The following is a 56,045-nucleotide window of genomic DNA, read 5'->3' on the forward strand; positions in this document are numbered from 1 at the left end:
AGGGTCTGCGGGTCGAGTCCGTCGCTGGGCTTTTTCCCGGGGCCGAGCCCCACCAGGCTCCCGCAGTTGCACATGTTCGGCACCAGTTCAAAGTGCCTGGAGCTGCTGCGGACGCGTGAAGACTTGATCCGCAGCTCGGTGTCCTGCGGGGCGACGCCCAGCCGCGATGCGGTTTCTGCGACGAATCGCTCAGTAAACGAGTGGGCGTTGATCGCCCAGAGCACGGTTTGGCACATGCATCAATTATGCAGGTGACTGACGTCGGCAGCCGGTGCCCGATGAGCTTCTGCCCGGGCCGGTGCGGCAAGGCTGGCCGCGACGCGAAATGCCCTCGCCTCGGGCCTTGCCAGCGTCTGGGTAAGTTGACCCATGGCCTCCTCCGCATGATGGGTGATCCGCCCAACGCGCGGATCCTGCGCCGCCCGTAGCGTGGACTGCGTGAACGGTCCGGGGACTTCCCGCCGACCGCCAGCCCGCCCCGGCCCAGCTAAAGCATGCCGGCCAGGCCAGGATCGACGCGAAGCTCACAAAGCACGGAGCCCGCCGGCACACCGCGTGGGCCAACACCATCTTGGACGCCGTGGATGAGCAGACAGCAGTCGTGGTTGGCACCGAGGCCGCCGGTTTGGTCATTCCTCACCTGGCCCGGCAGCTGATCGCCTTGCATGCCCAGCGGACCGACGTGGCCACGCATCTTGAAGCCATGGGTCGGGCGCACCCTCTTTACCCGGTCCTGACTTCCATGCCAGGGGTCGCCGTCAGGGCCACTGCGATCTTCATCGCCTAGACCTCCGGCAAGACCTTCGACAGTGCCGCAGCACTGGCCTCCTATGCCGGGCTGGCGCCAACCTCCCGTCAGTCGGGCACCTCGAATAAGTCCGGATGGGTCAGCCATTCAGGCAACAGACGCCTGAAACGAGCGTTGTTCCTCTCGGCGTTCGCGTCCATCCGTTTCGACTCGGCCAGCCACGCCTACTATGACCGGAAACGGGCTCTGGGCAAACGCCACAACCAGGCGCTCCTCGCGCTGGCCCACCGGAGGCTAACGGTCATGTTCGCAATGATCCGCGACGGGTCGCTTTACGATGCCCCGGTGCCGGAAGTTGCTTGACAAAATACATAGGGCCCCCATCCCCAACGGGCTGATCTGGTGCGCCGCCATCGAGGCTTGCCAAAAGATCGGGGCCTTCGAACGGGTCGGCGAATGGACCGCGGCCCTGGATGTGTTTCGGCTTCTAGAACTAGGCCATTAAAGCGCTAAGACAGTGGGCCAATTCAGCGCGAACTTAGGCCATTTCATCCCACCCCAACAAATCCTCCTGACTATGAGATTCATAAATGCTAAGTCACCGGCTCAGGATCCTCATTTCCAGTAGCTCTCAACTCATCAACAGCACTCCGGAGCAGAGTGACAGCACCTGTAGAAATCCATGGTGCCCCGAGGCCGTTGGAACATCATGTGAAGAACGCCCTAGTCACACAAAGGGGCAACGCATGATCATAGTCATCGAGCCGCAAGAGACAGTAAAGCAGCCCTCCCAGAAGTAGCAATCCCCGAAGCAAGGTTGACCCCCGCTGAAAGCAGTCAGGTAGTTGAGCATGACCATGGTGGTAACCCATGCGCCGAAATGGTCTACCTTAGGCCACTGAAATGGCCTGGCCTCGCCGCCTTAATGGCCTAGTTCCAAAAAGCCGAAACACACCCTGGACCAGTGGCGACGCAGCAACCCGGGAATGACCGCGTTCGGAGGTGAATGCGCGCTGTACACCGGGCAGCTCCTGGCGCTGCGCGGTGCGTGGGACGAAGCCATGGAGGAATTCTCCGCTGCCGGCCGGCGCTTCGAGAGCAACTCCCAAATCTAGGCGGCGGGGGCGGCCGAACGCGAACGCGGGGACTTGATGCTCATCTGCGGCGAACTGGCCGCCGCGGAGCAGGCCTACCAGGTCTCGGCCGAGCACGGAGGCGACCCGCAGCCGGGGCTGGCGCGGTTGTGGGCCGGGAGGGGCGACACCCAGGCCGCGGTGGCCGCGGTCGAACGCTGCCTGCGCGTGCGCACCGTTCCCGCGCAACGGAACCGGCTGCTGCCCCAGGCAAACGACGTGTTCCTGATGGCGGGCGACACCGAACGCGCGGGCGCGCTGGCTGCCGAGCTGGAGCCGCTGGCCCAGCAGCCGGGGTGCGAGAGTGCGCTGGCCGCGGCCGCCCATGCTTATGCCTGCCTGGAGCTGGCCCGCGGCGATGCGCCGGCGGTACTGCTCTACGCACGCAAGGCGATCCAGGGCTGGGACCGGGTCGGTTGCCCCTACCGGGCCGCCCGGTCGAGGCTCGTGCTGGGGTGTGCACTGCGCCAGCTGGGCGACCAGGGGTCAGCCCACGCTGAATTACAGGCCGCCGCAGACACGTTCCGGCGCTTGGGCGCACTGCCCGAGGCGAGGGAGGCCCAAAACCAGCTGCCGGTTCCCCTACCGGGCCGGTATCCCGTCGGGCTCACCGAGCGGGAGGTGCAGGTACTGCAGCTGGTGGCCGCCGGGCGCAGCAACCGGGACATCGCCGCGCAGCTGTATCTCAGCGAAAAGACCGTGGCCCGGCACCTGAGCAACATCTTCGCCAAGCTCGATGTGGGGTCGCGCACCGCGGCGGCCGCCTGGACCTTCGCCCACCACCTTGCCTAGCGAGGCTAGGAGAGCTGGTCCAGCGCCTGCCCCAACGGAACCCGCCAACGCCAGGTCGCCTTCTGTTCGCCGCGCACGTGCCCGTTGGTAATCAGCGCGACCGGAAGCCCCAGCTTCACGAAGTCCAGCAGGATGCGGTAGCCGCTCATCACGGCCAGCGAGGAACCGAGCACCAGCAGCGAGGTGGATTCCGCCTGCAGCTGCGCCATGGCTTCCTTGCGGGCCGGCGGCACGCTTTCGCCGAAGTAGACCACGTCAGGCTTGAGAACCAGCGAACCGCAGTTCTCGCAGGCGACCATGGCGAACTGGTCCACCAGGTACTGCGGCAGTTCCACGTCCCCGTCCGGATTGACCGCTTCGGGGTCGATTTCCACCGCTTCCAGGTATCCTGCGTTGGCCGCCTGCAGGCGCGCGTCGAAGTGCAGCCGATCCTCGGTGTGGCCGCAGTCCAGGCAGCGCACGATCGACAGGTCGCCGTGCACCGGGATCACGCGCCGGGATCCGGCCTGCTGGTGCAGCCCGTCGACGTTCTGGGTGATGATCCCGTTGATCCGACCCTCGCGCTCCCACTGGACCAGACGCCGATGGATGTCGTTTGGTTCGGCATTGCCCATGTGCCGCCAGCCCACGTAGCCGCGCGCCCAGTAGCGCTGGCGGGCCTCGGGGCGGTAGCGGAACTCCTGGAAGGTCATCGGCCGGTGCCGTTGCAGCGAGCCGTTGGGACCGCGGTAGTCCGGGATGCCCGAATCGGTGGAGACGCCGGCCCCGGTAACCACCAGGACCTTGCCCTCGTCCAGCATGGATTGCACCCCGTCGCGGGCTTCGGCCTCGGGTGATGCCTCGGCCTGCTGTTCCACGATGCGCTGCATGGAGCGGATCGCCGAGTGGTGCGCCATCTGGATCGAGAGTTCCTCGGGCGTGCTCATGTTCGACCTTTCACCGTTCCGGGTACGACAAAGGCCGCAGCGACCTCAAAGCTAATTTAGCTTATTCGCTGCGGCTTATCGTAAAAATGTATTGAAGAGCTGTACCACTTACTGCACAGGTGTGGCACCCCGAGCTAAAAGTATCCCGGTAAACGTCGACGACCTTAGTCGTCTTCGCCTTCTCCCGAATACTTCTTAGTCAACTCGTCGTAATCCGAATAATCGTCGTCATACGATGAATCATTACGCCCAGTATCCTGAGCATGACGATCGGAGGGCACACCCAACTCGCGTTGGAGTGCCGAAAGGTCCGTCGAGGGCGAGTAGTACTTGATATCTCGCGCTTGACGCTGTGCTTTAGCCTTTTGACGGCCGCGCCCCATGGCGTGACCCCCTCTTTTCAGTAGAGTCGGGAGGTGGTCCACCTAATAGATGGAGGCCCCCGAATATGTGATCAGTTCTTTCGTAATTAAAGGTTAACACGATTCCACGGCGAGCGCTGAACGCAACACCGGTCAGAACCGCTAGACTGGCGATTAGTCCAACGACTATTTTATGACTAGTCGCAGTTCTCGCCCGATCCGCTGACAAAGGAGCTCATCAGGTGGTGGATAAGAATCTCCCGGAGCCGCAGGCCGCACTGCCGCCGTTGCGCCCGGAACCGGAGAAACCCAAGCGTCAGATCGGGCAGTGGTTCCTGCTGGCCGCAGCCGTCATCGCCTTAGCAGCTGCCGTGGTTTTCGTAGTGCTCAGAATCATTGATCCGCCGCCTTCGCCAGAGGCGAACAACGTGCAGCGCAATGAGGCACCCGGCCTGGACGGCGTCATCGCCGAGGGCATGCCGCCGGAGCAGCTGGTGCTCGGCGACTGCTTGCGGGGTTTCACCACGCCGCTGGATCCGCAGACCGTAGTAACCTGCGATTCCTCCCATAACGCGCAGCTGATCGGCACCTTCGAGCTTGAGGGCGCCCCCGAGGCACCCTACCCCGGCGCGGACGAGCTGCTGACCCAGTCCGAGGACCTGTGCAAGTCGGTCTCCTTGGACCCAAGCGCGGGAATCGACTCCACCTGGACTTACCACTTCTCGCGGCCGTCGAAGGCCACGTGGGAAAAGGGTGACCGGTTGGTCTCCTGCTTCCTGAGCCTGACCGACGGCAACGTGCGCAGTTCGCTGCTGCCTGCCTCGGATGAGCCGGGAAGCTCCGCTTCGAACCCGTCCGAGGACAAGACCAGGGAAACGGAAAACGCCAACGCCTAAGTCGGCTCTCGGCGCTGCTGGGCCGATGCCGCAGGATACCGGAATGCGGTGTGAAGACCACGAGGTCTTCACACCGCATCCCTTTTGTTCACGGCCCGTGAAGGCTAGCTGTCGGCGCGTCCTACGGTCAGCCGGTCCTTGCCCTCGTCCAGCGTGACCGAAACGGTGTCCCCGTCCTGGACCTCGCCGGCAAGGATTTCCTTGGCCAGCCGGTCGCCAATCTCACGCTGCACCAGACGGCGCAGCGGGCGGGCACCGAAGGCCGGGTCGTACCCGGTCAAGGCGAGCCATTCGCTGGCGGCCGGATCCACGTCAAGGGTCAGTCGCCGTTCGGACAGGCGCTCGGAGAGCTGGTCGATCTGCAGCTTGACGATGTTGCCCAGCTCGTCGATGCTCAGCGGGTCGAACATGATGACCTCGTCCAGGCGGTTCAGGAACTCCGGCTTGAACGAAGCGTTGACCACGTTCATCACCGCCGCCTTCTTGGTCTCGGCATCCAGGGTCTGGTCCACCAGGAACTGGGAGCCCAGGTTGGAGGTCAGGATCAGGATGGTGTTCCTGAAGTCCACCGTACGTCCCTGCCCATCGGTCAGCCGTCCGTCGTCGAGCACCTGCAGCAGGATGTCGAAGACCTCGGGGTGGGCCTTCTCGACTTCGTCGAGCAGGATCACCGAGTACGGCCGGCGGCGCACCGCTTCGGTCAGCTGGCCGCCCTCTTCGTAGCCCACGTAGCCCGGAGGGGCACCGACCAGTCGCGAGACCGCGTGTTTCTCCGAGTACTCGGACATGTCGATGCGCACCATGGCGCGCGGGTCGTCGAAGAGGAAGTCGGCCAGGGACTTGGCCAGCTCCGTCTTGCCCACGCCGGTGGGGCCGAGGAACAGGAAGGAGCCGGTCGGACGGTTCGGGTCGGCGATGCCTGCACGGGTGCGGCGCACCGCATCCGAGACCGCGGCCACTGCCTGCTTCTGGCCCATCAGGCGCTGCCCGATGATCTCCTCCATGTCCAGCAGCTTCTGGCTTTCGCCCTGCAGCATGCGCCCGGCAGGGATGCCGGTCCAGGCGGAGATCACCTCGGCAATGTCATCCGCGGTGACCTCGTCGGCCACCATGGTGTGCTCCTTGGCGCCATGCGCTTCGGCGGCCGCGGCGGCGTCCAGTTCCTGCTGGAGCGTCGGGATCTCGCCGTAGAGCAGGCGCGAGGCCTTCTCCAGGTCGCCTTCGCGCTGGTACTTCTCTGCCTCGGAGCGCAGCTCATCCAGCTTGACCTTCAGGTCGCCGACCCGGTTCAGGCCTGCCTTTTCGGCTTCCCACTGCGAGTTCAGGGCGTCGAGCTTCTCCTTCTTGTCGGCCATGTCCTTGCGCAGGGCCTCCAGGCGTTCCACCGATGCGGGATCGGTTTCATCGCTCAGCGCCAGCTCCTCCATGGTGAGCCGGTCGACTTCGCGGCGCAGCTCGTCGATCTCCTCCGGGGCGGAGTCGATCTCCATGCGCAGGCGGCTGGCTGCCTCGTCGACCAGGTCGATGGCCTTGTCCGGCAGCTGGCGCCCGGAGATGTACCGATTGGACAGCGCGGCGGCGGCAACCAGCGCGGAGTCCGCGATGGACACCTTGTGGTGCGCTTCATAGCGTTCCTTCAGGCCGCGCAGGATGGCAATGGTGTCATCCACGCTCGGCTCCCCCACGTACACCTGAGCGAAGCGGCGCTCCAGCGCCGGGTCTTTCTCGATGTTCTCGCGGTACTCGTCCAGGGTGGTAGCACCGATCAGGCGCAACTCGCCGCGGGCAAGCATCGGTTTGAGCATGTTGCCGGCATCCATGGCGCCTTCGGAGGCGCCAGCACCGACCACGGTGTGGATCTCGTCGATGAACGTGACGATCTGCCCGTCAGAGGACTTGATCTCTTCCAGAACCGCCTTCAGGCGCTCCTCGAATTCGCCGCGATACTTGGCACCGGCAACCATGGCACCCAGGTCAAGGGAGATCAGGGTCTTGCCGCGCAGCGATTCCGGGACGTCCCCGGCAATCATGCGCTGGGCCAGGCCCTCGACCACGGCGGTCTTGCCGACACCGGGCTCGCCGATCAGCACCGGGTTGTTCTTGGTGCGGCGCGAAAGCACCTGCACCACACGGCGGATTTCACGGTCGCGTCCGATGACGGGGTCCAGCTTGCCCGCACGGGCCAGCGCCGTCATGTCGGTGCCGAACTTCTCCAGGGACTGGAAGGTCGCCTCGGGGTTCGGGTTGTCGACCTTGCGGTCGCCGCGGATGGTGGGCAGGGTTCCCACCAGCAGGTCGCGGGTAACTCCCATCTCGCGCAGCGCCTCGCCGGTCTTGGTCTGGTCGCTGGCCAGTGCGATCAGCAGGTGCTCGGTGGAGACGTAGGTGTCGCCCATTTCCGTCGCAGTCTCCTGGGCGTTGTTCACCACCTGCAACAGCTGGCGGGAGAACTGGGCCTGGGCCACCGAGGAACCGGAGCTGGAAGGCAGCGCCTTGATCAGCGAGCTCGCCTTCACCGAAAGCGCGTCGACATCCAACCCTGCAGTCTTCAGCAGTGCCACCGCAACCGAGTCACGCTGGTCCAGCAGCGCCTTGAGCAGGTGCGCAGGTTCAATCTGGGGATTGCCTGCGGTCGATGCGTTCATCCCGGAGGCCGAGAGAGCCTCTTGGCTCTTGGTAGTGAGTTTGGTGTCCACGCGCTTCCTTTCGTTTGTGGGTGAACCTTTAAACTTGAGTGTACTTAACTCAACTCTTGTTTGACAGGGGTTATTCCGTTTTCGCCGAACAATTTCAAAAAAGTTTTTCCTTGTATTCACCGAGCCGACCTGCGAACAATGGAGCTATGGCTAACCCGAACTCACCAGAGCTTTTCTTCGCCGAACACGATGAGCAGGTCAAGGCCTTCATCGACCAGCATCGGGCGGTGCTGCTCGATTGCCTTGACGGCCTCACCGAAGAGGAGGCCAGAGTGCAGCTCGTGCCGTCGCGCACCACGCTGCTCGGGCTGGTCAAGCACGGAACATTCGTCGAGAAGGTCTGGTTCCGGGAGGCTCCCACCAGCAGTTCCCGCTCCATCTTGGGTATCGCCCCGAATCCCGATGAGTCGTTCAAGCTCGAAGAGGGCGACAACATTGCCACCGTCATTGCCGAGTATCGCGAAGAAATAGCGCACACCCACCAGGTCCTGGAGGGGACGACCGGCGCAACGGTCTTCCCCGGGAACAAGCGGGGGCCGCTGCCCCTGCGCTGGATCCAGCTTCACATGCTGCGTGAGTTGGCGCAGCACTGCGGACACGCGGACATCCTGCGCGAACAAGTCCTGGCCGCGCGAAATGCCTCTCCCTAGGCCCGGCGATGGGCGGCTCCACCGGTCGAACAACCACCGCCGGTCAACGCACCGCACATGCCTGAACTTTCCCTGAGGGCAAAACTCAAGATAGAGTTGATCCCACGTAAGGGAGTATTCACAAGCGTTTGATCCGTCAGTACGTAAGACACAGGAGTCTTGCCGGGTTCTGCGGCCAACCATTTTCGGTTGGCGAAGAGACTTACTTGGATGGCTTGTACCCAACTTACGAAAGCAGGAATCCCCATGGGAGTTTCTCCTTTGATCTGGGGCATCACGATTGTCGTGATCCTCGCACTTTTGGCATTCGACTACTTCTTCCACATCCGCAAGGCGCACGTTCCGTCGTTGCGTGAAGCGGCCATCTGGTCGAGCATCTACGTCGGCCTCGCTTTGGTCTTCGGCATCGTCGTATTCATTTTCGGCGGCGTGGACATGGGCGCCGAATACTTCGCCGGCTACATCACCGAAAAGGCCCTCTCGGTCGACAACCTGTTTGTCTTCCTGATCATCATGGCCAGCTTCAAGGTGCCACGCGAGGACCAGCAGAAGGTGCTGCTGTTCGGCATCGTGTTCTCGCTGATTGCCCGTACCGCATTCATCTTCGTCGGTGCGGCGCTGATCAACCAGTTCGCCTGGGTCTTCTACATCTTCGGCCTGATCCTGCTGCTGACCGCAGGCAACCTGCTCAAGAAGGACGACGAGTCCGACGAGGCGAACAACTTCATCATCCGTCTGGCCAAGAAGCTGTTCCACACCACCGACGAGTACGACGGCGATAAGCTGTTCACCAAGATCGACGGCAAGAAGGTCTTGACCCCGATGCTGCTGGTCATGGTGGCCATCGGCGGTACCGACATCCTCTTCGCCCTGGACTCGATCCCGGCAATCTTCGGCCTGACCCAGAACGTCTTCATCGTCTTCACCGCGACCGCATTCTCCCTGATGGGTCTGCGCCAGCTGTACTTCCTGCTTGACGGCCTGCTGGATCGACTGATCTACCTGTCCTACGGCCTGGCTGCGATCCTGGCGTTCATCGGCGTCAAGCTGATCCTGCACGCGCTGCATGAGAACAACCTGCCGTTCATCAACGGCGGCGAGCACGTGTCGGTCATCGAGATCACCACCGGCCTGTCGCTGAGCGTGATCATCGGCGTCCTGGTAGTCACGGTGCTCGCCTCCCTGTTCAGCAAGGCCGGCAAGGCGCAGACCGCCGTGAACAACGTACGCCGCCATGCGAACAACTACACCGACCTCTCCTACACCGCGGACCAGGCCGAGCGCGAGCGGATCTACACCGAGCTGCTGGAAGAGGAAGCCTACGTGAAGTCCATGGACAAGAAGTACCGCGACAAGGTCAAGGACATCGACAAGATCCGCGACGAAATCACCGAGGCGCACCGCCAGCACGACGAGTACCTCAAGAGCTAGCAACGGCATCTACCGCCAATACGGACCGGGGCTGCCCTTCCACGTGGAAGGGCAGCCCCGGTCCCTTTAATCCGTGCGAGCCGAACGGCAGGCGCTAGCGGCGCATGGTCCCGATGTAGTAGTCCGAAGCGACCACCACCTTGCCCAGCGGCATCAGGGACACCGGGATCATCTTCAGGTTCGCGATGCCCAGCGGGATGCCGATGATCGACACGAACATCGGGATGGCGGTGAGCACGTGGCCGATGGCGATCCAGATGCCGGCGAAAACCAGCCAGATCACGTTGCCCAGCGTGGAGAACGCTCCCACAGCGCCGCGATCCACGACGGTGCGGCCGAAGGGCCACAGCGCGTAACCCGCGATGCGGAATGAAGCGATGCCGAACGGAATGGTCACGATCAGCAGGCAGCAGATGATGCCGGCCAGGACATACCCCAGCGCCAGCCACAGGCCGCCGAAGAGCAGCCAGATGATATTCAGGATTCCCCGCAATAGATCAGTCATGGATCCAGTCTTCCCCATCGGCTCCCCGGGGCGCTATGGGTGACAGCCCGGATTTTCCCCTGAAACCGTGGCCAATCCCCTACTCTCGCGGGAAGATTCGATGCGGTGCGCTCGGCTAGGATTAATGATCATGAGCGATTCGAGCGAAGAACAGCGTCAGGCCGCGACCCCGACCCCCAAAGACCCAGCACTTTTCCGGGCCGAACCGGTCTCCTTTGTCCGCCGCGGCAACCGCCTGCAGGGCCGCCGTGCCAGCGCCTGGGAGCGCAATGCCGAGCAGTACGTCATCGAGCCTCCCCGCAAGATCGCCGACACCTCGGTAGCCGATGATTTCACCCTCGACCCGGACCAGGCATTCGGCCGCGTGGCGCCGCTGATCGTGGAGATCGGCACCGGATTGGGCGAGTGCATCGCCAACGCCGCCAAGGACGACCCCGAGCGCAACTACCTCGCCGTGGAGGTCTACCGCCCCGGGCTGGCCCAGCTGATGCTCAAGGTCGAGTCCTTCGGCATCGAGAATGTCCGCGCCGTCCAGGCCAACGCCCCCGAGGTGCTGGACGTGATGCTCGAAGAGAACAGCGCCGACGAAATCTGGATCTTCTTCTCCGACCCTTGGCACAAGCCGCGCCACCACAAGCGCCGCCTGATCAAGGCATCGTTCCTGGACAAGGTTTCCCGGGTGCTCAAGCCCGGCGGAACCCTGCGCCTGGCCACCGACTGGTCCAACTACGCCGAGCAGATGCGTGACGCGCTCACCGCCCACCCGGATTTCGAGAACCAGTTCCCGGGCAACCTTGCCGGCGAGGAAAGCAACCTGACCAAGGTCCGCCGCGAGGGCATGGAAGGCTTCGAGAAGGAACCGGAGTTCACCGATGAGCTCGGCGGCTGGGCCCCGCGCTTCGAACGCCGCATCCTGACCAGCTTCGAGGGCAAGGCGCTGAAGGCAGGCCGATTGGTCTTCGACTTGGCGTACACTCGCGTCGGCTAGTGCACGACCGGACATAAAGTCCGGCAATGGCTCATGTCCACCCTAAACTGGTGGCCATGAGCCATTCGTCATTAATCCCGGCCTCCGAGTTCTCCACCGCGCCCACCATGGAAATCGCCGGGGTGAGGCTGGAACAGCTCGCCGCCTCGCACGCGCCGGACTTGGCCGAGGTAGTGGCCGCCGGACGCCTCGACGAGGACTGGTTCGCGACAACTCCCCCGGCACAGCAGATGGAAGCCAATATCGCCCAGCGGCTGGACTCCCAGGCAGCCGGAACCATGGCCCCCTTCGCCATCATCGACACCTCCGCCGGCAAAGCCGTCGGCGCCACCGCCTACCTGAACATCGATGCCGCAAACCGCCGGGTGGAGATCGGATCGACCTTCCTGGCCGTTGCGGCGCAGGGCACCGGCATCAATCCGGCAGCGAAATACCTGCTGCTGCGCAGGGCATTCGAAGTGCTCGGATGCTACTCGGTCGCGTTTTGCACGCATTGGCACAATGAGGCTTCCCGCGCCGCCATTGCGCGGCTGGGCGCCAAGCAAGACGGCGTGCTGCGCAACCACAAGTACGATCCGGCGACCGGAACCCTGCGAGACACCGTCGTCTTCTCGATCTTGCCCCACGAATGGCCGGCGGTGCGCACCCAGCTGGAAGCCCGGCTGCGCCGCCACGGCCGGCTCGGATAGAGACAGAAAATCCAGCCGCGCCAGGATCTGGCGGGCTGGATTTCTAATGTCTTTCAGGCGGCAGGCCTACCTGCCGATAGCGCGGCGCACCGGGAACAGCGATACCGTCGGTTCGGGCCGCGAGGGGCGCATGCCGCGGGCCAGCGACACCACGTCGCCTGCGACGGTGCCGGCGGCGAAGATGCGCGATTGGCCTTGGCGCACGTAGTCCAGTTCCGCGCGCAACTGGTTCACTTGGCCCTTAAGGCTAGCCACTTGGTTTTCCAACTCAAGGATCCGCTTGATGCCTTCCAGCGACACGCCATCCTTGCTCAGCGCCTGAACCTGGCGCAGCAGGGACACGTCGTGCTGGGAATAGCGGCGCTGCTTGCCCGACTGCCGGCTGGGCGAAACCAGGCCGATGCGGTCGTACTGGCGCAGCGTCTGGGGGTGCATGTCGGCAAGCTGTGCGGCGACGGAAATGACGAAGACAGGTCGCAGGTACTCCCCGTTCACGGTACTTCAACCACCTTTCTGCCTTGGCTGTATCTTGAGTCTATCGCCGGGGCCGGAAGATGTTGGCTCCTCCGGCGCCGGCGACGGGTGATCGGCGGGTGCCGATCCTAGAGCTTGGCCTTCGAGGCCAGGTCCGCCCGCGGGTCCTCGCCCTCGGTGGCTGCGGCGAAGTCCTCAACCGCCTTCTTCGCGGCATCCGAGAGGTTCTGCGGAATGACCACGTCGAGCACGATCAGCAGGTCGCCGGTGGCCTTGGAGGTCTTCACGCCGCGGCCCTTCAGGCGCAGCGTGCGGCCCGAGTTGGAGCCTGCCGGAACCTTCACCGCGACCTGTTCCCCGTCGAGGGTCGGGACGTGGATCTTCGCGCCCAGTGCGGCCTCGTCGAAGGTCACCGGGACGTGCACGCGGATGTTGTTGTCCTCGCGCTTGAAGAATGGGTGCTCGGCGACCTTGACCTTGACGATCAGGTCTCCGTTGCCGGCGGCGCCGGCTTGCCCGCGTCCGCGCACGCGCACCGACTGGCCGTCCTTGATGCCGGCCGGGATGCGCACGTCGATGACCTCGCCGCTGGGCTCGCGCAGCCCGATCTTCGTGCCGTTGATCGAGCCGGCGAAGGAGATCGAGGTGTTCGCGGTGCGGTCCGCGCCCTTGCGCGGCGGAGCGGCCTGGCCGCCGAAACCGCCGAAGCCGCCCGCTCCCCCGAACAGGTCGGAGAAGTCCGGCTGCCCGCCACGCTGGCGTGCCCCGCCTCCCCCGCCGAACAGGTTGGAGAAGATGTCCTCGAACCCTGCGCCGCCGCCCGGAGCTCCGCCCGGACCTCCTGCCGAGAAACGTGCTCCCGAGCCCATGGCACGGATGGCGTCGTATTGCTCGCGCTCTTCCTTGTCGGAGAGGACCGAGTTGGCTTCGGTGATGTCCTTGAACTTCTGTTCGGCGGTTGCATCACCGGCGTTGGTGTCAGGGTGGTACTTGCGCGCCAGCTTGCGGTACGCCTTCTTGATATCCGCGTCCGAGGCGTCCTTGGAGACGCCGAGGATCGCGTAAAAATCTTTGTCTATCCAGTCCTGACTTGCCATCAGGGCCTCATCCTTTCTATGACAATTCGAAACTGCCCACTGGCGAATACTCGACAGTGGGCAGTTTCAGTTGTGCTAGCTAGTTGCTATTCGCCGGTGGCGACCAGTACCTGGGCAGCGCGCAGGATGTTGCTTCCCTTGCGGTAGCCGGTACGCAGCACCTGTCCCACATGATCGGCCGGGACCTCCGGCACCGCCTGGCGCAGCAGCGCTTCGTGGACGTTCGGGTCGAATTCGACCCCCGCCTCGTTGATGCGCTCCAAGCCATGCTGGGCCAGGATCGAGTCCAGCTTGTTGGCGATCGATGCGAAGGGGCCATCGGCCAAGTCGCCGTGGGCGCGTGCCGCGTCGATGTCGTCAAGCACGGGCAGCAAGGTGGAAAGCATGCCCTGCACGGCGTTTTCACGCGCCACTGCACGGTCGCGCTCCACGCGCTTGCGGTAGTTGACGTACTCGGCCTGGAGGCGCAGCAGGTCGTTGCGCAGCTCGGTGACGACCTCGCTGACCTCGTCCTGCTCCGCGTCCACGGAGTCGCCGGCCTCGTTCAGGATCGCCTCGGCCTGGCCCAAAGCGTCAGCAGTTGGCTGCTGGTCAGCGGCCTCTGGCTGGTCCTCCGGCTCCTGGCCGGAGTTTTCGTTCTGGTTGTTTGCCTCGGACATATTCCTAAACTCCCTACTTCTTGTCGGCTTCGTCTTCGTCGATGACCTCGGCGTCGACGATGTCTTCATCAGCGTTCGGCGCATTCTGCTCGCCGGCAGCCGCGCCTTCGGCCTGGGTGTTGGCGTAGATTGCCTCGCCCAGCTTGGACTGCGAAGCCTGAAGCTTCTCGAACGCGGCCTTGACCTCGTCGTCGTTGTCCTGCTTCTCCAAGGCGGCCTTCAAGGCGTCGACGTCGGCCTGGACCTCGGACTTGACCTCTTCAGGCAGCTTGTCCTCGTTGTCCTTGATCAGCTTGTCCACCGAGTAGGCGGCCTGCTCGGCAGCGTTGCGGGTCTCGGCTGCCTCGCGGCGTGCCTTGTCCTCTTCCGCATGCGCTTCGGCTTCCTGCACCATGCGCTCGATGTCTTCCTTCGACAGCGAGGAGCCGCCGGTGATGGTCATCGACTGCTCGGTGCCGGTGCCCTTGTCCTTGGCGGACACGTGCACGATGCCGTTGGCATCGATGTCGAAGGTGACCTCGACCTGCGGGATGCCGCGAGGAGCCGGAGCGATGCCGGTCAGCTCGAAGGTGCCCAGTGCCTTATTGTCGCGGGTGAACTCGCGCTCGCCCTGGAAGACCTGGATCGATACCGAAGGCTGGTTGTCCTCGGCGGTGGTGAAGGTCTCCGAACGCTTGGTCGGGATCGCGGTGTTGCGCTCGATCAGCTTGGTCATCACGCCGCCCTTGGTCTCAATGCCCAGGGACAGTGGGGTGACGTCGATCAGCAGCACGTCCTTGCGCTCGCCCTTCAGCACGCCGGCCTGCAGGGCTGCGCCTACGGCGACAACCTCATCCGGGTTCACGCCCTTGTTGGCTTCCTTGCCGGCCAGGTCCTTGACCAGTTCGGCAACGGCTGGCATACGGGTCGAACCGCCAACGAGGATCACGTGGGCGATGTCGGAGATCTTCACGCCGGCTTCGGCGATGACGTCCTTGAATGGCTTCTTGGTGCGCTCCAGCAGATCTGCGGTCAGTTCCTGGAACTTCGCACGCGAGAGGTGCTCGTCCAGGTGTACCGGGCCCTCAGGGGTGACCGACAGGTACTGCAGCGAGATGTTGGTGCTGGTAGCCGAGGACAGTTCCTTCTTGGCCTGCTCTGCGGCCTCCTTCAGGCGCTGCAGTGCGATCTTGTCCTTGGACAGGTCTGCGCCCTTGGCCTTGGCCTGGGCCAGCAGCCAGTCGACAACACGCTGATCCCAGTCGTCGCCGCCCAGACGGTTGTCACCGGCGGTCGCGCGGACCTGGATGGTCGAGAAGCCGTCGTCATCCTTGCCAACTTCCAGCAGGGAGACGTCGAAGGTACCGCCACCGAGGTCGAAGACCAGGATGAGCTCGTCCTCGTTGCCCTTCTCCAGGCCGTAGGCCAGAGCAGCAGCAGTTGGCTCGTTGACGATGCGCAGCACGTTCAGGCCCGCGATCTCGCCGGCCTCCTTGGTGGCCTGGCGCTCGGCGTCGTTGAAGTATGCAGGAACGGTGATCACCGCGTCGGTGACCTTCTCGCCCAGGTACGACTCAGCGTCGTTCTTCAGCTTCATCAGGGTACGTGCCGAGATTTCCTGGGCGGTGTACTTCTTGTCATCGATGGCAACGGACCAGTCGGTGCCCATGTGGCGCTTGACCGATGCGATGGTGCGATCGATGTTGTTGACTGCCTGACGCTTGGCGATATCGCCGACCAGGACTTCGCCGCCCTTCGAGAAAGCAACGATGGACGGGGTAGTGCGGTTGCCTTCCGCGTTAGCGATGACGGTTGGCTCACCACCTTCGAGCACGGATACGACAGAGTTGGTGGTTCCAAGGTCAATACCTACGGCACGCGACATAATGGCTCTCCTTTGCCTTGTCTGAAAAAAATCCCAACGCTGGGGGCTTGGACCCCCATTGAGCGCTTCGGACTCAAGTTTACTCAGCCGGTTTCGACTGTCAAATTAACTTGAGTGAACTCGACTCAACTTTGCGCTCTGTCTTATTCAACGGGTGGGGTGGCAGAATAATTCCCATCAACCGAAAACTTTTTCAGACCACTCCTGACAGTCCGGTCACGAAGCGAAAACTACAGATCAAAGGCGGAAGAATGGCACGAACCAAAAAGAAATTCTCCGAGCTGTCCCCCATTGCACGGGCAGCTGCCATCGTTGCGGGCGTGATCGAGGTTGCCTTATTCGCCGCCGCGCAGATCGACATCTACCGACGCAGGCCCGAGCAGATTCACGGAAGCAAGGGATTGTGGGTGGGGTTGTGCTTCATCAACATTCTCGGTCCGCTGAGCTATTTCAGGTTCGGCCGCAAGAAGCCGCAGGACTAATCGCCGCCTCCAAGATGGCACAAGCCGGAAGGAGCCCACGCACTACTGGTGCGCGTGCTCCTTCCGGCTTTGCTTTGCAGCGTGCCGAGGGGAACGAATTATTTGGTCAGCAGCGGCATGCCGAGCCCTGCCAGGACTCCGAAGATCACTCCCCACAAGATGATGGAAATGGCCTGCCAGAAAATCACTTTCTGCTTCGATGCGCCGAAGGACACCAGCGCCGCCGAAGTGATCTGCGAGGGAAGCATGGTCTGGCCAACCAGGCTGACCCCTGCAATGCCGAACTTGTCGAAGGCCCTGCGGATCTTTTCGTATTTCGGCTTCTTGCTCTCCTTGCCTTGGCGCACCTTGGAGCGTACGGCATGGGCGCTGTTGACGAACAAGAGCATGGAAATGCCGTTGCCGAGCACCGCAACAAGAATCCCGACCGCCGGCGGCAGGCCCATCAGCACTCCGATGACGGACCCGAAGTAGGACTCGACGAAGGGAATGGCCGAAACCAGCGCGACCGCCAGCCACTGCAGCGGCTCGGGGCAAGCAGCGACAAAATTCTGCAGTGATTCAATCATGGTCAGGTGCTCCTGGCTAGGCGAAATAGATATTTCCTCTACTTCAAGACTAGGTTGGAGGACTTCAGCCACCGGTCATCCGCCGGGGCTAAACTTTCGGTCTAGTCAGTGCGCTCGACGCTCACCGGGCGCAGGGTGGCAAAAGAAATCCTCCGCTCGGCGTACGAGCGGAGGATTCCTAGGTGGGCAGCCGTTGTTCCGGCTGGCCCGAAATGCCTAGCGGCTGCGGGTGGCAGGGCTGGTGGCGCGGCGCGGACCACGCGAGCGGCCCCCGGTCGAGGCGCCTTGGGCGGCGCGGCCACCCTGGCGCGAGCCGCGGCCTGCACCCGATGGGCGTTCCGAGTTCGCACCACGGCCTGCACCGGCCGGACGCTCGGATCCTGCGCCGCGGCCAGCGCGTGCTGGACGCTCGCCCGAGGCCTTCGGACTGCGTTCATTGCGGCGGCCCGACTCGCTGCGCTGCTGGTTCTGGCCCTCGCCGGCCGAACGGCCGCCGCGTGAACCGCGCCCGCCGCGCCCGCCGCGCGAACCGCCGGATTCGCCGGCAGGCTTGCGCTTGGCAGGGTTGCTCTGCTGCTTCACCGGGGCGGTGTACGGCACCAGTTCGGCCACTTCGCCCACGACGTCCTTGACGACCTGCGAGTCCAAGGAGACCTTTTCGAATGGGACCTTCTTCAGGCCTGCCTGCTTCATCAGGGTCGCGACGTCGCCCTGCTGGTCCGGGGTGCAGATGGTCACCACGGTTCCGCTGGAGCCGGCGCGGGCCGTGCGGCCTGACCGGTGGGTGTAGGCCTTGTGCTCTGCCGGCGGATCGATGTGGACCACCAGTTCCACGCCGTCGACGTGCACGCCGCGGGCTGCTACGTCGGTGGCGACCAGGACCTTTGCCTCGCCCGAGGCGAAGGCGGCCAGGTTGCGGTCGCGGGCGTTCTGCGACAGGTTGCCGTGCAGGTCAACGGTTGGCACGCCGGCCTTGGACAGCACTACAGCCATCTTCTTGGCGTGGTGCTTGGTGCGCATGAACATGATGCGGCGCGAGGTGCCCTGCGCCAGCACACGGACCAGGTCCTTCTTGTCGTCGTTGCTGACCACGAAGACGTGGTGCTCCATGGTGTTCACTGCGGCCTCGGGCGCATCCACCGAATGGATGGTCGGGCTGCTCAGGTAGCGCTTGACGACCTTGTCCACGCCGTTGTCCAGGGTCGCGGAGAACAGCATGTGCTGGATGCCGGTCGGCATGCGGTCCATGATGCGGCGCACGACCGGGAGGAAACCCATGTCTGCCATGTGGTCGGCTTCATCCAGCACCGAGATCTCAAGCTGCGACAGGTCAACGATCTTCTGCTTGATCAGGTCGTCGAGGCGGCCGGGGCAGGCGATGACGATGTCGACGCCCTCGTTCATGGCCTTTTCCTGTCGACTCTGCGCGACGCCGCCGTAGATCACGGTGGTGCGCAGGCCGGAGGCGGCGGCCAGCGGATCAACGGTCTTGGCGATCTGGGTCGCCAGTTCGCGGGTCGGCGCCATGATCAGTGCGCGCGGGAAACGGGCCTTGCGGCGCTGCGGGCGCTCGCTCAGGCGGGCCACCAGCGGCAGCGAGAAGGCCAGGGTCTTGCCCGAGCCGGTCTGGCCGCGCCCCAGCACGTCTCCGCCGGCAAGGGTGGAGGGAAGGGTTGCTTCCTGGATCGGGAACGGGGTGTCGATGCCGCGCTCGGTCAGCACGTCAACCAGGTTTGCGGGCACGCCAAGGGCGCTAAAAGTAGAGGTCAATGCTTAAACTTTCTCTCTGAATTCGCGCGTCGTTTTCGACGCTCGGGTTCGCCGATCCAGGAGGAAGTCCGATGCGGGGCGGCAAGAAAAGTGCCCGACGCCCGCGCGAAAACACCGGGAATCCGGGAGTTTCCGCTCGAAGGAAATCAAGTCTGTCGACGACTACGCACCGAGGCGGGCAGGGTGTTCCAGGCGTTGAACCATTGGTGCGTACAGGTTTCAATTCTACAGGCAGGCTCCGGGACTCAGCAGTCCCGGAGCCTGCCAACGGGGCGAATCACAGGAGATTTCCGCCACGTCTGAAGCCTGGCGCTCAGGCCCGGTGCACACCCGCCGACGTTTTTTCCTGCGCCAATTTCGAGGGCCACCACACCGCAGGGCCGATGTCCTCGACCAGCGCCGGCACCAGCAGGCTTCGCACGATAAAGGTATCGAGCAGCACGCCGAAGGCCACGATGAAGCCCAGCTGCCCCAGGAACATGATCGGCACGACCCCCAGCGCGGCGAAGGTCGCCGCCAGCACGATGCCGGCAGAGGTGATCACGCCGCCGGTGACGGTCAGGCCGCGGCGCATCCCGTCCCGCGTGCCGTGCAGCAGCGTCTCCTCGCGCACCCGGGTCATCAGGAAGATGTTGTAGTCCACGCCAAGGGCCACCAGGAACACGAATCCGAACAGCGGCACCGAGGGGTCGGCGCCCACGTAGTCCAGAACGTGGTTGAACACCAGCGCGCTGACGCCCATCGCCGTGCCGTAGGAGAGCACCGTGGTCAGAATCAGCAGGACCGGAGCCAGGATCGAGCGCAGCAGAAGCATCAGGATGACCAGGATCGCGACCAGCGTGATCGGAATGATCTTGAACAGGTCGGCTTCGGCGGTGGAGTTCTTGTCCATCTGGGTCGCGGTGGTTCCGCCGACCAGGGTCGTCGCATCGATCTCGTGCACCGTCTCGCGCAGCTGCGTGACAGTGTTCGCGGCCGCATCCGAGTCCGCCGCATCGCTCAGGGTGACGGAAATCAGGTTCCGTCCTTCGACGGTGTACGCCGGGGCGCCGCGCTGGGCCATGGCCGGACCGCCGTCTTCGGCCTGCAGGTAGGCGGAGTCGACACCGGGCACGTCAAGGACCGCGTCCAGGGTGGTGTTCGCCTCGACCTCGTTGACGATCACGGTGGCCGGCGAGCCGCTGCCGCCCGGGAAGTGCTCGCCGAGCGCCACCTGCCCGTCGCGGGCCTCGGAGCCGCCGATCACCAGTTCGCTTTGCGGCACGCCGCTGGCCTTGAGCTGCAGCGAGAACGCCGCGCCGACGGCCAGCACCAGTGCCGTCACCATCCAGATCGGGCGGGGGTGGGAAGCGACGAAGGCGGCGATGCGGGCCCACAGTCCAGGCTTGGCCGCCGCCTGCGTTTCCGCGTCCTGCGTTTTGGGCATGAACGGCCAGTAGGCGGCCCGGCCCAGCAGTCCGAGCACGGCCGGCAGGAAGGAGAGGGCGGCAATGATCGAGAAGACGATGCCCGCCGCGCCGATCGGGCCCAGCGCCTTGTTGGAGTTCAGGTCGGAGAAGAGCAGGCACAGCAGGCCCACGGTCACGGTGCCGCCGGAGGCGATGATCGGCTCCAGCGAGCGCTTCCAGGCCTTGGCCACTGCCTGCCAGCGGTTCAGCCCCGTGGACAGGGCTTCCTTGTGGCGGGCAACGAACAGCAGCGAGTAGTCGGTGGCCGCACCGATCACCAGGATCGAGAGAATGCCCTGGGCCTGGCCGTCCAGCCGGATGATCCCCTCCTTGGCCATGAAGTAGACCACCAGGATGGCGGCGCACAGCGCCACCATGGAGGTCATCAGCACGGTCAGCGGAAGCAGCAGCGAACGGTAGACCAGCAGCAGGATCACCAGCACCGCGACCAGCGCGACACCTAGCAGCACCCCGTCGATGCCGCCGAATGCCTCGATTAGGTCCGCGGAGAACCCGGCGGGACCGGTGACATAGCTGCTCATGCCCTCCGGCTGGATGTCTGCCAGCAGGGTGCGCAGCGCGGTTACGCCCTCGTCGGCCTTGACCGTCGAGGAGATCGGCATGATGAATTCGGCAGCCTTGCCATCCTCGGCCAAAAACGGCCCTGTCACCTGCCCGTCGAGGAACTCGAAATCGGAAAGCTTCTCGGCGAGCGCGGCGGCCTGCTTCTGGTCGACGCCGCTTTCGGAGGTCACCAGCACCACCGCGGGAATTGCGTCGCTCGTGCGGAACTTGTTCTGCCATTCAAGGGCCTGCGTCGCTTCCGCGCTGGCCGGGAGGAAAGCTGTCTGGTCGTTGGTCTGCACGTCCGAGAGTTTGCCGAAGGTTGGTCCGCCGACCCCCGCGATGCCGATCCAGAGCACGATCAGCAGGGAATACACCACCGCCCGGATGGCGATGCCCTTTCCGCTGACTGAGCGCGCGGCAGGGTCGGCGGGCTCATCGACTTTCGCTATGTGCGACATGGGGCTGTCCTCACGTTGATTCGAATAGTTGCGACCGCTGTGGCCTACCGCTACAGCGTACCAACATTTAGTTTGATGATGGAAATGTTTACTTAGTTTATAATTGTGTTATGGACGCGAGCACACACCACCGGCTGTTGCAGCTGCTGCAGGATTTCGGACAGGCCTCGGACCGCTACGTGGAATCCACCGGCGGGCACTACGGCACGCACCGGACCGACATGAACGGCCTGACAGTGATCATGAAATACCAGCGCGCCGGAACCTCGCCCTCGCCCCGGGACTTGAGCAGGGAACTGCAGCTCAGCTCCCCCGCCACCACGGCCATGCTCGACCGGCTGGACCGGCTGGGCTACATCATCCGCCAGCGAAGCGAGCAGGACCGCCGCAGCGTGCACATCGCCCTGACCGAGAAGGCCATGGCCGAGGCGCGGGAGATGTTCCGACCGCTCGGAGCGAAAATGATGGAGCTGATCTCCTCCTACGACGAGCAGCAGGTCGCACTGCTCAGCGACTTCATGGCCCGGGCCGTCGCCGGCGTGGATGAAGCCCGGCTGGAAGTCCTCGCGCCGCCGAACTAAGCCTCCTGCCGAACGCCCCGTCATGACCAGTCTTCGAGTCAAGAGAACTCCTGCAGTGCCACTACCCTAGACAGGTGGCACTTTCTCTCTGGCTTTCACTTCTCGGCGCAACCATCGTCATCAGCTTCACCCCGGGCGCCGGGGCCATCAACACGATGAACAACTCGATGCGCCAAGGCTGGGGCGCTTCCATCTGGGGAGTGATCGGCCAGCAGATCGCCCTGCTGATCCACGTGGTCATCGTCGCCGCCGGAGTGGGCCTGCTGGTCTCCAGCTCCCCGCTGCTCTTCGCGGGCATCCGCTATGCCGGCGCCGCCTATCTGGTCTACCTGGGCATCCGGATGATGCTGTCCAAACCGGATGTCGCCTCGGACGGAACCAGCACCGGCGGCACGCTCACCCGTGGCGCCATGCTGCGCCGCGGCATCCTGGTCAATCTGCTGAACCCGAAGGCGATTGTCTTCTTCCTGGCATTCACCCCGCAGTTCATCCGCACCGACCAGCCGCTGTTGCCGCAATACCTGATCTATATCGGCACCATCGTCGCAGTCGACGTGCTGGTGATGTTCTTCTTCTTCGCAGGCACCGCGCGCAGCTTCCAGCGCTTCACCACCACCGTGCGCGGGGCCAAGCTGCTCAATATCGTCTTCGGCGTCCTGTTCATTCTCGTCGCCGCGATGATGCTCCTAATCCACTAATCACCCCGTGATTTTGGGGTTGCTCTAAATCGTTGCCGTATTGTTGCTGATTATCTTGCGCGTAGCTCTCGATCGAAATGTGATGTGGCCATAGACTGATGCCATGTTCCGGATAATGATCGTGTGCACGGGAAATATATGCCGCTCACCTATGGCCGAGTACATGCTGAAAAACGCCTTGCGTGAGGCAGACGTCACCGAGGTCGAGGTCTGCTCCCGGGCCATCAGCTACGGCGAAGTCGGCAACGGGATCGACCCGCGCGCCGCAAGTGCCCTGCGCGCCCACGGACTGGACGCCTCGGACCACGTCGCAACGCAGGTTCAGGCCGACGAACTGGGTTCCATGGACCTGGTGCTGGCCATGGACACCGATCATTTCGAAGACCTCGTTCCTGCACTCACGGAGATCGATCCCAGCGAGCGCCCCATGCTGCGCATGTTCAGGTCCTTCGACCCCGTCGCCGCCAGCGAGCCGCACGACCGCCAGGGTGTCTACGATCCCTGGTACGGTGACGCAGGAGATTTCCGCGAAACCTGGAAGCTCGTCTCCGCAGCCCTGCCTGCGCTCGTTGACTACGTCCGGAGTAATATAGCCTCTCGTGGAAACCGCTAGACCCTACCTCATTGCTCTCGACGGACGCTCCGGCTCGGGAAAGAGCAGCCTCGCAGCGTTGCTAGCGAACCAGTTGTCGAAAACCGCCTCGGTGGCTGTCCTGCGTCTGGAAGATCTCTACCACGGCTGGGACGGGCTGCAGGCCGCCCAAGACCTCTATTCCGCTCTGCTCGAACAGCTCGCCCACGGCCGCACCGCCAGCTGGCCGCTGTGGGACTGGGACGCCGATGCGCCAGGCGACACCGCCAGCCTCGACCCGGCGCAGGTCGTCATCGTGGAGGGCGTGGGCGCCGCGCACCGCCAGGTCCGCGGCCTGCTCGATCTGAGCATCTGGCTCCAAGCTCCAGCCGGGGTCCGCAAGCAGCGCGCCCTGCAGCGCGACGGCCAGACCTACGCCCCGCACTGGGAGCGCTGGGCCGCCCAGGAAGACGCGTACCTGTCCAGGGACGACGTGCCCCGCGCCGCGGACGTGGTCCTCGACGCCGACAGCCAGCGCTCGCCGTTCGAGCAGCTGCTGGGGCTCAGCGCTTTCCTGCCAGCCGGCCTGCGCGACCTGCTGCCAGCGACCACGCCTGCCTCTGCCGCGCCGCCGCTGGCCGGACACCATGCAGCCCCCGCGGATGCCGCCACCTTGTTCGAAGCGCTGGCCGAAGGCCTGGAGCATGCAGCCCTGCTGGAGTCCACCAGCCACCACCTCACCGACCCGCTGGATCGGAACAAGTACTCGCTGATCGCCCTGGCCGTCGGCGATGCCTATCCCCTGTTGCAGGCAAGCGCTTCCGGCGCCACCGTGCAGCGCGGCGGGGCCAGCCTGCGCCTGCAGCCAGGATTCTTCGAATCCTTGCAGGGCTTGTGGCCCGCGGCCGGGACCGAGCCGGACAACTACCCGCTGCCTGCCTGGGTCGGCTACCTGGGCTACGAGCTCAAGCGGGAGGTCTCAGCCGGAACCGCATCCGGAGCCGAGGCAGCGCGCCCCGATGCGGGGTTCTTCTCCCCTAATATCGTGCTGGTCATCAACCACCGCACCGGTCAGATGGCAATCCACGCGCCCGCGCGCCTGCGCCAATGGATCACCGAGCATCTGGCCGAAGCCGGCGTTCAGCACCGCACCGCGCTGGACCTGCCGCCGGTGGAATTCGTTTGCGCCGACACCGAGCAGGGCTACAAGGACAAGATCACCCGCGCCCAGCGCCAGATTTACGAAGGCAACACCTACGAGGTCTGCCTGACCACCGAGCTGACCGCAACCGCCGCGCAGTACAGCCCCTTCGAGGCCTACTGCCGAATGCGCACCTCCAGCCCGGCACCGTTCGCCCACTACCTGCGTATGGGCGGCACCGAAGTCGCCAGCATTTCCCCCGAACGCTTCCTGAGCCTCGGGGCCACCGGGGTGCTGCGCGCCGAACCGATCAAGGGCACTCGCCCGCGCGGGACCAGCGTGCAGGAGGACCAGGCGCTGAAGCAGGATTTGGCCACCAGCCCCAAGGACCGCGCGGAAAACATCATGATCGTCGACCTGCTGCGCAACGACCTCTCGCACCATGCGGTCCCCGGCTCGGTGCGCGTGGCCCGACTGTGCGCGGTGGAAAGCTACGCCACCGTGCATCAGATGGTCTCCACCATCGACGCGCAGCTTCGCGATCCGGCATTGTCGGCGCAGGCGCTGCGCGAGGCATTCCCTCCGGGCTCCATGACCGGCGCGCCCAAGCTGTCGACCATGCAGATCCTGGACGAGCTGGAAGACCGGCGTGAGCGCGGACTGTATTCCGGAGCCGTGGGCTATCTGGGCGCAGACGGGTCCGCCGATTTTTCGGTGGTCATCCGCACTTTGGTCTGCGACCGCACCCCGGACGGCGGATGGAAGCTGTGCCTGGGTCTGGGCGGTGCGATCACCGCCGATTCGGTGGCGCAGGATGAATGGGACGAGGTCATTACCAAGTCCGTGGGCGTGCTCTCCGCGTTGGGCTCGAAGTTCCCGCACCCTGCCGTCACCGCCGGCAAACAGCGGCGCTAGAAGCACTCAGTGCCCCAGTCGTTCGCCACGGCTCGACGGCGGCCATCCTCCGAGCGTGCAATGCGCGCGTGGCTGCTCTGAAAGACCATGACGGCGCTGCCCGCGTCTGAGCATGTTTCCCGGTTCGGCGCACATCTCTGGTCCATGACGGGCAGCATAGCCCGGACGCCGGCCTCGTAATGACCCGAAATATCGAAAACCACAGGTGGGGAATTCGTCGTGGGCATGCTGGCATGAAAAGATCGACCGCGGTAAGTGCGGCTTCGCTGTCGCCCAGCGAGGCCCTCATGGGGCAGACGACACTTCCCGATCCGCAACGTGCGGTGGAAACGACGTAACACAAGCACCGTACCTGCATTCAGGGACTGTCGGTGCAACTCTGCTCACGCGGGATGCGGCATCGTGCGGGGAAGCCTGCGCCACAACGTGAATTCACCTAGCCGGAGCGTGGAAGCAGTGCACGGGAACTTGAAGCATCAGCCGAAGGACCCCCGAAGTTGCTCCCTTTTTTCCAGTGTTTGGAACAGTCTTCTCCAAATCGTTAGAATTCAAACGCTTGATTTATCCATCCGGGCCATGATAATTCAATAATGGCCAGGTGACCGACCGTCCAAGACGCCATGCAGAGTACCTACTTGGGAAGGAACTGACATGACAAACAAACGATGGGGTCGTGCCCTGGGCATGGCGATGGCGGTGGGACTCTCGGCAGGACTGGGCTTAGCCCCTCCTGCCAATTCAGCACCTCCGCAAACCAGGGAAAATGCCACATTAGGCGCATCTACGATGCAAATGGCTGCGAAGAACACCTACGACCAAACGAGCAAGGCCGAACGCAAACGTGTCGACGGGGTCAAGACACCGCGACCGAAATGGTTCAACTGCAAGGAGCTGGCTTTTGGCGCCCAATGCACGACGGTGAACTTGCCCTTGGATTATGACAACCCGCGCGGGGCCACCACCGAGGTCGCATTGCTGCGTATCAAGGCGACAAACCAGTCGAAGCGCATTGGAACCCTGTTTGTGAACCCCGGCGGACCGGGTGGTTCAGGGATTCAGATTGCCGCAGCGGCCCGTGAGTTCCTTTCTCCAAGTGTCCTTGAGCGTTTCGACATCGTCGGGTTTGATCCACGCGGCACGAACTTCAGCGACAACGTGCGTTGCTGGAAGAATTTCGGCGCCCAGAGCGAAGCCTTGGAAGCAATGTACGTCCCCTATCCGGTCACATCCAAGGAAATACGTGCCTATGTGAATTCCTCCAAGGCCTTCGGCAAGGCTTGCTCCACGACCGGCAAACCCCTCTCCACGTCGATGTCCACCGCGGAGGTCGCACGTGACATGGATGTCTTGCGTCGCATGGTAGGCGACAAGCAGCTGAGCTACCTGGGTTTCTCTTATGGCAGCTACCTTGGCACTGTCTATGCAAACATGTTCCCCGACCGGGTCCGCGCGGTGGCCATCGACGGAGTACTCGATCCGGTGGCCTGGGCCGGAACCTTCGCCAACATGTGGATGCCGCAGACCCAACGCATCAAATCAGGCGAAGGCGCCGAAAAGGCCATGCGCGGCATTCTGAGCCGCTGCAAGACCGCCGGTCCGGAGTACTGCATGCTGGCTGGACAAGGGGATCCGCAAAAGCTCTATCGCGAGATCATGGCCGAGTTGAAGCGCTCCCCCTTGGTGTTCTCAGATCCCGAGTACCCTGACTTCGACTATTCCGTCACCGCGGCGATGATGTGGTCGATCCTGCTTGACTACCTGTATGACCCGCAGGGATCCTCCATGGTGGACTCCGAGCTGACCTATACCTGGCTGGCGCTTCAGGACCGTGCCGCGTCGAACGGAACCACGTTCCCGACGTCGGCTGGCAAGGCCAAGGCTCCGACCAAGGCCAAGATGAAGGTGGCCCATAAGGCGCTGGCCCAAAGCCTGCGTGCGATCGAGGCCGAGCAAAATGCTGCGGCGAAGGATATCGCCGGCAAGGCCGCAGCCACCGGTTTCGCCTTCCCGTATGAAAATTCCTTCGAGGCTTTCCAGGCCGTGCTGTGCACCGACTCGCGCAACCCGGCCAAGGCCGAAAACTGGGCCCGCTACGCGGAGAACGCAGGCAGGAGCGCTCCGGGATTCGGTCAGCTGTGGACCTGGAGCTCAGCTCCGTGCGCCAGCACCACTTGGAAGGCCAAGGACGAGGACACCTACAGGGGACCGTTCACCAAACGAACCGTGAACCCGATGCTGGTGGTTGGAAACTTCTATGACCCGGCCACGAACTACGCCGAGGCCCAAAAAGTCTCGAAGTTGATGCCCAAGGCCCGGCTTCTGAGCAGCAACAGTTGGGGCCACACTGCGTACGGCACCTCGAAGTGTGTCACCAATGCCATGGACCGCTACCTGCTCACCGTGCAGTTGCCTGCCACCGGAACGCTCTGCACCGGAGACGCGCAACCGTTCACCGAAAAATTGGAGGACCTGAACAGCCAACGCCGCAAGGCCGCTCCGGAACGCCAGCTGCCTCCGGTGGTGCCACCGCTTCCAGGCGCACTTCCACGAAGCTGAGTAGCAAATAGGCCGAAGAGTATGGGCGGTGGAACCGGGCTTCCGGTGCTACCGCCCATACGGTTGTCAACCCCGAAATCCTGCTTCGCGCACAGAGCACCGACGCAGTAAGCCAAGGTGGCTCGCCAGTGCTTTGGCGTCCGCGATGCCGTCCATGACAGCCACATCTGGCTTGCTGCATGGATATGGCCAGCGGTAATTTCTGGCAGCCTGCTTGAGGGCCGGCGCGCATCGGGCCATCTCGGAACCCATGCGATGGCCAATCCCATCCCAGAGCCGATCAAGCGTGTTTGCAGCTCATCACCAATCGCGCTGGAGCCTCCCGCGGTCATCGCGGAAGGTTCCTATGGTGAGCCCGGCCAATGGGTGAACGAAAGGCGGGCGAGGGAATCAAGGAAAAGACATCCAGCATCCAGGGCGCCCAGGCATGGTGCCCCGGAGCCATTGCTATTGCAGCGTGGCGGTCAGACGTGCCACGTTGTCGATCCAGCGCTGCATGCGCGGACGGCGTCGCCACTGGGCCAGAGTGATCTCCGAGGAGATCTCCAGATAGTCGTTCTGCACCTTGTTCACTGCATCGACCATTTCTTGCCCAAGCAGCATGACCGAGATCTCCATGTTCAGGCTGAACGAGCGCATGTCCATGTTGGAGGATCCGACCACCGCGACCTCGTTGTCCACGGTGAAGCACTTGGTGTGCAGCACCATCGGCGCCGGGTAGCGGTGGATCCGCACCCCGGCCTCCAGCAGCTGCTGGTAGTAGGACTGCTGCGCGTGGTGCACCAGGAACTGGTCCCCCTCCTCGCAGACGAACAGGTGCACTTCCACCCCGCGTTGGGCGGCGGTGGTGATGGCGTAGAGCAGGGAGTCGTCCGGCACGAAGTAGGGGCTGGTGATCATCAGCCGTTCGGAGGCGGAATAGATCAGGGTGTTGAACAGGCGCAGGTTGTTCTCCCCGCCGAAACCGGGGCCGCTGGGCAGCAGCTGGGCCAGCGTGCTGCCGGGCCGGTCGTCGTAGGGCAGCGGGTGCCTGGCCTCGGTGATGTCCATCAGCACCTCTTGGCCGTCATCCTCCTGCCACCAGTCGGTGGCGAAGGTGACATCCAGGCTGCGCACCAGCGGGCCTTCCACGCGGAGCATCATCTCCACCCATTCGCGCCCCACCTTGTGCGCGGATTCGCGCTTGTAGCCGGGCTCGATGAGGTTCTGGCTTCCGGTGAACGCGACTTCGCCGTCGACCACCAGGATCTTGCGGTGGTTGCGCAGGTCCGGGCGGCGCCAGCGCCGGCCGATCAGGTCGATGGGCAGCATCGGGCGCCAGATGATGCCGGAGCTTTTCAGGCGCTTCTTGAAGTTGCGGTAGCCTTTCACGCGCAGCGTGCCCAGATGGTCGAAGAGCAGGCGCACATTGACCCCGCGCTGCACGGCCGCTTCCAGGGAATCCAGCACCGGATCCACGTAGTCCGGGTCGTCGCCCATGATGTAGAACTGGATGTGCACGTAGCGCTTGGCCTTGTCGATCTCCTCGCGCATGGCTTCCAGCGAGCCGCGGTAGTCGGAGAGCACCTGCACGGTGTTCCCGCCTTCCAGCGGCATGGCGCCGAGGTTGCGGTTGAGGATGACCGCCGATTCGACCCATTCCTCCGTGGAGTGGAATTCCTCGGGCAGCTGCATGTGGGCCGTGCCGCGCATGATTTCGTCGTGCGCCCGCTTCTGCTTCTCCAGCCGGCGGCGCGAGAGCCTCGGGTTGGCGAACAGCCAGTAGGCGACCAGGCCGACCACCGGGAGGAAGAAGATGGCCAGCAGCCAGGCCATGGCCGTGGTGGGGCGCCGGTTTCCGGGGACGATGCCGATCATGAAGTAGCGCACCACCAGTTCGGCCGCGACAAGGATGCTCCACACGACGCCGCCGATCTGCAGCATCACTTCGTTACTCGGCCACATCGCGGCACCCCCTCACGTCAGCGCCCGTGGGCGTCTGCGGCGTGTGCGCCGCATCCCGCAGTTAGAGAAGCGGGAAAAACATCTTTGCCTAGCCTATCGAATCCCCTGCCTCTTCTCGGAATGCAGTCCAAGAAGAGCCTCCGCAGGGGCTTCGCGCGCGGACTTGGCGGGAAATTCGATAACCTTGGAGAATGAGTTCTCTTGTATTCCTCGATCCGGCCTATCCCGCCGGACGCCTTGCCGACATCAACGCGCCCCAGCTCCCGGTCACCTTGCAGGGCGTGAACCGCGGCGACGGGGTCTTCGAGTCGATGCTGTACACCCAGCAGGCAGTCCGCAAGATCGAGGCACACTTGGCTCGCCTGGCGGTCTCCGCCGAGGCCTCCGACCTGCCGGTCCCGGACGAGCGCAGCTGGCGTGCAGCGGTCGACACCGCTGTCGCCGACTTCGACGCCACCGGCGGCGCCGAGGAAGCAGTAGTCAAGCTGGTGGCCATGCGCGGCGAACTGGACCAGGACCCGGCCGTGTGCTGGGTGACCGTCACCCCCGCCCCGCGCGTGGGCATGGAGCAGCGCGAAACCGGCGTGGATGTGCTCTTCCTGGACCGCGGCTACGATTCGAAGCTCGCCGAACGCGCACCGTGGCTGCTGATGGGCGCCAAGACCCTGTCCTACGCGGTGAACATGGCGGCGCTGCGCTACGCCCGCAAGCACGGCGCCCACGAGGTCATCTTCACCTCCGCCGACGGCGTGGTGCTCGAAGCACCCACCGCCACCGTGCTGCTGGCCCAACGCGACGGAGAAACCCGCCGCCTGCTGACCCCGATGCTGGAAACCGGTATCCTGCCCGGCACCACCCAGAGCGCCATCTTCGACGCCGCGCAGCAGGACGGCTGGGAGCTGGGCTACGGCCCGCTGCGCCCGGAGGACCTGTACCAGGCCGACGGCGTGTGGCTGGTGTCCTCGGTCCGCCTGCTCACCCCGGTGCGCACCCTGGATGCCAAGCCGATCCGGATGGACGCCGAGCTGCACGAACAGCTGTCCGCCCTGGCCGATTCGATCCGCTAGCCCCGGCTACCAGATCAGGTTGTAGGTCCCGGCCCAGATGGCGGCCGCGATGGCCGCGGCGCCCAGCAGGACGCCGGCGGCCAGCACCGCACCGTCGCGCCGGGTGAAGGTGGCGGTGCGGATCCAGGTGCGCTGCCCGGTGCCGAAGCCCTTGGCCTCCATGGTCGTGGCCAGGCGCCCGGCCCGGCGGATCGCCTGCACCAGCAGCGCCAGTAGCTGGCCGAGCTTCGCACCCACGCGCTGGCGCACGGTGCCCAGGTTGCCGATGCCGCGGGCCCGCCGCGCCAGGGTCAGCGTGGTGAATTCCTCCACCATCAAGCCCAGCAGGCGCATGCCCGCCAAGGCACCGAGCACAAAACGGTGCGGCACCTTCAGCTGCTGGGACAGCGCGCCGCCCAGGTCGCTGGGGTTCGTGGTGGACAGCAGCAGCACCATCGGCACCGCCATGGCCAATGCGCGCAGCCCCGTGGCGACGCCTCCGGCCACCGAGCCCTCGGTGATGTCGAAGATCCCCAGATCCAGCAGCACCCGTCCCGAATCCTGGCCCACCAGGGCGATGCCCCAGGCCGCCAGGACGCCGGCCGCCAGCAGCGGCCAGCCGCGGCGGAAGAACCCGCCGATGCCCAGCCCCGCCAGCGGCAGCATCAGCAGCGTGGCCGCGATGACCACCGCCGCCGAAACCCAGTCCACCGTGCTGATCAGCGGCAAAGTGGCCCCGGCGATCGCGCCGAACTTGGCCAGCGGATTGATCTTCGCCAGCCAGCTGTCCCCCACTGGGGCGTCCAGCATCGGCCCCGACGAGGTCCTCGCGGCGGCCACCTCGGCCGGCGCCAGCACCAGCTCGTCGGCCCCCAGCGCCGCGGCGAAATGCTCGTCATGGGTCACCGCGATGATCGCGGTGGATTCGGCGAGTTCCTCGATGAGCAGTTGCGCCAGCTCGCGCCAGGTGTTCGCGTCCTGCCCGAAGGTCGGCTCGTCAAGGATCACCACGTCCGGCGAGGCGGCCAGCACTGTGGCCACCGACAACCGGCGCTTCTCCCCTCCGGAAAGCGTGAACGGGTTGGCTTCGGCCAAGTCCTGCAGGCCAAGCCGCTCCAGCAACTCCTGCACCCGGGCCTCGACCTGCCGCGGATCGTACTTCTGCTCCTCGGCCGCGCCGTGCCTGGCGCGCAGCGGCGCGAAAGCCAGCTCCTCGCGCACGGACTGGGTGACGAACTGGTGCTCGGGTTCCTGGAACACCGAGCCGATGCGGGCGACCAGCGCTCCGGCCTTCCAGCTGAACGGCGAGGGCGGCAACCCGTCGGCCAGCTGGGGGCTGGCGGCGAACTGGCCTGACACAGGTTGCAGCAGCCCGCCCAGGGTCAGTGCCAGCGTGGACTTCCCTGCCCCGTTCTCCCCGCGGATCACCAGGGCCCTGCCGCCGGTGACCTCGAAGCTGGCCGGGGCGGTGCGCACAGCATGCTCGCCCCGCGCGCAAACCAGCTCCTCGGCGTGCAGCATCGGGGCGCCGCCGGCCCTCGGCGCCGGTGAGGTCTGCGGAACATAGCCCGGAATCCAGACCCCTGCCTGCGCCAATTCGGCGCGCACCGCCGCGTCCCCGGCCAGCGCCTCGGGGTGCAGGTCGTGGGCGATCCCCCCGCCGGGGGCCAGCACCAGCACCCGATCCACCTGCCGGGCCCACGCCTCCAGCCGGTGCTCCACCACGATCAGCGTCGCCCCGGTGGACTCCACGGCGCCGATCACTGCATCGCGCAACGGCGGGATGCTGCCCGGGTCGATATTCGCGGTCGGCTCGTCAAGCAGCATCAGCCCGGGGCGCATGGCCAGGATCCCGGCCAGGGCCAGGCGCTGCTTCTGCCCGCCGGACAGTTCCTGCGTGCGATGTTCGTAGCCCAGTGCGCCGAGCCCCACGGCGTCAAGCGCCTGCGGGATCCGCTCGCGGATCTCCTGCGGGTCGACACCCAGGTTCTCGGCGCCGAAGGCGACGTCGTCACCCACCCGGCTCTGCACCACCTGGGTTTCCGGATCCTGCTGCATCAGGCCCACCGGGAAGCTGCGCGCGAACGCATCCTGCCCGCCGACCAGCAGCTCGCCGGTGGGACCGGCGTCCTGGTCGACTTCGAGCACGCCGGCCAGCGCATGCAAGAAGGTGGATTTGCCGGCCCCCGACGGGCCCAGCAGGAGCACCTTCTGACCTGCAGGGATCTGCACGTCAAGTCCGGCGATGGCCGGGCGGTCGCGCTCGGCATGCTGCCAGGTGAAGCCGCGCGCGCTGATCTCCACACCCTGCCGGGTCAGCGGGGCCGTACGCCCGATGGCGGCGGCGCTCATTTGCGCACCGCAAGCGCCGGTTCCAGGTGCGCGCGGCGGCTGGCGAGGTTGCTCAGCGCGCCGGTGCGGGCCAGCGCCCGGGTAATCCACCAGGACAGCAGGCCGGCGACCACCAGGCCAGACACGGCGGTGGCTCCCACGTGGAACAGCTTCATGGACTCGGTGTATTCGGCCACGCTGCCCACGACGTAGGCTTCGCTGAGGCCGGCAAACAGGCCCGAGCCCAGGCCTGCAAGCAACGCCACCGGCAGGTTCCAGCGGCGGTAGCGGAACAGCGCGAACACCAGCTCGGCGCCCAGCCCCTGGACCAGGCCGGAAATCAGCACCGGCATGCCCCAGTGCGTGCCCAGCAGCGCCTCGACCACGGCGGCCAGCACCTCGCAGAACAGTGCGGCGCCGGGCTTGCGGATGATCAGCGCGCCGAGCACCGCCGGGAACAGCCACAGGCCGGTAAGCAGGGCAGTGCCGGGTGGGAAGGCGGTGAAGGCCAGCGAGAACAGGCCGTAGCTCGCGGACCAGGCCCAGAAGACCACGCCGGAAGCGACGGCGATGACCGAGGCGATGACGATATCGACTACGCGCCAGGTGCTGCGCTGCGTCGTGCGGGTTGTGCTCATGAGGTGTCCTCCTTGATCAGGAGGGGGGATGAACGGAATCGGGGCGCTGTCCAGCGCCGGTCCGCATCCGAGATGCTCGACTTCCTTCGCCGGTACTAACCGGAGCAGGTTCGAGGGTCTGCGATCTATCGCACTCTCAGCGCCTTTCGCCGCGAACGGCTTGACGCTCCCCTGTCGGAATAATTACTGCCCACCCACCATACCGCAGGTAAGCTGGCAACGGAACGATAAGTCACAACGTTGAACGTGAGGTCCACATGAACGCAGTACAAAAGCTCATCGCAACCGGCATTTCCCTGGGTGCGGGCTTCCTCGGCAGCAAGCTGGTCGATCAGGTCTGGAAGGGTTTCACCGGCAACACCGCCCCGCGCAAGGGCAGCGAGGAAGCCGCCGAGGCTTCCATGCGCCAGGCGCTGGGCTTCGCCGTGTTCTCCGCCGTGGTCGCAGCGGTCATCCAAGTGCTGGCTGATCGCGGCACCACCAAGGCCATCGCCAAGTTCACCAAGTAGCACTCCAGCGCAACAGCAGCGGGGCATTGCCTGCTCAGGGAATGGCCCGCTGCTGTTGGTTGAAGTTATTTCGCGTCCGGCCCGGTCTCCTGCGGATCAATTTCCGGCACGGTCCCGGTGTGCGGGGCGGAGGTCACCTTCTCCACGACCTGGCGCAGCTCGTCGGAGTACAGGGTCTCCTTGGCCGCGTGCTTGGTGCGGTAGCCGGCGCGGCCGATCATGTGCGCAGACACCGGGGCGGTCAGCAGCTGCATCGCCCAGGCAAGGACGAGGACCGGGATGACGGTCCAGCTGCGCAGGTGGATGGCCAGTCCGGCGAAGATCAGCAGGAAGCCCAGCACCTGGGGTTTGGTGGCCGCATGCATGCGGGTGAGCATGTCGGGAAAGGTCAGCAGGCCGATGCCGGCAATCAGGGACATCAGGCAGCCCAGAATCAGCAGCACGGCGACGAGGATGTCGAGGAAAAGGTCCATTACGCGTTCCTCTGATCCGAGACATAGCGCGAGACGGTCACCGAGCCGATGAACCCGATGGTGCAGGCGGCGACCACGAACAGCACGTAGTCGGTATGCCTGTTCAACGCCATCTCCAGGCACAGGGCCGCGGAGATGATCAGCAGCATGACATCCAGGGCCAGCACCCGGTCGAGGATCGAGGGGCCTTTCGCCACACGGACCAGGCAGGCGATGGCGCCCAGCCCGAGCAGGCTGCCGCAGATCCAGACGACAACTTCGATCATGGCTTCTCCTTTGTCCTTCTCACGCGGGGGCTGCATTCGTTCTTGATGGCTTCGTACTCGTCCTGGCTGCCGATGGCCATGATCAGGCGGCGTTCGATGTCGCGGATGTTCTCCCGCGCCTTCGCGACCTCCTGGGCCGAGTCGACGTCGATGTAGTGCAGATACAGGGTCGAGGAGCTGCGGTCCACGTCGAGCACGAAGGACCCGGGAATCAGCGTCAGCACATGGCCCACGGTCATCACGATCAGGTCCGAGTCGGTGCGCAGCGGCACCGCGATCACCGAGCTGCGCGTCTTCTTCCCGCGCACCACCGCCAGCCAGGCGACGTGCACGCTGGCGGCGACGACCTGGCCCAGGAACCATCCGAACAGCTTGACGCAGTACCAGAGGTTCAGCCGCCCGGAGAGCACCACCGGCGGCAGCGGGAACAGGTTCACGATGACCAGCGCGATGACGGCGCCAAAGATCAGGTTGCCCGGGGAGAAGTCCTGCCAGAGCGCTCCCCAGACGAAAACCAGCAGGAGCAGCAGCGGCCACTCCTGCTTGAGCGTGGCGCGGTGGCGGACGCCGGCGGTGTCCAGCGCGTCGTCGATGCGCTGGTCGCGCGGGGCCAGGTTCTTATTCGGCATGTTGTCCCTCCGCTCAGTAACTCAGGATGGCGTTGATGTACGGTTCGTGGGCGATCAGCTGCGCCGCCACTCGCTGGCAGAACTCGAAGATCGGCCCGGCGAACACCGTCAGCGCGATGCCCGCCACCACCAGCGAGCCGGTGGCGTAGCGCATGCCCCAGGGCAGCGTCTCGGATTCGAGTTCGCGGGCCAGCTTCAGGCCCAGGTGCGGCGCCTGGGCGCCGCCGGCGGCGGTCTGGTCCGCGACCTTCGCCGCCTCGTCCACCAGGTCCGGGTTGGGGATCTCGGCGTCCGCCGCGCGGCGCCAGAACATGCGGGCCCACACGCGGATGATCGCCAGCAGGGTCAGCAGGCTGGTCAGCAGGCCGGCGGCGATGACCGCCCAGGTCAACGCGTCTGCATCCTGCGCGGCCGCATGCAGCAGCCCGAACTTGCCCAGGAAGCCGGAGAACGGCGGGATGCCGCCCAAATTGATGGCCGGGATGAAGAACAGCAGCGACAGCGCCGGGGACAGCTTGGCCAGCGAGCCCAGCCGGGTCACGTTCGCGCTGCCGGCGCGGCGCTCGATCAGCCCCGCCACCATGAACAGCGAGGTCTGCACGATGATGTGGTGGCCGACGTAGTAGATGGTCGCCGCGATGGCCAGCTCGCCGCCCACGGCCACGCCGAAGATCAGGTAGCCGATGTGGCTGGTCAGCGTGAAGGACAGCATACGCTTGAAGTCGGTCTGCGCGATCGCGCCGAGGATACCGATGACCATGGTCAGCGCCGCGACCACCAGCAGCCCGGCGTTCACCGCGCCTCCCGGGAACAGCAGCGTCTCGGTGCGCACGATCGCGTACACCCCCACCTTGGTCAGCAGGCCGGCGAACACCGCGGTCACCGGGGCCGGGGCCGTCGGATAGGAGTCCGGAAGCCACAGCGACAGCGGGAAGACCGCCGCCTTGATGCCGAAGGCGATCAGCAGCAGCACATGCAGGATCAGCTGCGGTCCCTGGTCAAGCTGCGGCAGCTTCACTGCCAGGTCCGCCATGTTCACGGTGCCGGTCGCCGCGTAGGTCATCGCGATGCCCATCAGGAAGATCACCGAGGAGACCACGGAGACCACCACATAGGTGGTGCCCGCGCGGATGCGCTCGGCAGTGGCGCCCAGGGTCAGCAGCACGTAGCTGGCGGTCAGCAGGATCTCGAAGCCGACATACAGGTTGAACAGGTCAGCTGCCAGGAACGCGTTGGACACGCCGGCCAGCAGGATCAGGTAGGCCGGGTGGAACACCGACACCGGCCCGGGTTCGTCCCCGTCGGCCAGGCCCTGGCTGGTCGCGTAGAACAGCACCGCCAGCGACACCAGGGTGGAGATCAGCAGCATGAAGGCGCTGAAGCCGTCGACCATCAGCGAGATGCCCCACGGCGACTGCCAGCCGCCGATATGCACCGCGTAGCTCTCCCCGCCCCACACGGCGGCCAGCATACCGGCCTCCAGGAGCAGGGTCACGCACAGGATGCCGATGGTGATCAGGCGCTGCAGCTTGATGCGGCGGCGGACCAGGAAGGCGGCGCCGGCGCCGAAGATCGGCAGCACCACCGCCAGCGGAGCAAGATCCAGGAAATTCACTCTTCCCCCTCGCGAATCGGTCGGCCTTCTTCGTCAACGAACTCGGTCGTGTCCTCGGCCACCGGCGAATCTTCCTCTTCGTCATAGGCGGTGGACTGCGACACCTTGATGTCTTCGGTGTCGTCGGCCAGCACGTCGGCGCTGGTCAGCGTCCAGGAGCGGTAGATCATCGCGAGCAGGAACGCGGTCACCGCGAAGGTGATCACGATCGCGGTCAGGATCAGCGCCTGCGGCAGCGGGTCGGAGTACTGGTCCGCGGGCAGGTCGGGCTTGAACAGCGGCGCCGCGCCCTTGCGCCCGCCGGCCGTCAGGATCAGCAGGTTCACCCCGTTGCCCAGCAGCATGATGCCCAGCAGCACGCGGGTCAGGGTGCGTTCGAGCACCAGGTAGAACCCGGTGGCCAGCAGCACCCCGGTGATGACCAGGAAAGTGATGTTCACGCTCATCGGCCGACTCCCGTCTGCGACGCTTGGATTGGGTCATGCTGTTCGATGGGGCTGCGGCCCTCGGATAGCAGGTCGATCTCGCTGCCCAGCGAGCGCAGCACGTCCTGCACCAGGCCGAGCACCACCAGGTACACGCCGATGTCGAAGATCGTGGAGGTCACGAACTTGTGCTCGCCGAAGACCGGAAGCCAGAACTCCCACGCGTAGGTCGTGAAGATCTCGTCCCCCGCGAACAGCGGCATGATCCCGGACAGCCCTGCCAGCGCGATGCCGCCGCCGATCAGCATGCCCGGGGCGATGCGCATTGACTCCGACAGCTCGATGCGCCCGCCGGCCAGGTAGCGGATGGTCAGCGCCAGGCCGGCGATCAGGCCGCCGGCGAACCCGCCGCCGGGGGTGTTGTGCCCGGCCAGCAGCGTGTAAACGGACATGATCAGCACCGAGTGGAACATCAGGCGGGTGACCACTTCGAAGATGATCGAGCGGCGTTCGGCCACCAGGGTGTTGCCGGCCATCAGCCAGTCCTGGTTGGAACTGGCGGCGAAGCGCCGGGCGATGCGCAGCTCGACCTCCTTCTCCGCCTGGGAGCCCATGGCCTCGGAGCCGGAGTCGATGCTGCCCGGGGCCACCTGGTGGGCGCGCACCCTTCGGCCGAAGCCGCGGCCGGCGAAGATCAGCGAGGCCACGCCGGTGGCCGCAGCGGCCAGCACGGTGATTTCCCCGAAGGTGTCCCATACGCGCATGTCCACCAGGGCCACGTTCACGACGTTTTTGCCGAAGCCCTCGTAATAGGCAAGTTCCGGCCATTCCAGGGAGATCGGCGCCTGCCCGCGGGCTGCCATCATCGCGATCGCGATGTACACGACCATGATCGACAGCGCGATCGCCAGGATCGCGCGGCCCCACTTGATGCGGGTCAGCCCAACCCACAGGCGCTTGGGCAGCGCGCGCAGCGCCAGCACGAAAGAGACCAGCACGATGGTTTCCACCAGCAGCTGGGTCAGCGCCAGGTCCGGGGCGCCCTGCAGGGCGAAGATCGCGACCATGCCGTAGCCGGTCACCGAGACCATCAGCACCGCCATGAAGCGCTTGGGCGCGGCGATCGCGATCACGCAGCCGGCGATGATGATCGCCCCGATGATCAGCTGCGCCGGATGGTCGGCAATGACCCAATTGGTCGGCCACGGGGTTTCCACCGCCAGCGCGATGCCCAGCGGCAGAACCAGCACCACGGACAGGATCACACCCAGGTAGAAGGACAGCGAACCGCGCTGGGTGCGGCCGGTGATCCAGATGGCCGCCATGTCCAGCACGTTCACCGACATGCGGTACAGCTCCTCGGCGGAGGTGACCATGCGGCGCAGCGGCGCGCCGGTATCGGTGCGCCGGCGGATCCAGTAGAAGAACAGGCCAAGCCCCACCGAGATCGCGCTCAAGCCCAGGGCCGCGTTGAACCCGGCGAAGGCCGCCAGGTGCATGTCCGGGGCCCCGCCCTGCAGCGCGGACCAATGCTTGGAGAGCAGCTCCACCGGGTACGGGAACAGCCCGAACACCAGGGTCAGGGTGCTCAGCACCAGCAGCGGGGTCAGGAAGATCAGCGTCGGCGGCTTGCAGACCAGCGGGTCGACCTTGTACTTCTTCACGCCGAACGCGCCGAAGAAGAAACGCAAGGAGTAGGCCATGGTCAGCGCGGCGCCCAGCACCATGCCGATCAGCGCGTACGGGCCCCACCTGGTGTCCAGGTGCAGCGCCGATTCGTAGACAGCTTCCTTGGCCACGAAGCCGAGCAGCAGTGGCAGCCCCGCCATGGAGGCCGCGGCGATGCCGGCCGCGGTGGTCAGGATCGGCATCGCATGGCGCAGCCCGGTGAGCTTGCGGATGTCGCGGGTACCGGTGTTGTGGTCGATGATGCCCACCGACAGGAACAAGGTGGCCTTGAACAGGCCGTGGGCCAGGGTCAGCGCCAGCGCCGCGAAGGCGGCGTCCGGGGTGCCCAGGCCGAAGACGGCGATGATGAAACCCAGCTGGGAGACGGTGCCGAAAGCCAGGATCAGCTTCAGGTCGTACTGCTTCAGCGCGCGGAACCCGCCGATCAGCATGGTGAGCAGGCCGATGCCGACGGTCATCGGCACCCACAGGCCGATTTCGGCGAATCCGGGAGCCAGTCGGGCGATAAGGTAGACGCCTGCCTTGACCATCGCGGCGGCGTGCAGGTAGGCGGAGACCGGGGTGGGCGCCGCCATCGCCCCGGGAAGCCAGAAGTGGAAGGGCACCAGTGCGGACTTGGACAGCGCGCCGACGATGATCAGCGCCACTGCCACGTCGGTGTAGGTTCCCAGCGCGACCAGTTCGCCGGAGGCTGCGATGATCTCGGAGAGCTGGTAGCTGCCGGTCTGGGTGCCCAGCATCAGGATGCCGGCGAGCATCACCAGGCCGCCGAAGGTCGTAATGATCAGCGCGTTCATGGCCGAGCGGCGCGCGGTGATCAGGGCCTGGCTGAAGCCGATCAGCAGGTAGGACAGCACGCTGGTGATTTCCCAGAAGATGAACATGATGATCACGTCATCTGCGGTCACCAAACCGGTCATGGCGCCGGCGAACGCGACCATCTTGGCTGCGAAGCCGCCGATCTGCGGGTCGTCGTTCTTGAAGTAGCGCGCGCAGTAGAACAGCACCAGCGCGCCGACGCCCAGGATCAGCAGCAGGATCGTGGCGGACAGGGTGTCCATGCGGAAGTTCAGCCCGATGTTCAGCCCGGGGATCCAGTCGATGCGGATCGAGGGCGGGGCGTTCGGGGCCCCGGAGGCCAGCGACTGGTCGGAGGCCAGCACGGCGGGCAGCTTGGTGAGCAGCCAGATGAATCCCGCGGCAGGAACCGTCGCGACGACGTAGAACGCGTTGCGCTTCAGCACCCGGAAAAGCAGTGGGCACAGCAGTGCTGTGGCAAACAGTGCACTGAGAATGATGAGCACGCGTCTCCTCTGTCGACTGGAAATGGGGCAGAGTTCGACGACCAAAAATAGCCGGCACTTGTAATTTTATCAGTCTGGGCTCAGACTTCCTTCATGTCAGAGCGTTTCCATGCCGTCATCTCGGCGGTTCGGACGGCACATCTATCGCGCCCGGCCCTACGCCAGCCCTCCGCCGCTTCTCTCGAATTCATCTGCTGATTACCGCAAACGGGTACTATGCGAGCATGAGTTTCAATCAGCGAACGCAGCCGGTTCCTCCAGCAGAGAAATGGCTGACCAAGTACACCTGGGCGTGGGCCAGCTGGGACTGGGGCCAGGCCGCGATCAACGCGGTGATGATCACCTTCGTGTTCACTGTGTACCTGACCAGCGAACTTTTCGGCGACAAGGACCATGCTTCGCTCGTGCTCTCGCAGGCGCTGGCCATCGGCGGGGTACTCATCGCCCTGCTGGTACCGGTCACCGGCATGCGCGCCGACGCCGCCGGGCGCCGCAAGCTGTGGATCATGGTCAACACCATCGCGCTGGTGCTCATCTGCGCCGCCGGCTTCTTCGTCTACCCCGATCCCGGTTTCCTGTGGTTCGGCGCGCTGCTGATCGCGGCGATGTCGGTGGCCAGCGAGTTCGCCGGGGTGAACTACAACGCGGTGCTCAACCAGATCTCCACCCCCGCCACGGTCGGCAAGGTCTCGGGCTTCGGCTGGGGCATGGGCTACGTGGGCGGCATCCTGGCGCTGGCCCTGGTGCTCTTCGGCTTCGTGGATCCGATCTTCCAATGGCCCGGAGCCTCCACGGAGAACTCGCTGAACCTGCGGCTGGTCGCGGTGTTCTCCGCGCTGTGGTGCCTGGTGTTCGCGCTGCCGCTGTTCTTCATCATCCCCGAATCCCCCGCCGCGATGAGCGAGAAGATCCCGCTGCGTAGCTCCTACGCGGTGCTGTTCCGGCGCATCGCAAGCCTGTGGCGCGAGGACAAGAACCTGATCTTCTTCCTGCTCTCCTCCGCGGTGTTCCGCGACGGCCTGGCGGCGATCTTCACCTTCGGCGGCGTCATCGCCGCCGGCACCTTCGGGTTCGCATTGAGCGAGGTCATCATCTTCGCCATCGTGGGCAACGTGGTGGCTGCGGTCGGCGCGATCATCGGCGGACGGCTTGACGACGTACTCGGCCCCAAAGCCGTGATCACCGGCTCCCTGGTCGGCCTGCTGCTGGCCGGGGCCGGGGTGTTTTTCTCCCCCGCCGCCACCGGATTCTGGATCTTCGGCCTGCTGCTGTGCCTATTCGTCGGCCCGGCCCAGGCCGCCGCCCGCTCCTACTTGGCCCGGCTCATTCCCGCCGGCCGCGAGGGCGAGATGTTCGGGCTGTACGCGACCACCGGCCGCGCGGTGTCCTTCCTGGCTCCGGCGTTGTTCGGCGCCGCGATTGCGATTGCCACCCCGTTGGTGGCAGCCGGCGAGGCCCAGCGCTACGGCATTCTGGGCATCCTGGTGGTCTTGGCGGTCGGCTTGGCCCTGCTGCTTCCGATCCGCGCGCCGAAGAAGTCCTCCAACGAAGCCTCTGCTTAAGCGCCTCGTCCCGGCAGCCGTTCGGGCTGCCGGGACGAGGCGAAGCGATTCGCGAGGGTGCTAGTTCTCGATGATGGTGCGGTGGAAGTTCAGGTGGCTGCGCGAGGCCGTCGGGCCGCGCTGGCCCTGGTAGCGGTTGCCGTAGCGGCCCGAACCATAGGGGTTCTCGGTTTCCGAGGTCAGCTTGAAGAAGCACAGCTGGCCGATCTTGGAGCCGGGCCACAGCTTGATCGGCAAGGTGGCCATGTTCGACAGCTCCAGGGTTACATGGCCGGAGAAGCCAGGGTCGATGAAGCCGGCGGTCGAGTGGGTCAGCAGGCCCAGGCGCCCCAGGGAGCTCTTGCCCTCCAGGCGCGCGGCGATGGAGTTGCCCAGGGTGACCACTTCATAGGTGGAGCCGAGCACGAACTCTCCCGGATGCAGGATGAACGGTTCCTCGGGATCGACCTCGACCAGACGGGTCAATTCGCTCTGGTCCTGGGCCGGGTCGATGTGCGCGTACTTGTGGTTGTCGAACAGCCGGAAGAACCGGTCGATTCGAACGTCCACCGATGCGGGCTGGATCATCTCGGCATTAAACGGCTCCAGGCCGATCTCTCCGGACTCAATTTCTCTGCGAATATCACCATCTGAATACAACACGCCTTTAAATTTATCGTGTCTGCGGCGCAACGGTGAATACCGCACCCCTATATGTACGCGCGATTCGCGCTTCCGGAGGTTTCGAAGTGGGCGGATTCTCATCTGCTGTCCAGAAAATCCGGATATTCTGGGAGCGGGACGCAGTGTCCCCACCGCACCACCGAGGGATTTCCATTCATGCGCTTGGCTTCCGCCCTGACCAGCTCCGTACTCGTCGGAGTGCTCGTGTTCTCCGGCACGGCCGCCGTTGCCGCGCCCGAGGATATTCCGGCCGTCGAGGCCGCGGAGCTGGCTTCTGCGTCGAGCCTGCTGGCGCTGATCAACCCGAGCACCAAGCTCTCCCCCGAGGACTACACCCCGAAGGACCTGGTCACCCTATCCGGGACCTCCTTCCAGCTGCGCAAGCAGGCCGCCGACGCGGTGGAGGACTTGGTCGCAGACGCCCGCGCCGCGGGCCACAGCATCAAGGTACTCAGTGCCTTCCGCTCCTACCAGCGCCAAGCCGCCCTGTTCAACAAGTACCAGGCGCAGTACGGCACCGAGTACGCCGAGCGCATCTCGGCCCGTCCGGGAACCAGCGAGCACCAGCTGGGCTTGGCCGCCGATCTCGGCTATACCAACAGCCGCGCCGAGTTGAAGGAAGCCTTCGGGCAGACCCCGGCAGGCCAGTGGATCGCCGAGCACGCGGTCGACTACGGGCTGATCGTGCGCTATCCGGTGGGCAAGGAAGAGATCACCGGCTACAAGTACGAGCCGTGGCATGTGCGCTATATCGGCAAGGAGCAGGCCAAGGCCATGCAGGAATCCGGCGCCGAGACCTACGAGGAATACTTCGGCATGCTGCAGGACGCCTCCACGCAGGCCCAAGCCACCCCGGCGGCGAAGCCGAGTGATGAACCGGGCTCGGAGCCGTCCACGCCCATCGAGCCAACCACCGAGAAGGAGAACCAGAAGGTCGAAGGCTCCGGCGTGCTGCGCGAGGACGACCTCATGGTGCTGCGTTTCCTGCCGCCCTACCGCGACTGGAGCTTCGGCTTCACCAAGTAGCGGCTAGAAGATCGCCGCCACCGAAAGCAGCACCATCGGCGGCACCAGGGTCGAACCCAAGGCTGTGAGCCAGTGCGCGGTCTTGCCGGTGGCGTTCTGGCAGGCTCCGCTGCGCTTGCGGCGGCTCACCAGATACACGTTTACCAGGATCCAGACGATCGCTCCGATGGCCAGCGGCGGCCCGAGCACGAGGTTGGACGAGAAGTAGCCCTCCACGTTGTGGGCGAGGGACTCTGCGCCCAGGGAGATCATCGGCCCTTGGCTGACGTACATGTACAGCATCCAGAAATAGATGATGCCGGGGATTCCAAGCAGGACATTGACGACAAAAAGCCGAGTCATGCGGTTGCCTCCAAGCGGTGCCCGGATGCGCTGTGCACCGCAGGCGACAGGCGATGCCTGCGTATCGGTTCCTCCGAGTCTACCCCCGCTTCCTGGGCATTCCGGGGCTTTTCGCACACCCGGCCGGTGTGCATCAGCTGTGAAAATCCGCGGTTAAACAAACTGTCCGCCGCCGCTCCCCTGAGGGGAACGGCGACGGAGCGCAGGTGTTTGCGCCGGTCAGCGGCGCTATCCGGGACTACTTGGAGCGTACCGGGATGCCGGTGAAGGTCGGCTTCATGGTGGAGGCGAAAAAGTCGTTGCCCTTGTCATCCACGACGATGAATGCCGGGAAGTCCTCAACCTCGATCTTCCAGATGGCTTCCATGCCGAGTTCTTCGTACTCGATGACGTCGACCTTCTTGATGCAGTCAAGCGCCAGGCGGGCGGCAGGGCCGCCGATGGAGCCCAGATAGAAGCCGCCGTGGGTGTCGCACGCATCGGTGACCTGCTGCGAGCGGTTGCCCTTGGCCAGCATCACCATGGAGCCGCCGGCTGCCTGGAACTGGTCCACGTAGGAGTCCATGCGGCCTGCGGTGGTCGGGCCGAAGGAGCCTGAAGCCATGCCCTCAGGGGTCTTGGCAGGACCTGCGTAGTAGACCGGGTGGTCCTTCAGGTACTGCGGCATCTCTTCGCCGGCGTCCAGGCGTTCCTTGATCTTGGCGTGCGCGATATCGCGGGCCACGACCAGCGGGCCGGTCAGCGACAGGCGGGTCTTGACCGGGAACTTGGTCAGCTCGGCCAGGATCTCGTCCATCGGCTTGTTCAGGTCGATCTTGACCACCGAGGAGCCGCCGGTGCCGGAGACGCCCGAGGTCTCGTCGTCGTGGGCGGCGATGGCCGGGTGGGACTCGTCCGGCATGAAGCGCGCCGGATCGGTTTCCAGCTGCTCGACGAACAGGCCTTCTTCGGTAATCTTCGCCAGCATCTGGCGGTCGGCCGAGCAGGACACGGCGATGGCCACCGGCAGCGAGGCGCCGTGGCGCGGCAGGCGCACCACGCGCACGTCGTGGCAGAAGTACTTGCCGCCGAACTGCGCGCCGATGCCGAAGTGGCGGGTCAGCTCGAGGACCTTCTCTTCCAGATCGGTGTCGCGGAAGCCGCGGCCGGTCATGGCGCCCTCGGTCGGCAGCGAGTCCAGGTACTTGGCGGAACCGTACTTGGCGGTCTTCAGCGCCATTTCGGCGCTGGTGCCGCCGATGACGATGGACAGGTGGTACGGAGGGCACGCGGCGGTGCCCAGCGAGCGCAGCTTCTCATCAAGGAAGGTCAGCATGGCGTTCTCATTCAGGATCGCCTTGGTCTCCTGGTACAGGAAGGACTTGTTGGCCGATCCGCCGCCCTTGGCCATGAACAGGAACTTGTAGCTGGTGTCCGCGCCCGGCTTGGTGTTGGCGTACAGGTCGATCTGGGCCGGGAGGTTGTTTCCAGTGGCCTTCTCTTCCCAGGTGGTGATCGGGGCCAGCTGCGAGTAGCGCAGGTTCAGGCGGGTGTAGGCGTCATAGATGCCGCGGGAGAGCGAGATCTCGTCCTGCTCCTCGGTGAGCACACGCTGGCCGCGCTTGCCCATCACGATCGCGGTGCCGGTGTCCTGGCACATCGGCAGGATGCCGCCGGCGGCGATGTTCGCGTTCTTCAGCAGGTCCAGCGCCACGAACTTGTCGTTCGGGCTGGCGTCCTCGTCGTCGAGGATGTTGCGCAGCTGCTGCAGGTGTGCCGGGCGCAGGTAGTGCGAGATGTCGTGCAGGGCGGTCTCTGCCAGAAGCTCCAGTGCTTCGGGGGCGACCTTCAGGAAGTTCTTGCCATCGGGACCGGCGACAACCTCGACGCCCTCGGTGGAAATCTTGCGATATTCGGTGGTGTCTTCGCCGATGGGCAGAAGATCCTCGTAACGAAATTCAGGCATGCTCGTTCCTTGAATCTATGGTGGGTGCTCGCTATCCAGTTTAGGCCTTGTAACCGGATTTGGCTTATTCGGCGTTTGCGCCCGGGCGGTGATCGCGACATGCTTGGGGTATGAGCACCGAGAACACCTCCGCCCCGCTGGACGGACAAGATCCTAACGAGCGCCCGGATATGATCATCGAAACCCCGATGGACAAGGAACGGGCCCGGCCGAAAACCCACTTCGAAATGATGCTGCAGGCAGGGCTTAACAAACCGGAGCTTTCCGGTTCGGTGCTCAGCGCGTTCATGAGCGCGGAGGTCTTCTTCCTCTCCCGCGAGGAGGTCACCGGCGAGAACAAGAACGCCCAGCCGCTGCTGCTGACCAACCCGGCCGGCGCTCCGATGGTCGCCGTGTTCACCTCCGTCGAGCGCATCCCCTCCAGCTACATCGACCAGGCAGGCTACGGCGTGAAGGTGCAGGGCGCGACGATCGTGCGCGCGCTGCAGGGCACCGGTTTCGTAGTGAACCCCGGCGACGAGCTGAGCTTCGAGATTCCCGCCGAGGGCGTGGACATCCTCAAGGAGCAGATGCTCAAGCAGGATCCCGAAGCCTAGCAATCCACCGCAGCGGGACCTGGATTTTTCCGGAGCCTGATCGTGCGATATGCTGTTTTTCGCCCGGGCCGTCATTAGGCCGCTCGGAGCATGCGGGCGTAGCTCAATGGTAGAGCGCTAGCTTCCCAAGCTCGATACGCGGGTTCGATTCCCGTCGCCCGCTCGCACAGATTGCCGGGACACCCATGGGTGCCCCGGCAATTTTCTGTTCCACCGCGAGGAGTTTCATGACCGGAGTTCTTGAAGGCTTCTCGATCATCTGGGTGGTCATCGCCGTGGGCTACCTGGTGGGGCGCACCGGGGTGCTCGGGGAGCAGGCCCGCTACGTGCTCAACCGCGTCACGTTTTTCGTCGCCAGCCCGGCGCTGCTGTTCACCACCCTGGCCGATTCCGACCCCGTCGCCGTGCTCGGCCCGCTGCTCTGGGTGGCAGGCCTGTCCGCGGTGCTCACCGCCGTCGTCTACCATCTGGCCACCGCCCGCTGGTTCAAGCGCCCAGCCTCGGAACGGATCGTCGCGGCCATGGCCGCCTCCACGGTGAACTCCGCCAATCTGGGGCTTCCCATCGCGCTGTACGTGCTCGGCGACATGTCCTACGCGGCGCCGATCATCCTGTTCCAGCTGGCCTTGTACCAGCCGGTGAACCTGGCGATGCTCGACGCCACCACCTCCAAGCACCGCACGACCCCCATGGCCATGGTCCTGGCCACCGCGAAGAACCCGATGATCATCGGCTCGCTGCTGGGCCTGGTCGTCGCGCTGACCGGTGTCCAGGTCCCCCAGATCGTGCTCGAACCGGTCAACCTGATCGCCGGCGCCTCGATCCCCGCCATGCTGCTGGCCTTCGGCATCTCGCTGGTTGGCTCCAAGCCGCTGGAGAAAGCTTCCGGCCGCCGGGCCGACGTGCTCATCGGCTCGGTCGCCAAGCTGGTGGTCCATCCGCTGCTGGCCTGGGTGCTGGCCTACTACCTGTTCGACCTGCGCGGCGAGCTGCTGGTCGCCTCGGTCATCATGGCCGGGCTTCCCACCGCGCAGAACATCTTCGTCACCGCCTCGCGCTACGAGCACGGGGTCGTGATCGCCAAGGACACCGTGCTGATGACCACCATCTGCGCCATCCCGCTGATGATGGCGCTGGCGCTGCTGCTGGGCATCTGAACCGTCGTATTTCTTTACATGACTTGGGTACGGAAAAGACCCGGCACCCGGGTCTATGATCGGGGAATAGCCCGCGGCCGCCGGCCGTTGTGTACGGTTATCCGTTCCCTAGCATCCTTGTGAGGTCATCGTGAAACGCATCGCTCCCCTGCTGGCCACCGCCGCCGCCCTTGCCCTGACGCTGAGCGCCTGCGGCGGATCCCCGGACAGCGGCGGCACCCCCGATGAAGCGGGCGCCTCCGCGCTGCAGAAGGTCAAGGACGCCGGCGTGCTGACCGTGGGCACCGAAGGCACCTATCGCCCCTTCTCCTACAACGAGGGCTCCGAGCTGACCGGCTACGACGTGGAGGTCATCAAGGCGGTCGGCGAGAAGATGGGTGTCGAGGTCAAGTTCCAGCAGACCCAGTGGGATGCGATCTTCGCCGGGCTGGACGCCGGGCGCTTCGACGTAATCGCCAACCAGGTCGCCATCAATCCCGAACGCGAAGCCAAGTACCTGTTCTCCGAGCCCTACACGGTCTCCACCGGCGTGATCGTCACCAAGAGCGACAACACGGACATCACCTCCTTCGAGTCGCTCAAGGGCAAGAAGACCGCGCAGTCGCTGACCAGCAACTACTACGAGACCGCGAAGGCCGCCGGCGCCACCGTGGAACCGGTGGAGGGCTGGGCCCAGGCGGTCACCCTGCTCAAGCAGGGCCGCGTGGATGCCACCGTCAACGACAAGCTGACCTTCCTGGACGCGCAGAAGACGCACCCGGATGACAGCATCAAGATCGCCGCCGAGGCCGAGGACAAGACCGATTCGGCCGTCGCGCTGCGCAAGGACGCCACCGACCTGCAGGAGGCCATCAACACGGCTCTGGACTCCCTGCGCGCCGACGGCGAACTGGCGAAGATCTCCGAGAAATACTTCGGCGAGGACGTCAGCAAGTAGCGACCGGCTTCCCAGTAGACTGGCTCCACACGTAGCACGCGTGGAGCCGGTTTCATTTTTCGCAAAAGGTGACCCATGGACTCGAATTGGCAGTTGTTCCTCGACTCGCTCTGGCCGCTGACCCAGGCCGCGATCACCGCCAGCATTCCGCTGGCCGTCATCAGCTTCGCCATCGGCCTGGCCGTGGCACTGCTCATGGCGCTGATGCGGATCAGCGGCAGCAAGGTGCTCTCCTCGGTCGCCCGCGTCTACATCTCGATCATCCGCGGCACTCCCCTGCTGGTGCAGCTGTTCGTGATCTTCTACGGCATGCCCTCGATCGGGCTGACCATCGACCCGTGGCCCAGCGCCATCATCGTGTTCAGCCTGAACACCGGCGGCTACTGCGCCGAGATCCTGCGCGCCGCAATCCTCTCGGTCCCGGCCGGGCAGTGGGAGGCAGGCTACTCCGTCGGCATGTCACGCACCCGCACGCTGTACCGCATCATCCTGCCGCAGGCCGCCCGGGTCGCGGTGCCGCCGCTGTCCAACTCGTTCATCTCCCTGGTGAAGGACACCTCGCTGGCCTCGATCATCCTGGTCGGCGAGATGTTCCGCAAGGCCCAGGAGATCACCGCGGTGACCTTCGAATTCATGCTGCTGTACTGCACCGCGGCCGGCATCTACTGGGTCATCTGCCTGCTGCTCTCCGCCCTGCAGAATTCACTGGAAGGAAGGCTTGAAAAGCATGTCGCCAAGTAACCCTGCCGCGAGCCTGCTAACCGTCACCGGCCTGCACAAGTCCTTCGGGGCGAACCAGGTGCTCAAGGGCATCGACTTCACGGTGCACACCGGCGAGGTGGTGGCGCTGATCGGGCCCTCGGGATCCGGCAAGACCACCGCGCTACGCTGCCTGAACGGACTGGAGATCCCGGATGCCGGCACCGTCGCCTTCGCCGGCGGCCCCGAGGTCGCCTTCAGCGCGGGCTTCAAGCCGAAGCAGGCGCAGATCCTGCGCCAGCGCTCGGCCATGGTTTTCCAGGGCCACCATCTCTTCCCGCACCTGAGCGTGCTGCAGAACGTGACCGTCGGCCCGCTGGAGGTGCAGAAGCGCCCGCGCGCCGAGGTCATGGAGCAAGCCACGGCGCTGCTGGCCCGCGTCGGGCTGGCGGACAAGGCCCAGGCCTACCCGAATTCGCTCTCCGGCGGCCAGCAGCAGCGCGTGGGCATCGTGCGCGCGCTGATGCTCAAGCCCGACCTGCTGCTCTTCGACGAGCCGACCAGCGCGCTGGACCCGGAGCTGGTCGGAGAGGTGCTGGTGGTCATCAAGGAGCTCGCCCAGGAAGGCTGGTCGATGGTGCTGGTGACCCACGAGCTGGCTTTCGCCCGGGACGTCGCGGACACCGTGGTGTTCATGGACGGCGGGGTCGTGGTGGAAACCGGGCCCGCCTCCCAGGTGCTCGCCGCGCCGCAGAACCCGCGCACCCAGGCCTTCGTCCAGCGTCTGCTGCACCCTTTTTAGAGGCTCACCGGTTCCCATGCCAACCGCGGAATTTCTGCATTAGGCTATGGCTATGGAATCCACGCTGCTGACAAACCTGATCAACGGGTACGCCTTCACCACCGACTGCCTGGAGCTAGGCGCTGCGATCGTCGACGGGGCCGCGCGCCCCGAGGCACAGGTCCGCGTGCCGCTGTCGATGCTCAACCGCCACGGCCTGATCGCCGGAGCCACCGGCACCGGCAAGACCGTGACCCTGCAGGTGATGGCAGAGCAGCTGGCGGTCGCCGGCGTACCGGTGTTCCTGGCCGACCTCAAGGGCGACCTCAGCGGCCTGGCCCAGCCGGCCGAACCCAGCGCGAAGCTCGACGAGCGCCTGGCCGGCATCGGGCACCGCTTCACCGCCCGGTCCAACAAGGTCGAATTCCTGGTCCTGGGCCAAGGCCCCGGCGGCATCCCGGTGCGCGCCACCGTGGACTCCTTCGGCCCCATCCTGCTGGCCCGCGTGCTGGAGCTGAACGAGACCCAGGAGCAGGTCCTGCAGCTGGTGTTCCATTACGCCGATACCCGCAAGCTGCCGCTGGATGACCTCAAGGACCTGAAGTCGGTGCTGGAATTCCTGCTCGGTCCCGAAGGCAAGAAAGACCTGCGCTCGCTGGGCGGGGTCTCCCCAGCCAGCGCCTCGGTGATCCTGCGCGGGCTGACCATCCTGCAGGCCCAGGGCATGGACCCGTTTTTCGGGCAGCCCGAATTCGACACCGCAGACCTGCTGCGCAGCGAGGGCACCGGGATCATCAGCGTGCTGGAGCTCCCCGCGCTGAACCGCCAGCCGCTGCTGTTCTCCACCTTCCTCATGTGGCTGCTCGCGGATCTGTTCGACGAGTTGCCCGAAGCCGGGGACCTGGACAAACCCAAGCTGGTGTTCTTCCTGGACGAGGCGCACCTGCTGTTCAAGGGGGCCTCCAAGGCCTTCACCGAGGCCGTCATCTCCACCGTCCGGCTGATCCGTTCCAAGGGCGTGGGCCTGTTCTTCATCTCGCAGTCCCCCGCCGACCTGCCCGACGAGGTGCTGGCGCAGCTGGGTACCCGGGTGCAGCACGCGGTGCGCGTGTTCACTCCCAAGGACGCCGAAGCGCTCAAGGAGGTCATGGGCACCTTCCCGGCCGGAGAACTGGACTTGAAGACCGCGCTCACCCAAGCAGGCGTAGGTGAGGCAGTGATCACGGTGCTCGGCGAGAAGGGCGTGCCGACCCCCGCCGCGTGGACGCGGCTGTCTTCCCCGGGCTCGCGCATCGGCCCGGCCGACGCCTCGGTGGTCTCCGGCATCATCGCCGCTTCCGCCCTGGCGGCCAGGTACTCCACCGCGCTGGACCGCGATTCGGCCCATGAAATGCTCACCGGGCAGCCCGCTGCCGCCCAACCGGCCCAAGCGCAGCCTGCCGCGCAGCCCGCCAACCAGCCCGGCACCCCGGAGCCGGCGTCCGCGAGCTCGCAGGGCGGGCCGGCGACCAGCGCTGACATCGACGAGGAAGCCCGGCGCATCGCCGAGTCCATCCTGGGCAAACCCACCACGGTGCCGGCCAGCGACTTCCCGATGCCGGACTACCAGCAGGGCCCGGAGCCCGAACCTGCCCCGCGCTCCCGCGGCAAGGATTCGACACCGCAGGACTCGACCTCCTCGCGGCGCCCTGCCGAGCGCACGCAGAGCAGCGAGCTGATGGATTTCGCGTTGGATGCGGCGAACATGCTCGGGCGCGAGGTGCTGCGCGGCATGTTCGGCACCCGCAAGCGCAAACGGCGGTGAAACACCGCAATAAGTAGCCCGGTTTCAGAGTCGGCGGTGAAAACCGATAGCCTGAGACGTGATGAATTTTCGTACCTCAGCGCCCGTCACCGCTTCGCGCATCGCCGTGCGGTGGGCCATTGCCGCCGTTATCGTCATAGCCCTGCTGGTCGGCGGCGCGCTGGCCGCCAACCGCCTGCTCTTCTCCCCGCAAAAGCAGGTCGCCTCGCTGCAGCAGTACCTGGCCGCGGGCGACGGCGCCCATGCGCTGGGCCTCATGCAGGCCACGGTGCCCCAGGGCGACGCGGTCGCGCTGGACGGCGAGGTGCTCAAGCGCACCCAGGAAGGCATCACCGACTTCACTGTCGACGCCGCCGTGCCCAGCGAGCAGGATCCGGATCTGCGCCAGGTCACCGCGCACTACAAGGCCGCCGGGGTGGACAAGGAGTCCACCTACATGCTGCGCCACACCGGCAAGAACTGGCTGTTCTTCGACACCTGGGCCTTCGAGCCATCCACGCTGCCGACGGTGCAGATCAAGGCGAACACTGTCAACGAGGTCAACGTCAACCAGCAGGCCATCCCGCTGAAGGCCGGCACCAGCACGCTGCCGGTGTTCTACCCGGCGGTGCTCGACGCCAGCTTCAGCACCAAGAACTTCGAGGCGGACACCCGCGGCGTGGTGGTCACCGGGGTCGGCAAGCAGCCGGTGCAGATCGCGCTGAAGACCCAGCCGACCAAGGAATTCATCGCCTCCATCAGCGCCAAGGTCAAGAAGTACCTCGACGGCTGCGCCACGCAGCAGGTGCTCATGCCCTCGGGCTGCCCGTTCGCCTACAACACCACCGCCCGGGTGGATTCCTCCTCGATCAAGTGGTCCATCGACAAATACCCGACCATCGATGTCAGCTACTACAACGGCGCCTGGATCCTGGCCCCGCTGGAGGTCAAGGCCAGCGTGAATCTGGTGGAGCAGGACCTGCGCACCGGCGCCAAGGAAGCGAAGAAGGCCACCGAGAAGTTCTCCTTCACCGCGCACCTGACCACCAGCACCACCGAGGTCTCCGTGTCCCCGGTGGCCGGCGGCGAGCAGGCCGCCCGCTAGCCTGCGGCCCGGCCGGCGGCCAGCGCGCGGCAGCTAGCGCAGGTTCAGCATTTCGCGGATCTGCGCGCGCAGCGGCACCGCGTCGTGGCGGAACTTCTGCCAGGCAACCAGCGCCGCGATGCTCGCGGCCAGCGACAGCCCGGCACCGATGGACACCGCCACCCGCACCCCCAGCTCCTCGGCCAGCCAGCCGATCAGCGGCGAGCCGACCGGGGTGCCGCCCATGACCACCATCAGGTACAGCGCCAGCACGCGCGCCCGGTATTGGGCCGGCACCGAGGTCTGCACCATGGTGTTGCAGCTGTTCAGGAAGGTCAGCGACGCCAGCCCCACCGGCACCAGCATGATGCCGAAGAGCACGTAGTTCGGCATCCAGGCGCTGGCCAGCGCGGAAATGCCGAAGGCGATGCCGCCGCCGATCAGGTAGCGCCAGCGCGGGCTGGAGCGCCGGGCGGCCAGCAGCGCGCCGCCGAAGGTGCCCACCGCCATGATGCTGCCCAGGATGCCGAATTCGCCGGCGCCCACCCCGAAGGCCTCGGTGGCCATCATCGCGTTGGTCATCTGGAAGTTCAGCCCGAAGGTGCCGATCACGAACGCGAGCCCGAAGATCAGCAGCAGGTCGCGCCGGCCCTTCACGTAGCGGAATCCTTCGCGCACCTGCCCGCGCTCGCGCTTGACCGGCTTGGCCAGGTGCAGCTGGCCCTTGCGCATGAACACCAGCGAGGAGATCACCGCCAGGAACGAGGCGCCGTTGACCAGGAACGCCGGGCCGGTGCCGAAGGCGGCGATCACCGCGCCGGCCACGCCGGGGCCGGCAAGCCGGGCCAGGTTGAAGTTCGCGCTGTTCAGCGCCACCGCGTTGGCCAGATGGGTGCCCGGGACGATCTCGGAGACGAAGGCCTGGCGGGCTGGGGCGTCGAACGCTGAACCGATGCCCAGCAGGGTGGCCAGGATGTACACGTGCCACAGCGCCGCGGTCTCGGTGACCACCAGCAGGCCCAGCACGATCGCGCACAGGCCCATGAACGCCTGGGTCATGATCAGCAGCCGGCGCTTGTTGAAGCGGTCGGCGACCAGCCCCGCATAGGGACCGAGCAGCAGGATCGGCAGGAACTGCAGGCCGGTGGTGATGCCGGTGGCAGTGCCGTCGTTGTCGGTGAGGACCGTGAGCACCAGCCAGTCCTGCGCCACGCGCTGCATCCAGGTGCCGATGTTGGAGACCAGCGCGCCTGCCACCCAGTTGCGGTAGTTGGGTATTTCCAGAGCCCGGAACATTTGCGATGCCATCAGTATCTGCCGGATCCCTCCGGCGCCTCCCGCATCCAGTCTAGCCATGCGTGCGCCGGACTTGCTGAGGTTTCCTCATATTTCTCTTCCGGGGCGCTTGCGGGGCAACCACCGGGACCCCGTTTAATGCCCGATGCCGGCCCCGCTCGCGGTGAGCGGGGCCGGCATCGGGACGGGCCTGGGAGCCTGGCGGCAGGCTAGTTTACGCCGCGCAGGTCAAGCTGCAGCTCGTTCTCGCCCTCGGCGTCCAGCAGCACCGGGATGCCCCAGTCCTGCTGGTACAGGTGGCAGGCCGCGTGGTCCGGGATCTCGCCGCCTGGCTCGCCGTCGCAGGCGGCCGCGCGGGCGGTGATGTGCAGGACGCCCTCGGCAACCTGCGGGTTCAGGCTCAGCGTGCGGGTCAGGCCGGTGGAGGTGCCCGCGCCGTCGAGGATCAGCTCCTCGGGGCTGGCGGAGATCTTCAACTGGGTCGGATCTCCCCAGCGGTCATCGAGCTTCTGGCCCTTCGGCGCGGCGAAGCGTACCTGGATCGCGTGGGCCCCTGCCTGCACCCGGGTCTTGGGGCGCTGGGTCTGGCTGGCGCCCTCGTCGATGACCAGCGCCTCGGCGGGGATCGGGATGCGCACCAGCTGGTGGGTGTTGGTCTCCACCACCAGCAGCACCGGGGCGCCGTCCACGGAAGCGTCCACCAGCACGTCGGCCGGCTCCTTCAAGCCCTTGGCCAGGGTGGAGACGGTGTTGGTCGACGGGTCGAAGCGGCGCACCGCGCCGTTGTAGGAGTCGGCGATCGCGATCGAGCCGTCCGGCAGCACCGCCACGCCCAGCGGGTGCTGCAGGCGCGCCTGCTCGGCTGCGCCGTCGCGGAAGCCGAAGTCGAACAGACCCGCGCCGATCGCGGTGTGCACGGCCACGGCGTGCCCTTCGGAAATCTCGATGCGGCGCAGCGCGCTGGTCTCCGAGTCGGCCACCCACACGTCCGCCCCTGCCAGGGCCAGGCCCGAAGGCTGGGCGAACCACGCCTCGGTGGGCTCGCCGTCGGCCAGGCCCTCCAGGCCGCTGCCGGCGAAGACCGACACGGCGCACGTGCGCGGGTCGAAGGCGAAGATCTGGTGGGTGCCGGCCATCGCGATGACCACCAGGCCCGATGGGTGGTAGAGCACGTCCCACGGGGAGGAGAGCGAAATGTTCAGCGCGTCGGTGCCCAGCTGCGTGGGCTGCTGCGCGCTGCGCGCGGTGTCCGCATCCAGCAGGCGCTGCACGCCGTTGCCGGCCAGCGTGCCCACCGCGCCGGTGGACAGGTTGACCGAGCGCAGGCGGTGGTTCACGGTGTCGGCGACGATCACGTCGTAGCCAACTTCTGCGGCAAGCTCCGCCGGCAGCGCGGTCAGCCCCTGCAGCTCGTTGAACTGCGCGGTGTCCGCGTTGCCGTCCGCGTAGCCCTTCACGCCGGCGCCGATGGTGCGCACCAGCTGCAGGTCGGCGGTCAGCTCCACCAGGCGGTGGTGGCCCGAATCGCCCACCAGGAAGTTGCCGTTGCCCAGCGCGATGGCCTTGCCCGGGAAGCGCAGGTCGCCTTCGCGGGCCTCGGGCGCCACGTAGGGGCCATCGCCGCGGTGCAGGGTGCCCT

At 65.5% G+C, this 56,045-nt stretch carries 50 protein-coding genes, 1 tRNA gene, 1 pseudogene and 1 riboswitch (2 of these 53 only partly in view); of the genes and pseudogenes, 26 read left to right on the forward strand and 26 right to left on the reverse strand.

Annotation, left to right across the window (positions count from 1 at the left end):
* A protein-coding gene (locus tag ACTX90_RS13285; protein WP_443442221.1) for a hypothetical protein crosses the window boundary here: on the reverse strand, positions 1-236 show its 5' portion. The gene continues 190 nt to the left of window position 1, outside the view; 236 of the gene's 426 nt are visible here — the first part of the coding sequence; its start codon is at positions 234-236; the stop codon falls past the left edge of the window.
* Positions 237-472: 236 nt separating this feature from the next.
* Between ACTX90_RS13285 and ACTX90_RS13290 the strand changes: the two are divergent.
* The 3 genes and pseudogenes from ACTX90_RS13290 to ACTX90_RS13300 form a co-directional block, all read left to right on the forward strand.
* A pseudogene (locus tag ACTX90_RS13290) lies at positions 473-1,111 on the forward strand (transposase); the annotation flags it as partial.
* Between the two features lie 623 nt (positions 1,112-1,734).
* Positions 1,735-1,863: a hypothetical protein gene (locus tag ACTX90_RS13295; RefSeq protein WP_272926295.1), complete on the forward strand. Its 129-nt coding sequence runs from the start codon at positions 1,735-1,737 to the stop codon at positions 1,861-1,863.
* A gap of 36 nt (positions 1,864-1,899) precedes the next feature.
* Positions 1,900-2,673: a helix-turn-helix transcriptional regulator gene (locus tag ACTX90_RS13300; RefSeq protein WP_113607495.1), complete on the forward strand. Its 774-nt coding sequence runs from the start codon at positions 1,900-1,902 to the stop codon at positions 2,671-2,673.
* Positions 2,674-2,678: 5 nt separating this feature from the next.
* Here the strand turns inward: ACTX90_RS13300 and ACTX90_RS13305 are convergent, their stop codons facing one another.
* Both ACTX90_RS13305 and ACTX90_RS13310 read right to left on the reverse strand, forming a co-directional pair.
* Entirely contained in the window at positions 2,679-3,599 is a 921-nt protein-coding gene (locus tag ACTX90_RS13305; RefSeq protein ID WP_053798619.1) for a Sir2 family NAD-dependent protein deacetylase, read from the reverse strand.
* 164 nt (positions 3,600-3,763) lie between these two features.
* Positions 3,764-3,982, reverse strand: coding sequence for a DUF3073 domain-containing protein (locus tag ACTX90_RS13310; protein ID WP_082123962.1), 219 nt, complete (start codon positions 3,980-3,982; stop codon positions 3,764-3,766).
* A 224-nt stretch (positions 3,983-4,206) separates the two neighbouring features.
* On the opposite strand from ACTX90_RS13310, the gene ACTX90_RS13315 reads away from it, so the two are divergent.
* The gene (locus tag ACTX90_RS13315; protein ID WP_147407163.1) at positions 4,207-4,857 is read left to right on the forward strand and encodes a septum formation family protein; all 651 of its coding nucleotides are present in this window, start codon (positions 4,207-4,209) and stop codon (positions 4,855-4,857) included.
* Between the two features lie 104 nt (positions 4,858-4,961).
* Here ACTX90_RS13315 and clpB read toward each other — a convergent pair whose 3' ends face one another.
* Positions 4,962-7,553, reverse strand: a complete 2,592-nt coding sequence (gene clpB / locus ACTX90_RS13320) for an ATP-dependent chaperone ClpB (protein WP_047119861.1) — start codon at positions 7,551-7,553, stop codon at positions 4,962-4,964.
* Positions 7,554-7,699: 146 nt separating this feature from the next.
* Here clpB and ACTX90_RS13325 point away from each other — a divergent pair, with 146 nt between their 5' ends.
* Together ACTX90_RS13325 and ACTX90_RS13330 are read left to right on the forward strand one after the other, a co-directional pair.
* Positions 7,700-8,203, forward strand: coding sequence for a DinB family protein (locus ACTX90_RS13325; protein ID WP_443442222.1), 504 nt, complete (start codon positions 7,700-7,702; stop codon positions 8,201-8,203).
* A gap of 246 nt (positions 8,204-8,449) precedes the next feature.
* The gene (locus ACTX90_RS13330; RefSeq protein WP_443442223.1) at positions 8,450-9,634 is read left to right on the forward strand and encodes a TerC family protein; all 1,185 of its coding nucleotides are present in this window, start codon (positions 8,450-8,452) and stop codon (positions 9,632-9,634) included.
* A 94-nt stretch (positions 9,635-9,728) separates the two neighbouring features.
* Here the strand turns inward: ACTX90_RS13330 and ACTX90_RS13335 are convergent, their stop codons facing one another.
* A complete protein-coding gene (locus tag ACTX90_RS13335) occupies positions 9,729-10,139 on the reverse strand; it encodes a YccF domain-containing protein (protein ID WP_047119864.1) in 411 nt (136 codons plus the stop codon).
* A 130-nt stretch (positions 10,140-10,269) separates the two neighbouring features.
* Here ACTX90_RS13335 and trmB point away from each other — a divergent pair, with 130 nt between their 5' ends.
* Positions 10,270-11,127 (forward strand): tRNA (guanosine(46)-N7)-methyltransferase TrmB, encoded by an 858-nt coding sequence (gene trmB / locus ACTX90_RS13340; RefSeq protein ID WP_053799454.1) that lies wholly within the window; start codon positions 10,270-10,272, stop codon positions 11,125-11,127.
* A 56-nt stretch (positions 11,128-11,183) separates the two neighbouring features.
* The gene (locus ACTX90_RS13345; RefSeq protein ID WP_443442224.1) at positions 11,184-11,816 is read left to right on the forward strand and encodes a GNAT family N-acetyltransferase; all 633 of its coding nucleotides are present in this window, start codon (positions 11,184-11,186) and stop codon (positions 11,814-11,816) included.
* Positions 11,817-11,882: 66 nt separating this feature from the next.
* On the opposite strand, the gene ACTX90_RS13350 is transcribed toward ACTX90_RS13345, so the two are convergent.
* The 4 genes from ACTX90_RS13350 to dnaK all read right to left on the reverse strand — a co-directional run bounded on the left by ACTX90_RS13350 (position 11,883) and on the right by dnaK (position 15,910).
* Positions 11,883-12,251, reverse strand: coding sequence for a heat shock protein transcriptional repressor HspR (locus ACTX90_RS13350; RefSeq protein WP_202605422.1), 369 nt, complete (start codon positions 12,249-12,251; stop codon positions 11,883-11,885).
* A 167-nt stretch (positions 12,252-12,418) separates the two neighbouring features.
* On the reverse strand, positions 12,419-13,387 hold the full coding sequence (locus ACTX90_RS13355; RefSeq protein WP_047119866.1) for a DnaJ C-terminal domain-containing protein: 969 nt from the start codon (positions 13,385-13,387) through the stop codon (positions 12,419-12,421).
* An 86-nt stretch (positions 13,388-13,473) separates the two neighbouring features.
* The gene (locus tag ACTX90_RS13360) at positions 13,474-14,046 is read right to left on the reverse strand and encodes a nucleotide exchange factor GrpE (protein ID WP_443442225.1); all 573 of its coding nucleotides are present in this window, start codon (positions 14,044-14,046) and stop codon (positions 13,474-13,476) included.
* Between the two features lie 13 nt (positions 14,047-14,059).
* The gene (gene dnaK, locus ACTX90_RS13365; protein ID WP_047119868.1) at positions 14,060-15,910 is read right to left on the reverse strand and encodes a molecular chaperone DnaK; all 1,851 of its coding nucleotides are present in this window, start codon (positions 15,908-15,910) and stop codon (positions 14,060-14,062) included.
* Positions 15,911-16,161: 251 nt separating this feature from the next.
* Here dnaK and ACTX90_RS13370 point away from each other — a divergent pair, with 251 nt between their 5' ends.
* Positions 16,162-16,392: a PLDc N-terminal domain-containing protein gene (locus ACTX90_RS13370; RefSeq protein WP_047119869.1), complete on the forward strand. Its 231-nt coding sequence runs from the start codon at positions 16,162-16,164 to the stop codon at positions 16,390-16,392.
* Positions 16,393-16,490: 98 nt separating this feature from the next.
* On the opposite strand, the gene ACTX90_RS13375 is transcribed toward ACTX90_RS13370, so the two are convergent.
* From ACTX90_RS13375 to ACTX90_RS13385, 3 genes are all read right to left on the reverse strand, one after another.
* Positions 16,491-16,961, reverse strand: coding sequence for a hypothetical protein (locus ACTX90_RS13375; protein ID WP_443442226.1), 471 nt, complete (start codon positions 16,959-16,961; stop codon positions 16,491-16,493).
* A gap of 216 nt (positions 16,962-17,177) precedes the next feature.
* Positions 17,178-18,704: a DEAD/DEAH box helicase gene (locus ACTX90_RS13380; RefSeq protein WP_244910890.1), complete on the reverse strand. Its 1,527-nt coding sequence runs from the start codon at positions 18,702-18,704 to the stop codon at positions 17,178-17,180.
* 340 nt (positions 18,705-19,044) lie between these two features.
* Positions 19,045-21,204: an MMPL family transporter gene (locus ACTX90_RS13385; protein WP_443442227.1), complete on the reverse strand. Its 2,160-nt coding sequence runs from the start codon at positions 21,202-21,204 to the stop codon at positions 19,045-19,047.
* 110 nt (positions 21,205-21,314) lie between these two features.
* Between ACTX90_RS13385 and ACTX90_RS13390 the strand changes: the two genes are divergently transcribed.
* The 5 genes from ACTX90_RS13390 (at position 21,315) to ACTX90_RS13410 (ending at position 27,666) form a co-directional block, all read left to right on the forward strand.
* Positions 21,315-21,785: a MarR family winged helix-turn-helix transcriptional regulator gene (locus ACTX90_RS13390; protein ID WP_047119873.1), complete on the forward strand. Its 471-nt coding sequence runs from the start codon at positions 21,315-21,317 to the stop codon at positions 21,783-21,785.
* A 74-nt stretch (positions 21,786-21,859) separates the two neighbouring features.
* On the forward strand, positions 21,860-22,483 hold the full coding sequence (locus ACTX90_RS13395; RefSeq protein WP_047119874.1) for a LysE family transporter: 624 nt from the start codon (positions 21,860-21,862) through the stop codon (positions 22,481-22,483).
* A gap of 163 nt (positions 22,484-22,646) precedes the next feature.
* The gene (locus ACTX90_RS13400; RefSeq protein WP_443442228.1) at positions 22,647-23,096 is read left to right on the forward strand and encodes an arsenate reductase/protein-tyrosine-phosphatase family protein; all 450 of its coding nucleotides are present in this window, start codon (positions 22,647-22,649) and stop codon (positions 23,094-23,096) included.
* Positions 23,083-25,110, forward strand: a complete 2,028-nt coding sequence (locus ACTX90_RS13405; RefSeq protein WP_443442229.1) for a chorismate-binding protein — start codon at positions 23,083-23,085, stop codon at positions 25,108-25,110. Before ACTX90_RS13400 ends, ACTX90_RS13405 begins: the two co-directional genes overlap by 14 nt.
* Positions 25,111-25,761: 651 nt before the next feature.
* Entirely contained in the window at positions 25,762-27,666 is a 1,905-nt protein-coding gene (locus ACTX90_RS13410; protein WP_443442230.1) for an alpha/beta hydrolase, read from the forward strand.
* Between the two features lie 447 nt (positions 27,667-28,113).
* Here ACTX90_RS13410 and cls read toward each other — a convergent pair whose 3' ends face one another.
* Complete coding sequence (gene cls / locus ACTX90_RS13415; RefSeq protein WP_047119878.1) at positions 28,114-29,610, reverse strand: cardiolipin synthase; 1,497 nt, start codon at positions 29,608-29,610, stop codon at positions 28,114-28,116.
* A gap of 191 nt (positions 29,611-29,801) precedes the next feature.
* Between cls and ACTX90_RS13420 the strand changes: the two genes are divergently transcribed.
* Positions 29,802-30,677 (forward strand): aminodeoxychorismate lyase, encoded by an 876-nt coding sequence (locus tag ACTX90_RS13420; protein WP_047119879.1) that lies wholly within the window; start codon positions 29,802-29,804, stop codon positions 30,675-30,677.
* A gap of 6 nt (positions 30,678-30,683) precedes the next feature.
* Here ACTX90_RS13420 and ACTX90_RS13425 read toward each other — a convergent pair whose 3' ends face one another.
* Complete coding sequence (locus tag ACTX90_RS13425) at positions 30,684-33,008, reverse strand: ATP-binding cassette domain-containing protein (protein WP_443442231.1); 2,325 nt, start codon at positions 33,006-33,008, stop codon at positions 30,684-30,686.
* Positions 33,005-33,625 (reverse strand): ECF transporter S component, encoded by a 621-nt coding sequence (locus ACTX90_RS13430; RefSeq protein ID WP_053798630.1) that lies wholly within the window; start codon positions 33,623-33,625, stop codon positions 33,005-33,007. The genes ACTX90_RS13425 and ACTX90_RS13430 overlap by 4 nt, the downstream gene beginning before the upstream one ends.
* Before the next feature lie 64 nt (positions 33,626-33,689).
* A riboswitch (TPP riboswitch) is annotated at positions 33,690-33,808 on the reverse strand.
* Positions 33,809-33,882: 74 nt separating this feature from the next.
* Between ACTX90_RS13430 and ACTX90_RS13435 the strand changes: the two genes are divergently transcribed.
* Entirely contained in the window at positions 33,883-34,134 is a 252-nt protein-coding gene (locus ACTX90_RS13435; protein WP_047119882.1) for a DUF4235 domain-containing protein, read from the forward strand.
* Positions 34,135-34,199: 65 nt separating this feature from the next.
* Here the strand turns inward: ACTX90_RS13435 and mnhG are convergent, their stop codons facing one another.
* The 6 genes from mnhG to ACTX90_RS13465 are packed head-to-tail and all read right to left on the reverse strand — an operon-like array spanning position 34,200 to position 40,535.
* Positions 34,200-34,607, reverse strand: coding sequence for a monovalent cation/H(+) antiporter subunit G (gene mnhG / locus ACTX90_RS13440; RefSeq protein WP_047119883.1), 408 nt, complete (start codon positions 34,605-34,607; stop codon positions 34,200-34,202).
* On the reverse strand, positions 34,607-34,873 hold the full coding sequence (locus ACTX90_RS13445) for an MrpF/PhaF family protein (protein WP_047119884.1): 267 nt from the start codon (positions 34,871-34,873) through the stop codon (positions 34,607-34,609). The genes mnhG and ACTX90_RS13445 overlap by 1 nt, the downstream gene beginning before the upstream one ends.
* A complete protein-coding gene (locus ACTX90_RS13450) occupies positions 34,870-35,502 on the reverse strand; it encodes a Na+/H+ antiporter subunit E (protein ID WP_082123963.1) in 633 nt (210 codons plus the stop codon). Before ACTX90_RS13450 ends, ACTX90_RS13445 begins: the two co-directional genes overlap by 4 nt.
* A gap of 13 nt (positions 35,503-35,515) precedes the next feature.
* On the reverse strand, positions 35,516-37,117 hold the full coding sequence (locus ACTX90_RS13455) for a Na+/H+ antiporter subunit D (protein ID WP_443442232.1): 1,602 nt from the start codon (positions 37,115-37,117) through the stop codon (positions 35,516-35,518).
* Positions 37,114-37,563 (reverse strand): Na(+)/H(+) antiporter subunit C, encoded by a 450-nt coding sequence (locus ACTX90_RS13460; RefSeq protein WP_047119886.1) that lies wholly within the window; start codon positions 37,561-37,563, stop codon positions 37,114-37,116. The genes ACTX90_RS13455 and ACTX90_RS13460 overlap by 4 nt, the downstream gene beginning before the upstream one ends.
* Positions 37,560-40,535: a Na+/H+ antiporter subunit A gene (locus ACTX90_RS13465; RefSeq protein WP_443442233.1), complete on the reverse strand. Its 2,976-nt coding sequence runs from the start codon at positions 40,533-40,535 to the stop codon at positions 37,560-37,562. Before ACTX90_RS13465 ends, ACTX90_RS13460 begins: the two co-directional genes overlap by 4 nt.
* Positions 40,536-40,759: 224 nt before the next feature.
* Here ACTX90_RS13465 and ACTX90_RS13470 point away from each other — a divergent pair, with 224 nt between their 5' ends.
* Entirely contained in the window at positions 40,760-42,097 is a 1,338-nt protein-coding gene (locus ACTX90_RS13470) for an MFS transporter (RefSeq protein ID WP_047119888.1), read from the forward strand.
* A 60-nt stretch (positions 42,098-42,157) separates the two neighbouring features.
* Here the strand turns inward: ACTX90_RS13470 and dcd are convergent, their stop codons facing one another.
* Positions 42,158-42,739 carry a dCTP deaminase gene (gene dcd, locus ACTX90_RS13475; RefSeq protein WP_047119889.1) on the reverse strand — a complete coding sequence of 194 codons (582 nt, stop codon included), beginning with the start codon at positions 42,737-42,739 and terminating at the stop codon, positions 42,158-42,160.
* A 177-nt stretch (positions 42,740-42,916) separates the two neighbouring features.
* Here dcd and ACTX90_RS13480 point away from each other — a divergent pair, with 177 nt between their 5' ends.
* On the forward strand, positions 42,917-43,786 hold the full coding sequence (locus tag ACTX90_RS13480) for a M15 family metallopeptidase (RefSeq protein WP_424678162.1): 870 nt from the start codon (positions 42,917-42,919) through the stop codon (positions 43,784-43,786).
* A gap of 3 nt (positions 43,787-43,789) precedes the next feature.
* Here the strand turns inward: ACTX90_RS13480 and ACTX90_RS13485 are convergent, their stop codons facing one another.
* Complete coding sequence (locus tag ACTX90_RS13485; protein ID WP_053798634.1) at positions 43,790-44,128, reverse strand: hypothetical protein; 339 nt, start codon at positions 44,126-44,128, stop codon at positions 43,790-43,792.
* Positions 44,129-44,366: 238 nt separating this feature from the next.
* On the reverse strand, positions 44,367-46,073 hold the full coding sequence (locus ACTX90_RS13490; RefSeq protein ID WP_113607518.1) for a fumarate hydratase: 1,707 nt from the start codon (positions 46,071-46,073) through the stop codon (positions 44,367-44,369).
* Between the two features lie 110 nt (positions 46,074-46,183).
* Here ACTX90_RS13490 and ACTX90_RS13495 point away from each other — a divergent pair, with 110 nt between their 5' ends.
* The 8 genes from ACTX90_RS13495 to ACTX90_RS13530 all read left to right on the forward strand — a co-directional run bounded on the left by ACTX90_RS13495 (position 46,184) and on the right by ACTX90_RS13530 (position 53,131).
* Entirely contained in the window at positions 46,184-46,669 is a 486-nt protein-coding gene (locus ACTX90_RS13495) for an SseB family protein (protein WP_047119892.1), read from the forward strand.
* Positions 46,670-46,761: 92 nt separating this feature from the next.
* Positions 46,762-46,832, forward strand: a tRNA-Gly gene (locus tag ACTX90_RS13500).
* Positions 46,833-46,896: 64 nt separating this feature from the next.
* The gene (locus ACTX90_RS13505) at positions 46,897-47,826 is read left to right on the forward strand and encodes an AEC family transporter (RefSeq protein WP_053798636.1); all 930 of its coding nucleotides are present in this window, start codon (positions 46,897-46,899) and stop codon (positions 47,824-47,826) included.
* A gap of 130 nt (positions 47,827-47,956) precedes the next feature.
* On the forward strand, positions 47,957-48,763 hold the full coding sequence (locus ACTX90_RS13510; RefSeq protein WP_047119894.1) for an amino acid ABC transporter substrate-binding protein: 807 nt from the start codon (positions 47,957-47,959) through the stop codon (positions 48,761-48,763).
* Positions 48,764-48,838: 75 nt separating this feature from the next.
* Positions 48,839-49,504, forward strand: a complete 666-nt coding sequence (locus ACTX90_RS13515; protein ID WP_443442234.1) for an amino acid ABC transporter permease — start codon at positions 48,839-48,841, stop codon at positions 49,502-49,504.
* A complete protein-coding gene (locus ACTX90_RS13520) occupies positions 49,491-50,264 on the forward strand; it encodes an amino acid ABC transporter ATP-binding protein (protein WP_047119896.1) in 774 nt (257 codons plus the stop codon). The genes ACTX90_RS13515 and ACTX90_RS13520 overlap by 14 nt, the downstream gene beginning before the upstream one ends.
* Positions 50,265-50,310: 46 nt before the next feature.
* Positions 50,311-52,047, forward strand: a complete 1,737-nt coding sequence (locus ACTX90_RS13525; protein WP_443442235.1) for a helicase HerA-like domain-containing protein — start codon at positions 50,311-50,313, stop codon at positions 52,045-52,047.
* 61 nt (positions 52,048-52,108) lie between these two features.
* Complete coding sequence (locus ACTX90_RS13530) at positions 52,109-53,131, forward strand: hypothetical protein (protein ID WP_443442236.1); 1,023 nt, start codon at positions 52,109-52,111, stop codon at positions 53,129-53,131.
* Positions 53,132-53,164: 33 nt separating this feature from the next.
* Here the strand turns inward: ACTX90_RS13530 and ACTX90_RS13535 are convergent, their stop codons facing one another.
* On the reverse strand, positions 53,165-54,418 hold the full coding sequence (locus tag ACTX90_RS13535) for an MFS transporter (RefSeq protein ID WP_443442237.1): 1,254 nt from the start codon (positions 54,416-54,418) through the stop codon (positions 53,165-53,167).
* Between the two features lie 197 nt (positions 54,419-54,615).
* Positions 54,616-56,045: the 3' portion of an NHL domain-containing thioredoxin family protein gene (locus ACTX90_RS13540; RefSeq protein ID WP_443442238.1), read on the reverse strand. 478 nt of this gene lie beyond the right edge of the window; only the last 1,430 of its 1,908 coding nucleotides appear in the window; the start codon falls outside the window, past its right edge — the gene reads right to left on this strand; its stop codon occupies positions 54,616-54,618.

The organism is Glutamicibacter soli, from assembly GCF_052322135.1.
GTDB lineage: Bacteria > Actinomycetota > Actinomycetes > Actinomycetales > Micrococcaceae > Glutamicibacter > Glutamicibacter soli.

Excerpts from the sequence above, each read along its gene's own strand:
- ACTX90_RS13295 (WP_272926295.1), top strand. The coding sequence starts at position 1,735 with ATGACCGCGTTCGGAGGTGAATGCGCGCTGTACACCGGGCAGCTCCTG.
- ACTX90_RS13385 (WP_443442227.1), bottom strand. The coding sequence starts at position 21,204 with ATGTCGCACATAGCGAAAGTCGATGAGCCCGCCGACCCTGCCGCGCGC.
- ACTX90_RS13325 (WP_443442222.1), top strand. The coding sequence starts at position 7,700 with ATGGCTAACCCGAACTCACCAGAGCTTTTCTTCGCCGAACACGATGAG.
- mnhG (WP_047119883.1), bottom strand. The coding sequence starts at position 34,607 with ATGGACCTTTTCCTCGACATCCTCGTCGCCGTGCTGCTGATTCTGGGC.
- ACTX90_RS13355 (WP_047119866.1), bottom strand. The coding sequence starts at position 13,387 with ATGGCAAGTCAGGACTGGATAGACAAAGATTTTTACGCGATCCTCGGC.
- ACTX90_RS13505 (WP_053798636.1), top strand. The coding sequence starts at position 46,897 with ATGACCGGAGTTCTTGAAGGCTTCTCGATCATCTGGGTGGTCATCGCC.
- ACTX90_RS13370 (WP_047119869.1), top strand. The coding sequence starts at position 16,162 with ATGGCACGAACCAAAAAGAAATTCTCCGAGCTGTCCCCCATTGCACGG.
- ACTX90_RS13390 (WP_047119873.1), top strand. The coding sequence starts at position 21,315 with ATGGACGCGAGCACACACCACCGGCTGTTGCAGCTGCTGCAGGATTTC.
- trmB (WP_053799454.1), top strand. The coding sequence starts at position 10,270 with ATGAGCGATTCGAGCGAAGAACAGCGTCAGGCCGCGACCCCGACCCCC.
- ACTX90_RS13520 (WP_047119896.1), top strand. The coding sequence starts at position 49,491 with ATGTCGCCAAGTAACCCTGCCGCGAGCCTGCTAACCGTCACCGGCCTG.
- ACTX90_RS13310 (WP_082123962.1), bottom strand. The coding sequence starts at position 3,982 with ATGGGGCGCGGCCGTCAAAAGGCTAAAGCACAGCGTCAAGCGCGAGAT.
- ACTX90_RS13450 (WP_082123963.1), bottom strand. The coding sequence starts at position 35,502 with ATGCCGAATAAGAACCTGGCCCCGCGCGACCAGCGCATCGACGACGCG.
- ACTX90_RS13480 (WP_424678162.1), top strand. The coding sequence starts at position 42,917 with ATGCGCTTGGCTTCCGCCCTGACCAGCTCCGTACTCGTCGGAGTGCTC.
- ACTX90_RS13375 (WP_443442226.1), bottom strand. The coding sequence starts at position 16,961 with ATGATTGAATCACTGCAGAATTTTGTCGCTGCTTGCCCCGAGCCGCTG.
- ACTX90_RS13435 (WP_047119882.1), top strand. The coding sequence starts at position 33,883 with ATGAACGCAGTACAAAAGCTCATCGCAACCGGCATTTCCCTGGGTGCG.
- ACTX90_RS13360 (WP_443442225.1), bottom strand. The coding sequence starts at position 14,046 with ATGTCCGAGGCAAACAACCAGAACGAAAACTCCGGCCAGGAGCCGGAG.
- ACTX90_RS13525 (WP_443442235.1), top strand. The coding sequence starts at position 50,311 with ATGGCTATGGAATCCACGCTGCTGACAAACCTGATCAACGGGTACGCC.
- ACTX90_RS13485 (WP_053798634.1), bottom strand. The coding sequence starts at position 44,128 with ATGACTCGGCTTTTTGTCGTCAATGTCCTGCTTGGAATCCCCGGCATC.
- ACTX90_RS13495 (WP_047119892.1), top strand. The coding sequence starts at position 46,184 with ATGAGCACCGAGAACACCTCCGCCCCGCTGGACGGACAAGATCCTAAC.
- ACTX90_RS13400 (WP_443442228.1), top strand. The coding sequence starts at position 22,647 with ATGCTGAAAAACGCCTTGCGTGAGGCAGACGTCACCGAGGTCGAGGTC.
- ACTX90_RS13345 (WP_443442224.1), top strand. The coding sequence starts at position 11,184 with ATGAGCCATTCGTCATTAATCCCGGCCTCCGAGTTCTCCACCGCGCCC.
- ACTX90_RS13305 (WP_053798619.1), bottom strand. The coding sequence starts at position 3,599 with ATGAGCACGCCCGAGGAACTCTCGATCCAGATGGCGCACCACTCGGCG.
- ACTX90_RS13420 (WP_047119879.1), top strand. The coding sequence starts at position 29,802 with ATGAGTTCTCTTGTATTCCTCGATCCGGCCTATCCCGCCGGACGCCTT.
- ACTX90_RS13530 (WP_443442236.1), top strand. The coding sequence starts at position 52,109 with ATGAATTTTCGTACCTCAGCGCCCGTCACCGCTTCGCGCATCGCCGTG.
- ACTX90_RS13350 (WP_202605422.1), bottom strand. The coding sequence starts at position 12,251 with ATGCACCCCCAGACGCTGCGCCAGTACGACCGCATCGGCCTGGTTTCG.
- ACTX90_RS13535 (WP_443442237.1), bottom strand. The coding sequence starts at position 54,418 with ATGGCATCGCAAATGTTCCGGGCTCTGGAAATACCCAACTACCGCAAC.
- ACTX90_RS13300 (WP_113607495.1), top strand. The coding sequence starts at position 1,900 with ATGCTCATCTGCGGCGAACTGGCCGCCGCGGAGCAGGCCTACCAGGTC.
- ACTX90_RS13330 (WP_443442223.1), top strand. The coding sequence starts at position 8,450 with ATGGGAGTTTCTCCTTTGATCTGGGGCATCACGATTGTCGTGATCCTC.
- ACTX90_RS13515 (WP_443442234.1), top strand. The coding sequence starts at position 48,839 with ATGGACTCGAATTGGCAGTTGTTCCTCGACTCGCTCTGGCCGCTGACC.
- ACTX90_RS13460 (WP_047119886.1), bottom strand. The coding sequence starts at position 37,563 with ATGAGCGTGAACATCACTTTCCTGGTCATCACCGGGGTGCTGCTGGCC.
- cls (WP_047119878.1), bottom strand. The coding sequence starts at position 29,610 with ATGTGGCCGAGTAACGAAGTGATGCTGCAGATCGGCGGCGTCGTGTGG.
- ACTX90_RS13470 (WP_047119888.1), top strand. The coding sequence starts at position 40,760 with ATGAGTTTCAATCAGCGAACGCAGCCGGTTCCTCCAGCAGAGAAATGG.
- ACTX90_RS13445 (WP_047119884.1), bottom strand. The coding sequence starts at position 34,873 with ATGATCGAAGTTGTCGTCTGGATCTGCGGCAGCCTGCTCGGGCTGGGC.
- dnaK (WP_047119868.1), bottom strand. The coding sequence starts at position 15,910 with ATGTCGCGTGCCGTAGGTATTGACCTTGGAACCACCAACTCTGTCGTA.
- ACTX90_RS13430 (WP_053798630.1), bottom strand. The coding sequence starts at position 33,625 with ATGAGCACAACCCGCACGACGCAGCGCAGCACCTGGCGCGTAGTCGAT.
- ACTX90_RS13335 (WP_047119864.1), bottom strand. The coding sequence starts at position 10,139 with ATGACTGATCTATTGCGGGGAATCCTGAATATCATCTGGCTGCTCTTC.
- ACTX90_RS13490 (WP_113607518.1), bottom strand. The coding sequence starts at position 46,073 with ATGCCTGAATTTCGTTACGAGGATCTTCTGCCCATCGGCGAAGACACC.
- ACTX90_RS13410 (WP_443442230.1), top strand. The coding sequence starts at position 25,762 with ATGACAAACAAACGATGGGGTCGTGCCCTGGGCATGGCGATGGCGGTG.
- ACTX90_RS13425 (WP_443442231.1), bottom strand. The coding sequence starts at position 33,008 with ATGAGCGCCGCCGCCATCGGGCGTACGGCCCCGCTGACCCGGCAGGGT.